This is a genomic window from Pseudomonas sp. EYE_354 (assembly GCF_023148575.1).
Lineage (GTDB): Bacteria > Pseudomonadota > Gammaproteobacteria > Pseudomonadales > Pseudomonadaceae > Aquipseudomonas.
Genome location: NZ_JAHXNQ010000025.1, coordinates 1 through 51,027 on the forward strand (window position 1 = coordinate 1; position 51,027 = coordinate 51,027).

A 51,027-nucleotide genomic window follows, 5' to 3' on the forward strand; every position below is an offset into this window, starting at 1 on the left:
GGTGGCGGCGTTTATTCCTGCGGCGGTGATCGCCATCCTGCTGGCGCTGCTGCCTGGGTTCGCCAGTGTCTCGCCGTTTTCCTGGCTGTTTGGCGCCGGTATTGCAGGGCTGCTGTACGGGCTCATCGCCAAGCGCCAGCCGTTCTACGCCGATGTCAGCGGCGAAAGCATTGCAGTCGACAACGTCAGTCATTAATCAAGGACACTCCATGCGTATCCTCGTGGTCAACGTCAACACCACCGCCTCCATCACCGACACCATTGCCGCGCAAGCGCGGGCCGTGGCCGCACCGGGCACCGAAATTGTCGGGCTCACGCCGTACTTCGGCGCCGAATCGGTGGAGGGCAATTTTGAAAGCTACCTGGCGGCCATCGCCGTGATGGACCGGGTGACGGCCTACGACCAGCCGTTCGACGCGGTGATCCAGGCCGGCTACGGCGAACACGGTCGCGAAGGCCTGCAGGAATTGTTGAACGTGCCGGTGGTGGACATCACCGAAGCCGCCGCCAGCACCGCCATGTTCCTCGGCCACGCGTATTCGGTGGTGACCACCCTGGACCGCACCGTGCCGCTGATCGAAGACCGCCTCAAACTCGCCGGCCTGTACCAGCGCTGCGCCTCGGTGCGGGCCAGCGGCATGGCCGTGCTGGAGTTGGAAGAACACCCGATGGCCGCCATGGAAGCCATCGTGCGTCAGGCCGAACTGGCGATCAGCGAAGACAAGGCCGAGGTGATCTGCCTGGGCTGCGGCGGCATGGCCGGGCTGGATGAACAGATTCGCCAGCGCACCGGCGTACCGGTGGTGGACGGCGTGACGGCGGCGGTGACCATTGCAGAGTCGTTGGTGCGGTTGGGGTTGTCGACGTCGAAGATTCGCACCTACGCCACGCCGCGGCCGAAGAAGGTCATCGGTTGGCCGAGTGCGTTCGGGCGGTAGACCCAGGCGCCTGTATCGCGGGCAAGCCCGGCTCCCACAGTTGATCCAATTCCAATGCGGGAGCCGGGCTTGCCCGCGATGGCCACGACGTCAAACAGCGCTGAAACGCTGCCCCAGAGCCTTCGAGGCAAACTGCTCGATGATGAAGTCCACAAATGCGCGAGTCTTGCCGGGCAGCAGTTTGTGCTCGGCGTAATAGATGGAAATGTTGCCGTCGTCCACATACCAGTCAGGCAACACCCGCACCACAGCGCCACTGTCCAGGAACGGCACGGCCATGGGCATGCTCACCAGCGCAATGCCCAGGCCCTGGGCGCTGGCGCAGCAGGCAGCTTCGGAGTCGCTCATGGTCATGCCGGGCTTGAGCACCAGCGGGCGATGCTCACGCTCAAGACTGGTCAACTGCCAGGAGCGCACCCGGCCGGTCTGCGGTGAGCGGATGAGGATGCCGAGGCAGCGCGCCAGGTCCTCCGGCGCCAACACTGGCGAACGCTTTGCCAGGTAATCCGGCGAGGCCACCAATACCCGGTGCGCGGGTGCCAGCTTGCGCGCCACCACCCCTTGGGGCAGTTCAAAACCACCGCCGATGGCGGCATCGAACCCTTGGCCAATCAAGTCGACCTGACGGTTATCGAAATGCCAGTCCGGGCTGATATCCGGGAAGCGCCCCATGAATTCCCCCAGCAACGGCACCACATAGCGATTGCCGAACACCGTGCCCATGCTGACCTTGAGCGTACCCACCGGCCGCCCTTCGGCGCTGGCCAGGTTGGCCACAGCGTTCTGGATGGTGATGAGGCTGCCGCTGACTTCCTCGAAGAACCGTTTGCCGGCTTCGGTCAATGTGAGACGCCGCGTACTGCGCTGGAACAGCCGCACACCCAGTCGCGCTTCCAGCTTGGCCACGCTTTTACCCACCGCTGCCGGAGTCAGGCTCAGGTGCCGCGCGGCTTCGGCAAAGCTGCCGCCTTCGGCACTGCGCACAAAGCATTCGATACTGCCAAAGCTCTCCATATCGGCCCACTCTAAACTTTTGGTTTACACAGACTATAGCAATCACCGTCTACCGGTTGAGAGGGGCGAGGTCGATACTCGGCGCCAACAACAGGGCATTTCGCCTTGAACAGCTCGGAGATCGACATGACCCCACTCAACCTCAGCGGCAAAGTCGCCTTGATTCAAGGCGGTTCTCGCGGCATCGGCGCCGCCATCGTCAAGCGCCTCGCCGCCCAAGGCGCAGCCGTGGCCTTTACCTACGTCAGCTCTGCGGCCAAGGCCCAAGCACTGCAAAACAGTGTGATCGGCGAAGGCGGCCAAGCCCTGGCGATTCACGCCGACAGCGCCGACGCCGCCGCCATTCGCCGCGCCGTCAACGCCACCGTCGAAGCCTTTGGACGCCTGGATATCCTGGTGAACAACGCCGGCGTGCTGGCCATCGCCCCGTTGCAAGACTTCACGCTGGAAGACTTCGACCAGACCCTGGCGATCAACGTACGCAGCGTCTTTATCGCCACCCAGGCCGCCGCCGAGCATATGGGGGAAGGCGGTCGCGTAATCAACATCGGCAGCACCAACGCCGAGCGCATGCCATTTGGCGGTGGCGGGCCGTATGCGATGAGCAAGGCCGCGCTGGTGGGCCTGACCAAGGGCTTGGCGCGGGATCTGGGACCACGGGGTATTACGATCAACAACGTGCAGCCAGGGCCGGTGGACACCGATATGAACCCGGCAAGCGGTGAGTTTGCCGCGAGCCTGATGGACTTGATGGCGGTGGGCCGTTATGGGCACGTGGAGGAAATCGCCAGTTTCGTGGCTTACCTTTCAGGCCCGGAAGCCGGCTACATCACCGGTGCCAGCCTGACCATCGATGGTGGCTTCAGCGCATGACCGAACGAGGGAGCCGGCAGGCCTGCTCCCACAGTTTGATCGTGATCAATCAGGCAAACGGCGGCAGGCCATACGCGGCCAGATCGAAATCCGCCAACTTGCGGATGATCTGGTCGGCATGCTGGTATTTGCTGTCGGCCATGGCTTCATCGGGCACGGCGATGGCGGTCATGTGGGCGGCCTTTGCAGCAGTGACACCGAACGGCGAGTCTTCGAACACCAGGCAATCCTGGGGTGCCACGCCCAGGCGGCGCGCGGCGGTGAGGAATATATCCGGCGCGGGTTTGGCGGCCCCCACTTCGGGGTCGTCCGCGGTGACGATGGTGTCGAACAGGCTGAACCACTCACGGTGCAGGGTGGTCTTGTGGCCGAACGAATGGCGCGACGAACTGGTGCCCACGGCAATTGGAATGTGGTGCGCCTTCAAGTGCCGCACCAGCGCCTCGGCACCGGGCATGCCCAGGGCCTTGGGGAAACGCTCGCTCATCAAGGGCTCGCGGATCTGCAGAAACTCAGCCGGTGTGATCGGCAGGTCCAGCGCCTTGACTACGTAATCCGCCAGGTCCTGGGCGCCGCGACCAATGATGTGTTGCTTGATCCCCCAGTCATAGGTGCGGCCATAGCGCTCGGCGATGATCTGCGTGACTTCGGTGTAGATGCCTTCGGTGTCGAGCAACAACCCGTCCATGTCGAAAATCACAGCCTTGATCGGAGCAGCGGTACGCGGTGCATTCATCACAACAGATCCTTGGGGGGAAGGACTAAAAGGATTCAGCACAATAACGGCCACGCCGACCTGCGGGCAACCCTTTAGACTGTGCGCCTCCCCTTTCGAAGCGCACGCCATGCTCTACCGTCTCGCAGCCGACAGCCTTGTGCTGTTCCACCTGTGTTTCATCCTGTTCGTACTGTTCGGCGGCCTGCTGGCGCTCAAATGGCGGGCGGTGATCTGGCTGCACCTGCCCGCCGCAGCATGGGGTGTGGCGGTCGAAGTCTTGCACCTGCCCTGCCCGCTCACGCGCTGGGAAAACCTGTTCCGCCACCTGGCCGGCCTGGACGGGTATGGCGGTGGGTTTATCGAGCATTACCTGCTCACGCTGATCTACCCGGCCGGGCTGACCCCGCAGATCCAGCTGGGCCTGGGCGCGCTGGTGCTGTTAATCAATATGGCCGTGTATGCGCGGCTGATCCGGCGTTACGTACAGGCTTGAGACAGCTGCACTGGTGAAGAATCAGTCTCCCTTACTCCCTTCATAGCCGCCGCCATGTCCGAAGCCTTCGAAGTCCCCAGCCCCCACGAAAAACATCTCGAACACACCACCGAACATGCCCACGCGCGAGGGGATAATTTCGCCAGCCGCATCGCCGTCATGACCGCGTTGATGGCCACCCTCGGCGCCATGCTCAGTTATCAGGCCGGCTCCACCGAAAGCGAAGCGGCGATGGACAAAAACAACGCCGCCATCTTCAAGACCGAAGCGGCCAACCAGTGGAATTATTACCAGGCCAAATCCAGCCGGCAGAACCTGGCAGAGCTGGCCACTCATATTCCTGGCGTGGACGCCGCACATTACAAGGATGAAATCGAGCGCTACCAACACCAGAAGGAAGACGTGCGCAAACAGGCCGAGACGCTTGAAGCCACGTCGCGGGAGTGGAATGAAAAGTCCGAACAGGCGTTGCACCAGCACCACCGCTGGGCCCAGGCGATGACGGCGATTCAGATCGCGATTTCGCTGGCGGCGATTACCTTGCTGACGCGCAAAGAGTGGCTCAAGCGCATGGCGTATACGGCCGGCGGCGTGGCGGTGCTGCTGGGGAGCCTGGCGTGGTTGAAGCTCTGACCTGTCTGGAGCGTGTGCAGGCGCGCAGATGAAATTGTCAGCAAAATATTTCAATCTGGCATCGCGGCGACTACAGTAGCGCGCCTTCGAGAATTGGATCTCGATATTCAGCCCATGGAGTTACGCAGTGAAGTACGCCAGTAAAGTAGTCGCAGCCGCTGTTCTCGGTTTCGCCCTCGCAGGTTGCACGGGCACCGCTATCAAATCGCCGCAATACGACAGCAGCCAGTACACCGTATTGGGCCACAGTGAAGCCAGCGCCACCGGCATCATGCTGTTCGGTGTTATCCCGATCGGCCAGAACAGCCGCTTCGTGCGGGCTCAGAATGCAGCCATCAAGGCGAAGGGCGGCGACGCGCTGATCAACACCCAGGTGCAGGAAAACTGGTTCTGGGCTTGGGTACTGAGTGGTTACACCACCAAGATTTCGGGTGACGTGATCAAGCTGAAAACCGCGCAGTAAAATCGCCGGGCGTTACTCAACGCCTGCGACGTATCATGGGCCGACCTTCAGAGGACGAGCCCATGAACCTCAGCATCATGTACGCACTGGCCGCCGCCGCCCTGTTCGGCGCCAGCACGCCACTGGCCAAAAGCCTCGGCCTGGGTCTGTCTCCCATACTGCTCGCCGGTCTGCTCTACCTGGGCAGCGGCATCGGACTCGCCAGCGTGCGCCTCGTCCGCGACCGTGGCTGGAAACCCTCCGGTCTCACCCCCACCGAATGGCCCTGGCTGCTCGGCGCCATTGCCTTCGGTGGCATCCTCGGCCCGGTGGCCCTGATGTTTGGCCTCACCCGCACCACCGGCGCAACCGCTTCGCTGATGCTCAACTTGGAATCGGTGTTGACTGCGGTGATCGCCTGGCTGGTCTTCAGGGAAAACGCCGACCGCCGTATCGTCCTTGGGATGGCCGCGATTGTACTGGGCGGCGTCGCGTTGTCCTGGCCTGAAGGCGCCAGCACCCACCATGACTGGACAGGACCGCTGGCGGTGGCGCTCGCCTGCCTGTGCTGGGGCATCGACAACAACATGACCCGCAAAGTGTCGGCGTCTGACGCGCTGTTTATCGCCGGGGCCAAGGGCCTGATCGCCGGGATGGTGAACGGCGGGCTGGCCCTGTACCTCGGCGCGCAGATCCCCGGCGTGGCGCAACTGGCGCCGATTTTGTGGGTGGGGTTTCTGGGCTATGGCATCAGCCTGGTGCTGTTCGTGCTGGCGCTGCGGGGATTGGGCAGCGCACGCACAGGCGCCTACTTTTCCACGGCGCCGTTCCTGGGTGCCGCGATTGCGCTTTTTGTGTTGGGGGAGTCGGTGACGGTAGCGTTCTGGGTGGCCTCAGCCCTGATGGCCGTGGGCGTGTGGCTGCACCTGAGCGAGCGGCATGCCCATGAGCATCTGCATGAAGCCACGGAACACGGGCATCGCCATGTGCACGATGAACATCACCAGCACGAGCATGGGTTTGAATGGGACCCGCAGGCGCCCCATAGCCATGTGCACGTGCACACGCCGATCAGGCACAGTCATGCGCATTTTCCGGACGTGCATCACCGGCATCGGCATTAAGCCGCGCTATCAGCGCCTGCTCCACCACGACACGGTTACGGCCGTCTTGTTTGGCTTGGTACAACAACTGGTCGGCCCGCTCAAGCACGGCCGAAATCGGATCTCCACCGGGGCTCCACAGCGCCACCCCCAGGGACACAGTGATGTGCCCGACCGTATCGATATCCGCAGCGGCAATAGAAGCTCGCAGTCGCTCTGCGACCTCGGCCGCGGTCTGCAGCGAACTGTTCGGCAACAAGAGCACAAACTCCTCGCCTCCAACCCGACAGGCCAAATCGTTGGAGCGGGAGTTTTGCTGCATGAGTGCCGCAATGGTCCTCAGCGTCTGATCGCCCACCCCATGACCAAACGTATCGTTCACCCGTTTGAAGTGATCGATGTCCATGGACACCACCGCGAATGCTTTGTTGGCGTCCTGCCAGCGCGCCAGGATCTCCTGCATAGCGCGCCGGTTGGCCAGCCCTGTCAGCGCATCGGTCTGTGCCTGCTGGTTCAACTTGCCGATCTTTTCCTGAAGCAGGGTCGCCCCCAGCAGCAGCGCCCGGCGAATCTGCCAGCTTTCAAAATAACGCGCCGGGACTGCGCTGATCCGTTCGTAGCTGTCCGGCGTATCCAGGCGTTTGGCGCAGTCGGCGAGCCGGGACAACGGCGCCGAGATACGTGCCCCCAGCCACCAGATCAGGACGATGCCAAACAGCGCAAGCGGCGCGATGCCCTGCGCCACCTTGACCATGGTTTGTCGCAGGATGGTTTGGATATTCTCGATCGGCTGCTGCGAGATCACACCCCAGCCACTGCTGGGCACTTTGGCGAACCCCGCAAGCATTTCCACCCCCTGCTCATCGGGCGCCTGCAACGTACCCGTTTCCTGGCTGAGCGCCGCGTCGACAATTGCCCCCTGCCCCACAATGTCGCCTATCTGCTCAGGTTGGTTGTGATAGAGCACCCGACGCGCACTGTCGATCAAATAGAGATGCGCGCCATCCTTGCGCACGTTAGTGTCGATCAACGCCTGAAGCGTATTTCTCTGCTCAAGGCGAACACTGCCACCGATAAGCCCCAGGTACTCGCCCTTCACGTCGAATACAGGATGGGAAATAAACACCACCAGATTGCCGGCCATGGACTCAAACGCGTTACTGATAATCGGCGTGCGCAGCCTCAGAGGTGCCTTGTGTTGCAGCGTCCGGCCATTCAGACCGAGGTCCTCGGGGGCTGAGGCAATAATGGTGCCGGCGGCGTCGGCAATGAGCACCGCGTTAAAACTGGCGTCCTGCCCGAACAGACGCTGGGTTTCTGCTGCCAGGGAATGCTTGTCGTCAAACGTTTTGCCAATGACCGCAGAACCGTATTTCAGCTTATCCAGATCAGAACGCAACACCTGCTCAACACTGGCGGCGATCCGAGCGGCATAGGCTTTATTAACCTCCAACGCATTCTCAATCAGCTCCTGCTTGCGAATCTTGAACATCACCCAAAAGCTGTTGGCCAGCGTGGCAACGGCAGAAAGCACGACGAAGATCAGCAGCAGAATACGCAGGTTGAGCTTGGGCTTCGGTTGGGCGGGCATATCAGGCAGTCCGGATGGGGCAGGAGAATGGCAAGCACGGGCGTTAAAGTTTGAACCGTCCTTGCAATCAGTTCTCGTCCGGGCCCGGCGCGACTTTTCAGACGCCATAAACCACAAACCCCCGGCATTTTCTAGGAAAACCGGGGGTTTGTGTTTACTTAATGGGGGGTGACGGAGAGATTCGGAAGTACCCGCCACGAAACTGTCAAAAAAAAGTGTGCGGTTTCAGAGCGCGGCAAAGCTGTTGCCGTCGTAAAAAATCGGTGCCGCCAGATGTTGGCTGATCGCGCGGATTTACTTGATTGTTAAGGCACCGGCCACCACAAGCCAATAGCCAAGGTGACCGCCTGTGTCAATGAATAGCTTGCGGAGCTTTTTCGGGCCGCACTGAAAGACGCTGAGATTAGCGTTGAAACTCTTCTTCGGCTGTGTCGGTTTTGCCGTTCATGGCCCATTCAGGTGAGCTCAATTTGCGCACCAAATAGAGGGCCCCCAGCCCCATATCAGTCCCATATGGCCATTTTTCAGACGCAAAAAAACACAAACCCCCGACTTTCTCTAGGAAAATCAGGGGTTTGCGTTTTCAGAATGTGGCGGTGAAGGAGAGATTCGAACTCTCGATTCTATCGAAGACCGACAAAGCCCAGTATTTACGTGATCTACAGCGTTGCCGCAGAGATCAAAGTGTACGCATGGAGGGTACGCATGACAAGCTACTGGCATCTGATGGTCTAATCGCTAATTGGTAACAGGTAGAAAACGGCAAAATCCGGGCTGTGGTTATAAGTAAGGATCGCCAATACCGACTCGTTATGGGATGCATTCAGACCGACGTAGATTGATGGAGGCGATTCCCCCCTCTATCACCTGATTGGGGAACACCCTGAGCCTTCAAACCTCTCACTCACTATTTACCCAACAAATCATTCAGCGCATCCGTTCTCAGTCACCAGCGCGTTGAGACGGATGCACCCATGTAGACGTCTAGCACATCACCTCGACTAACTCACATATGCAATGAAACGCTTAATTTTTCCGTCGGGATAAGCATTGCTTAAAAATCTGCGAACGCTCGGCTTGAACTCAGGAGCGACCTCATAGAAATTGGCGACTGTTTTGGCTTTGGTATGGATGAAATATCCTTCCGCTATCAATCGATCAAACTTATCCTGACCTAGCCCTGGCACTTTATTAGAGAACTTTATAAACTGCCTACGGTTATCAATGAAACGATCACCACGGAAGAACGAATGCAAGAAGCGATCGACTTCGGAATAAATCATCACTTTCTCTTCTGCTTTGGCTCCATGTGCCACAGCGAAAGCTTCGCGCAAATCTCCTATATCACATGTAATGTCTATCATTGATGGATCAAGTTGCGTATTCTTAATTGAAAAATTAGCGCAGTCTTCAAATATAGAGTACAAGAATTTGGATTCATTGAATCGGCACGCCATTAGGTTTTGGTAGCCGTGAAATCTTGATTGAGTGACAAGCAGGTTGGAAAAATCTAATACGGGAAACTCACCCTTTAGATATAATCCAGTAATCGTGCGACTAGTGACAGCCTCCTGCTCACCTAAGCCAAAAAACAAAAGTAATTTTTTAGTGGCATCGTGCACTGATAGCTTTTGAGTCGAAAAATACAAACTCAAGATATTTGCTATCGCACCTTTTGAATACTCAACATCTGCTTTAGTATTTTTGGCTGACACTTCAGCAATAGCATAGTCGCGGACACTTGGGATAATCGAGGTGAGTGCATTCTCAACATCCTGAATATTCATCTTAAAAAACATCTTAAGGTCTTTCGACTCTTCACTTTCTAGGTCCAGACGCGAGAATGCCCTGATTGCGGTCCTCTCAAGGCGAGCGCGCTCTAGGCCGCGAAGCATCAAAAGCACGTCGAAGTACGAGCCTAAAAACGAATAGCGTAGTTCTATTTGGTCATCCTTAACAGTAAGTAATGGATTCAACGCAAGCTTAGATGAGATCGATGTGGCTCTAGCCTCATATAAAATCTGAAGTCGCTCAAACATCTCAGCAATAGGCCAGCGCTTGCCAAAATCCACCACAAGGTCCGATATAAGTTCGACAACTTCTGTTACAGGGACTTCCAACTCGTGACGAGTTTGCTCGCGCCTAAGCACGGAGTATATAATATGGTCAATAACACCGTTGTTAGACGGATAAGGAGTCGAATCATCTGACACTTCAAACGCATCCGTTTTACCTTCACGCAGCTCATCTTCGACCACTGTTGTAGAAATATCGGCTAAAAATGGAATAATCCGACCTTCTTCGTCACGCATCCGAATTTTAGCGATCTGGTCCATAACCTTGTCAACCATGGCGCCTGAGGAGGAGTAGGCTGACAGTCGACGCTTGACGTATCTCTTACAACTCTCGGCGTCAAAACCCAAGAGTTCGTATCGTTCGATCGCCAAAGCTTCAAGTCTCGTTTCTTCCGCAACTACATTATTGCGTGTCGTTAACAAAACATGTGAGCTTCCGAGTTGATCATGCAAGTGCTTAAGTGACTCTAAAAAAGCATTGACATCAAACCTTTCTTGAAAAAGAGTAGTTAACTCGTCCAAACCGTCGATAATTACTGAAAGGTTTCCACATACAACAGCCAAATCGAACGTCGCTCTTTCGAATAATCGTGACTGGCCTTGATATTTAGCGTAGAGCTCGTACAAGTCATAAATATTGTCAATTCGAGACTGAGCCAAACCCCGCTCTGAAACATATTTTTTGATTGATTCTGCTTGTATGAGAATCACAGACGATCGTAAATCTTCGCGAAAATGTAAACGCTTGGCAGCAGACAAACAAAGAGATGTCTTACCCATTCCTCCAGGAGCTACGATTAAATGAGCCGCCACCTTGGAAGTTTTATGTAATGCATCAACAATAAAATCTAAAGCGGATTCGGTACGAGCCAATTCACCACTTTCACTACTCATATAACTAAGTGCTTGATTAGTGTAATTTTCTATAGGACTTGGAGGTTCAATCCTTTTCAAGGATGCGTCAATACAATAGTCCCAGATATATTCCTTGTAGGTACACTCGTGTGTACGAGTAGCTAGACCCTCCTCCGCGAACGAACGTGTAATAAGCTCTTGCTCAGGCCGTGCAACACGCGGTCGGAGGACGGTGATATCAGCCGGACTCAGACCAGCTTTTAAAAGCTGGCGTGCTGCATGCTGTGCACTCTGCTTAATGGTGCCGCTCGCGTGCAATGCGAGAAAGTAATTTAATGCCGGGGATTTTGTTTCCCATAGCTCGTATTTGACCCTGTTACTACCAGAAAAATCGGTCCCCCCAGCGCTATCCACAATGGCACGGCGATTGGGATGGTTAACTTGAATGATCTCTTCAACCCGAGCGAAGTCATAGCCACTCTCAGCGAATGAACTTAGGCTCCGACGCTTCTTTGGACGCTCAGCCGAAGTTCGCTTTTGTAGCAACCCAAGCAGCTCCTCAAGTCGCTTAGGGAATTGTGCGTCATCCTCGAAATTTAGATGGAAGTGCCCCTCTAAGTAGCGCGGAGTAGAATTTTTTTCACGGCTAAGCATGATGACTTTGCTGCGTTTATCTCGGAGTAAACCATCCCAATGCACAGCCGTGGCAAGAAACGTCTCAAGTCCAACACCGTGTGTGCGGTCATCCGCCTTGACCTTATACTTTGCCGTGGTAATGACTAGCACATAGTTCGCGTCATGGATACCAGCCTCCATGAAATAATTTTTGTCGACTAGGCTGTCGAGGTCGTACCCATCCCAAGTGACGGTGACTTCTTCAATTTCCTCTAGAGAGTCTGCAAGCTTTTTAACCCATGCAATATGCTCCGCGTTGTCCCAGCTATAAGAAATGAAGACTTTAATATTTTCCATGCTCTTCCTTGTGCGAACCAACGTCGATTCGATTCCGCAGGTTTTTTTCGTATCTCGGAATTTTGCTACATTCATCGTCGGTACGCCAGACTTATCGTTTCCACATTCCGAATTGTATTCGGACGGTACGATTATTCTTGCCTAGCACTGATAGAGAAAGAATTGCTCTTCACTGCCGCCACGACTTCTAGCTCTTAGGCTATTTGAAAGCCTCAAAACATCAGAAATTTTAAAATTTCAGTTAAATAATTAACCCTGCAAGATTTTAAAAACAATTGTCATATCTCTAAAGTTTTTGAAAGACACTCGATGCTGCTTTACGAATGTAAGAAATCTCAACCATCGATACATGATTGCCGCCACAACGAATACAATGATAGCGTACTTCACGCTAACTCTATTCTACTTCGGATTGACACATTAAGCTTTAGCGATTGGGAGTCATGATTGAAGGTTTTTCAGGGAAAACTTCTTACCTAGGACATGTCCTTTACTCTGAAATTTGGAACGCCATAATAGAGGCAACGACTTCAGCACCGTACTTCTGAACGACAGAATGGTAAAATGCGGGCTCTACATGCTTTGCGAATGCCAGCCTCCCTTTGAGTGCGTAGATATCTTCACCAGACATCCCACCGAGTGAATACCTATGTATCAACGACCTAAAATACCTTTTCCTCTCCCGGCCTAGAGACACCTTGTTGTCGTTTGTTAATACAAGACCTGTGACATGACGATTGTTACCTTTTGATGAAAAAACCGTTTTCTCGGAATTTATCCTTAAAGTTGGGTACTCAATCTCGGCGCAAATTGTAGTAATTACATCGAGAAGCCCCGACAGCACACCCCGAGCATTAGTAGTAAATGTAAGATCATCTGCATACCGTGTATATCTGACACTTATGCGACTGCACGCTTCGAAAACCTTGCAATCAAACTCATACATTAGGGTGTTCGAGATAAAAGGTGATGATGGTGCGCCGATACTTAGCCTGTGCACAGGATCTTTCTTTTTAGCCCAGAAAAAGATTTTCTTTACCGCATACGCATCTTCTCGAGCGATACTTTCTCGATGTCTCTTTATGTGTAAAATAAGGTCGCCCGGGCCTATAGACGGAAAAAAATCTGAAAAATCCATCTTTAAAAGATATTTGCTATCCAGATGCGCGGTAGCGTTCTCCTTGATACTCACGCCATCTCTGTATGCTGTAGCGCAATCATGGACAGGAAGCCCTTTTAAGTAACTATCGAGGACCATGCGCTGCATTAATTTTAGCACCTCCGTAGGCTGCGCAATGATTCTAGTCCCTCGACCGCTCCTTTTGGGGATTGAATATACCTTATATCGGTAAGGCGCAGTGTTCACAAAGCTTACTAATTCTGCTGTACTAATAAACAGCTTACTTGCCAGCTCTTCTAGAATCAGCATTACTCCGCCCCCGCTGGTAAGACAACCGGTTCGGGAACAGCTTTAGCATAGGCGGACTGAATAATATGCATTCTTTTTGCCTCACCATCATTAGTCGCATAATACTGCTGTGCTGCGAGCTTCACTTTGGTCGGTTCAAACCTACCCGCAAACTCCACCATAACCACATCGAGAGTAACATAATAATAGTCGACATGCCCTCTCGTTGAGCTGTCAACCAACTTGAACTTCCCGAGGAGAAAAAGAAGTCTTTTCAGCTTATCCCTTGAAATTTTGATTTTGATAGCTTGAAGGTAGCTTTCAATTTCCATGAACATTAAAGCCCTGAAAACTTTCACAACCTCATAGATTACGAAGGCTATGTGCCCCTCATTATCTATATTGAACGCCTCTGAACCATCTCGGTTTGATACCGCACTCAAAATATCTTCTCTCATTTCTTTCAATGAGGAGGAAAGGGTTCCTACCAGATCACCATCATCCCATGGATATGAGCAGACGCTACTTACTTTTATGTCTTGTAGATATCTTAACGGTCCAAGTCTGATGAAGGAGCTTTCCTCATAATGATCTTGTCTTACAAAAACCAATATTTTGTTTTTTAGAGCTTTGTTTTTCACAAACAGCCCCAGCTCAGCTAGCGCACCCGGACTTTCGAGAATTATAACGATCAGGGATGATATGTGAGCGATGTCACTCTCAAAGGCCAATAGATCCTTATAAACTGCATCATGAATCCAGTCTTGAAAGTCTTCAGCCAGAGTAATACTGTCCGCGAGATGACATTGGGCTTTGTGCAAATACTCAACAAGCGCTCCTCTAACAGAAATCGGCGCAGGTGATTTAACGTCTACCTGGCCGCCGCAGAGAAAAAGAATTGGATGTGTCAGGACGATACGGGAATTTTCGAGAGAAATATGCGCTAGCGACTCAAGTCTTTTATCGTCGTACTTCAAGGTCACTTTATTTGGCCCTAGTCCATGGCACTTGGTTGCGCCTCCAGGAAGTTCTCTTTACCAAAGATATAGCGGCGAAGGCTCGCGTGGGGTTTGCGAGGAGTGCGAGGTACGAGTACGACGAGTGAAGCCCACGCGAGCCTTCGTCGCAACTAATACCGTTCAATAAATTAGAGTCTGGCTATACACCGGACTAGAGCTCGAAAGCTCCTAAAACGCGTAAAGAGGACCATATTTTATTTGGGCGCGAGCTTTTGTCAAGCCTAATGTTCAGTTACTCAGGAGACCTGTTCAGATATTTTTGGCGAGGTTCTCTGCACATTTTTCAGCGAGCGGAAGGCTCTGAAGCACTAAATCGAGCGAGAAATTAAAGATCTGGAACCGGATCTACGCCGACCAATACGGGACGAAAAGGCAGTGCCGGTAATGGATACGCTGCACGAATGGATGGTTGACCAGCGCAATATCGTGCACACCGATTCGGCTATCGGCAAAGCCCTGGACTACCGCCGTAAACACTGGGCGGCGCTGTCGCGCGATTTTGATGACGGGGCTCTACCTTAGACAATAACTGGTGTGAAAACCAGATAAGACCGTGGGCCCTGGGGTCGCAAAAATTGGCTGTTCGCTGTATCGCTGCGCAGTGGCAAACGCACCACCTCGACGATGATTTTGATCGAGCAGGCGCGCAAATATGGGCACGCCCCATACGCGTATTTCGAGGAGATATTGACGCTCCTGCCGACGCCGCGGACTACTTAGCTTACGGCGTGGCTGCCGCATAGATCGCGTTCAGCTTAGTCATGCAAGATGGTTTAGTCGTACGCTTAATGAAGGTCGAGCATCGCTCGATTTGCAAATGACGCAGGCTACAGGATATATAGGGTATGAGGACTTGCCATGTCAGCATGTAATCTAACATATCGATCCAGACTGACACCCTACAGCAAGGAGCGGCTTGGCTGCATTGGGCCTTACTTTACTAACACTGTTTCCGACGCCAGAACCAATGAAGACAATATCCATTTACTCTGTAGGTAGCTGCGACACTACCACACGCCTCGGCACGGCGGAGTCGCTGCTTGAGTACAACGGCAACACCAAGTACCTACACCAACAGCTGCAAAATACGACTGTCAACCGCTGCATCATTGAGGGTCTGATTTCATGTGTAGATCAACTAAAAGAGCCGTGTTCTGTGCTGCTCGTTACGGCAACGAAGATCGGTGTACAAAAAGCACTTCGAGGCAAGGGCATCAACGCAGACCTTGTGGGCAGGCTCATTAAAGACTTACAAAAGCGAGATTGCACCTTTAATTTTGAGGTCTGGGAGGGGCGCGGCGACGAACTTCGCTCTAAAGTTATGGCTGGGCGGAGGGGGCCTGCCACGTACTTCATCCAATCTGAATCTGTTCAGCAGCGTGAGTCTTAACCATTCCATCTAGAGGATTCGCCGCGGCAAGCCGGCTCCAGCCCCTCAGGTCAAACTTTCATGTTCGCTTTTGGCAAGGTGCTGTCGTTCGCCAACAGGCGCTAGGGTTCTTGTTCTACCTGATGCGACGGGCAGCCTATGGTCGGTTTCTGTCCGTCATGATTACGAAGGGTGCCAGTCGAACCGGCTAGGTCCAGCACAGCGAGCGACCAACAGAGACTGTACGGATGTATTATAGCGAAAAATCTGTCCGCCTTTAAGTAATAAGGACAAGGCGCGTCCCCCCCCCCCCCCATCGACCTCACTTTCTGAAGGGCCGCTACCAGTGTTCAGTGCGCGGCCACCTGTCAATGAAGAAACCATCTGAGTAACGGGCCTGGCCTTCCCGAACACACTTACATCAATACCCAGAGAAAGAACGCAGCGTAGGTTCGCTGCGCACTGTCGACGCCTTTATACCGCCAGGCATTTAGGAATCGAGGACGTGGGCGCAAGGGTATACTTCATCGGCAACGGCTGGAGGCCAGTCAAGGTGTTATCGCTTAGGTTGTATTGACCATGTATACGACAACATGCATAGTGACACCACTTCAACGACAACAAGGGCTGCCCGCTATGCTTATCCACGCCTACCTCCGCGCCAGTACAGCAGACCAGGACGCCAACCGCGCCAAGCAGCAACTGAAGGACTTCGCAGTCCAACACGGCCACTCCCGCGTCCTTTACTACACCGAGAACGTAAGCGGTGCATCGCTCCAGCGCCCGGAGCTGTTCCGACTCCTGGAGGTAGCCGAGCCGGGGGACGTCCTCTTGGTCGAACAGGTTGACCGGTTATCACGCCTGACCGAAGGAGACTGGCAACAGCTCCTAACTATCATCAAGGCCAAGGGCGTTAAGGTGGTCTCTCTGGACTTGCCGACTTCGCACATGGCAATGGCCCCGACTACTACGAACAACGCCGCAGACGCCTTCACAGGGCGCGTCATAGAGGCCGTGAACGCCATGTTGCTGGACATGCTCGCCGCTGTAGCCAGGAAGGACTATGAAGACCGTATCAGGCGTCAACGCCAGGGCATCGAGAAGGCCAAAGAGGAGAAGCGCTATCAGGGTAAGCCCATCGACCAGGACAAGCACAAGCGCATACTCGCGTGTCTTGCCAAGGGCATGAGCATCCGCGAAACAGCCGAGACCACCGGCACCAGCACGTCCACGGTCATCCGGGCAAAGAAGCTCCAGGCGCAAGCATACTGACGCCAGAATTTGTAGGTCATCACTAACCCTGGCGGTACCTAGGTATCCAGGGCGGAATTCCGGTCTTAACCGCTCCCCTGTTGGGCTTCAGCAATAAAAGCGGCAATTAGGGCCCTTCCTTGTCTAACCATACCGGCTTCCTGTCCGGCGACATCTCAACAATGGATCCCTACGCACAATTCACCCTGCCCGGACAACTGAGGCGGGGCGTCTGTGTTTGCCATCCCGCTTCCAAGGAACATTTATCCATGTACCGCAATATCCCCTCCACCCTTGTCCGCTTCAATCTGCATATACGCCGTGACCACGTCCAACGTCTGGCGCAACTGGCCCAGTGTCTGGTGAAGAAAAAAGGACGCGACGTCCGCTTAGCCGAAGCCATCGAGCTCGCCCTGGTAGCGGGTCTTCACTGGAAGGACGCCGACCTCCTGGATTTGGCCGTCCCCGACAACGCCGCACCGTACTGGCTCCAGGTAGGCCCCGTTAGGCGTCCAGGTAACGTCATCGTCCCCCGCGCCATCGAGCTGTAAGGGGGCCGCATGGGAAACTTATCCACGACGACAGCCACCACCTCCACCACAGCAAAAGTCACCATTGCGCAACTCTGCCGCTCCAAAGACTTCCAAGTACGGGCGAAGCTCTGCTTCCACACGGTTCAACGATACGCAACAGCTATCAAGGCGGGGCAGGAACTACCACCACTCCAAGTTGCTTTGGTTGACGGCGTCCCGTGTCTTGTTGACGGCTATCACCGAGCCGAAGCCCTGGATTACCTGGGTTACGTGGAAGCGGAGGCAGTCATCACCGAAACAACCAGGCACGAAGCTCAATGGATGGCAGCCACTGCCAACCTAACCCACGGACTCCCCCTCAAGACGCGTGAGCTGCGGGAGGTTTTCAGGGTCTACATTCGCACTGGCCGTCACAAGATGGGCCGAGGGCGGCTGAAGTCCTACCGGGAAATTGCTCAGGATTTAGGCCGACCACATACTACCATCCGGGGCTGGATGGAGAAGGACTTCAAGAAACTGTTCAACCAATACGGGGACGCCAATCGAAGGGCCAAGGGGGACGAGGACATTATCCGTGCACTACCTCCCCCAAGAAACGCATGGGTCGCGATTGACCACCTCGACGCCGTCCGCAACGCCTTTCAGGAAACTGCCTGCGCCGAGTCACGCGAGGCCATACGGGTCTACCTCAAAGCTCTCAGTGACGATCTACTGGCTGACTGGAAAAACAGGATGGCCGACTTCTAGCGCGGTCCCCTCCAGCCCATGCCAAACGGGCTTCTCAGCATCAACTGTTCAATTTGTACACCTCCTATCGACAGGAAAGGGTCGCAGCCCCGCAGCGGCGCGGCCTCCAGCGAATTAACCTCGAATACAAAGGACATCAATCCATGACCACGTACATTGCTTACGTCGACGGCGCCTGCCCGAACAACGGTAAACCCAACGCCAAAGCGGGCTGGGGCGCCTACATCACTAACCCCCAAGGGGATACGTTGGAAGTTGCTGGGCCGGTACCTTCAGACCAACGTCAAACCAATAGTCGTGCGGAGCTTCTGGCGCCGCTAATGGCGCTCCGACGTTGTAAGCCTGGGGCAGCTATCACCATCGTCTCTGACGCCCAATACGTCGTCAAAGGCGCTATGGAATGGCTGGAGGGCTGGAAGGCCAGGGGCTGGCGAAAGTCGGACAAGACGCCGGTCGAACATCGGGACCTATGGGAGTTGCTAGACCAAGAAATGCTGAAGCGCGAGATTCGCTTCCATTGGGTCAAAGGTCACAACGGCGATCCAGGTAACGAGCGCGCCGACGGCCTGGCGTGCCGGGGGGCTACCGGTGAGTGCGTTTCGCAACTGACGAGGGCTAACGCAACAGCGTAATCACTGGCGGGGAGGTTGGGGCTTGTATCTCTACCCCCCTGTCGCTTTCAACAGAGGTCAATGGAGGTCGGTCCCAGCGCCTCCGACGTAACGCTCCATGCACGCCTGCATGACGTTGCACTTCTCGACTACGACAAGCTCCAAGCGGGCAACCACCTCAGGGCTTCCTTGCTCCCTGGCGCTGTAGTACTCCCTCAAGGCGTCTCCGTATTCAACGCAAAGGCGCGCCATCGTTTTCAGGTATGCGTCATCCCAGCCAGGGTCGTCGTCGTTTTCCATAACTATCTCCACTGCGTCCTTTTTTGCCAGTGTAGACAACAGTTCAAGCCACGCAAACCACGCCCAGGCCGACGCCAAGATGGAACAGGCTGAAGACCTGGACAACCAAGCTGTGGCCCTCCGTGATGAAGCCAAAGCGGCAACGCAAGCGGCAACCAACATCCGCGCCCTGGTCGGTGACGTCCAATGAGCCGCCGCATCGAGCAAATCCTGGAGCTGTTCCAGGAGCAACTGGAAGTGGAAGGCTATGACGCTGACGACATCGAGCGGGTACGTGCCAGCATGGCCGACGCGAAGCCTGAAGGCTCCCTGGAGACGCTGATTTATATGCAGCACTTTATGCGCCGGTTGCACATCACCCGGCCGGTGTTGGAGGAGACGGCATGAACCAGGTGCAAAACTTCGCCTTTGGCCAGATGGACGTCCGCGTCATCGAGCAGAACGGCCAGCCGTGGTTTGTTGCCGGTGACGTGTGCGACTGCCTGGGGTTGAAGGTCGACGGCCAAAACCGCTCCTATCAGAACCACTACCGACGCCTGGCCCAGGACGAACTGTCTTTAGGAAAGGTGCGACCTGCTAGTGGTCGAGGGACTAGCACCGTGAAGCTAATCAGCGAGTCCGGCCTCTACAAGCTGGTCATGCGGTCGGACAAGCCTGAAGCCCGCGCCTTCCAGGATTGGGTTACGCGGGTAGTCCTCCCGGCAATCCGCAAGGACGGCGCCTATGTCCTGGGCGAAGAAAAGGTAGCGACCGGCGAGCTGTCCGAAGACGAATTGGTCATGCGGGCAATGAACATCATGTCCAGGAAGGTCGACCGACTGACCCAGGAACGTGACCAGCTCGCCAGCATGTCGGCCGTCCAGGCTGCACACATCGAGCGAATCGCCCCGGCCGCTGAAGTGGGCCAGGCGTTGGCTAAGCGTAAGGCCCTGGGAATTGTGGACTTCTGCCGCAAGCTGCCTGGCGTCTCTATCAACGCCGTACAGACCCGCCTGTATGACATGCAGTACTTGCACAAGAAGCCAGGCCACTGGACCCCTTACGCCAAGTTCAAGGGCGTCCTGTTTGACGAAACCTTCACCGCTGACGGCTATTCGAAAGTGGTTGTCCTGGAAGCTGGCCAGCGCAAGCTGGTAGGCATGTACCACATGCGTTACTTGAGCAACCCCGCCTCCAGGGCCAGGCGCGGGAACTTGTTTAGCTCCTCCGCCATGCGGGTCAAAGGCATACTGCCGTAAGACCGCCCTACCGTCCCACCACTGTGGCCGGTGATGGCCTCATGAACGTCGTCTGGAATTCCCGCCCCTCGACACATGGTTTTGAACGCATGGCGAAAGCCGTGCATCGGAGCAGCTGGACTATCAAGACCAACGACCTTAACCAAGTAAGGCCCCCAGTGTCGGCCAAACGACTGACCGAACTTCCCGCCTGCATCCTGCGCCAACCTGGGGAACAACTGCCCCGCCGAAGGCAAAGAATCCACGTAGGCACCAAAACCCAGCTCCAACAAATCCCGATGGAGCGGAACATCCCGTCGGCTGCTGACGCTTTTAACCCGTCGGCCATCGTCATCGTCGGACTCATCATTAAGGATACTCAGGTAGTAAATCCCCCCAGTAGCCTGACGCACATCACGGACGTAAAGTTGAGCCAATTCGTTCTGACGGGCCCCCGTGTAGGCAGCCAACAGCGGCATCCAGTAAAGCGCCCGACCAAGGTCCGTAAGCTGAGGTTTCCAGTCCGCAACGAATACTGGACTGGACAAGATAGTTTTTATTTCATCCCGCGTGTAGTCCTTGCGACGGCGACTGCCACCCGCTTTATTAATGTCCCGCGATACACGCTTGGAAACGCCGGAGTCAACAATTGGGTTAACCTGAATCCACCCCATGTCCTTGGCGAACGCCAGGATGGACGACATGACTCGAAGGCGCTTCTGTGTGGTGGCAGGGCTAATCCGTGGCAGGTCCTGAGCATCCGCTAAAGCGATTTGCTGAACCGCGTCCATTCCACGAATACCTACCCCTTTACTAACTGGAGTTCGGGCGAGCTTCAGCCTGTACTCCTGGGCAAGTTCATTTGTGAAACTGGAAACGGGAATATCACCGAACAATTCGACGAAGTGCTGAACGATCCCCCTGTAGTCGTTAAGAGTGGTGGCCGTAGCAGCGCCTTTACTGGCAAGACGGTCTGTCTTGTAGGCCTCCCAAACGGCAAGGAGGGTGCGCCCCTTCACTTTGGTAGCCGACGCGCGCTCGAAAGAAAGCGGTGCAACTGGCGCTATCATGGGAGCAGCGACATAACGACCACTGGAGTTTGAGCGGGCCAGGCAAAGCGTGGAAAGGTCACAAAGGTGGGACCAGAAAGCTTCGGCCAACTGTGCGTGCAGGGCCGTCCCAACAACAGTAGGAGGAAGTTTGTTTACCTCCAACATCGAATTGATAAAAGGAAGGGTTAGCCTGCTGACGTCGGCGGCGGAATCCACACTGACTACGGACTGGAACGTACTGAAGTACCCACCAATGGGCTCACCGCTCTGGGCGCTAAGTGCATCATCAGTCTCCTCGACAAGCCAGCGCCAGTACTCCCCAGTGGCTTCCAACTGCGACAGCTCCTCCCGAAACCAACGGGCGGCTAACTGCTGAACGTCTGAAGCATCCAAGCGCACGCCACCGTCATATATCCCCTGCGCAAGCGCGAATACCTGGGCACACTCTTCACTGACAGCACGGGCTCTACGGAGAGCAACGTCGGGGTCACGGGTGCTCAAGCTTCGCTTCCAGTCCACCTTGCCCACAACCGCAATAAGGTGCTTGGGAACCTTGCGTCGAAACTGATAAACCCCACGGGAATCCAGGGTAGGTCGGGTCATAGCTAAAACCATGCGGTGTACTCGTCCGGTGTACGCGTTTCGGGCGAGCTTTGTGGGAGCCAGACAGCAAAAAGCCCCGGAGCTGTTAACTACCGGGGCCTTGCGAATTTGGCGGTGAAGGAGAGATTCGAACTCTCGATACAATTTCTTGTATACACACTTTCCAGGCGTGCTCCTTAAGCCACTCGGACACTTCACCGTATCTCGTCAAACCAGTTCAGTCTGTCGAGGCGCGCTAATGTAGTCGAAAGCCTTTCTGATGGCAAAGGTTTTTTTCAGAATTTTCATGCGCTTAGACCGTTATGCCGGAATCGGCCCGGTGCAGGTGGTGATTGTGCCAATCTCAGGCAGGGCCGAGGGGGTCCAGGTTGGGTGCTGTGCCCTGCCGCAGGCGCTTTTCGGGCAGGGAGGCGGCGAAAGGCTGACTGGGCAGTCAGTCACGGCGCTTTACCGGGGCGGGCGTGGTGGGTAACGTCTGCTGCATTCTCTATAACAAGTCCTACAAGGAACCGCGTCATGAGTGAGTTGATTGCCTACCACCTCGAAGACGGTATCGCGACCCTGACGTTGAGCAATGGCAAGGTGAATGCCATTTCTCCGGCCGTGGTGAGTGAATTTAATGCAGCGCTGGACCAGGCCGAGAAGGATCGGGCGGTGGTGGTGATCACCGGCACGCCGGGGATTCTGTCGGGTGGTTATGATTTGAAGGTGATGACGGCCGGGCCTAAAGAAGCCATCAGCCTGGTGACATCAGGCTCGACGCTGGCGCGGCGTCTGTTGTCGCACCCGTTCCCGGTGATCGTGGCGTGCCCTGGGCATGCGGTGGCCAAGGGCGCGTTCCTGCTGTTGTCGGCCGATTATCGGATTGGCGTGGAAGGCCCGTTCAGCATCGGTCTGAATGAAGTGGCCATCGGCATGACCATGCACCACGCAGGCATCGAGTTGGCGCGGGATCGTTTGCGTAAATCGGCGTTTCACCGCTCGGTGATCAATGCCGAGATGTTTGATCCGCAGGGCGCGTTGCAGGCCGGTTTCCTCGACAAAGTGGTGGCACCCGAGGAGTTGCACGCCGCGGCCCTGGAAGCGGCGCGCCAGTTGAAGAAGATCAATATGAACGCCCACAAGCACACCAAGTTGAAAGTGCGTAAAGCGCTGCTGGAAGCTCTGGATGAGGCGATCATCCAGGATCAGGGCCATATACTGAGCTAACACTGACACCTTCTGGACCAAAGCCCGACGCCATGTCGGGTTTTTTCTTACCTGTAAATCCGAAATGTCCTTAGCCGCTCTAGCCTGCCCGTATCGGCATATGTTGAAACATGCCCTTAAACATCGTCTATCTCCTACCTCTACCGGGGTAATTGCCGAAGACAGTGCACAACCGTACACTGCGCGACCTTTTGTCTCGATAGGCCGTGTCGATGCTCTTTTTGCTGCGTATGTTGTTGATGGGCCTGCACTTTATGGTCGCCGGTGTGCTGGGCATCGTTATTGGGGTGTGCCGCCCCTTCAACCCGGACAACAGTCGTCTGTGTGCCCGCCTGTATGCGCGGCCCGCGATGTGGATCTTGCGGCTGAACGTTAAGGCCGACGTCGACTCACTGCGCAACAAGCCCGGCACCTGCGTGGTGATCGCCAACCACCAGTCCAACTACGACCTGTTCGTCTGCGGCAACGTGGTGCCCCACCGCACTGTGTGTATCGCCAAGAAGAGCCTTAAATGGGTGCCGCTGTTCGGTCAGTTGTTCTGGCTGGCGGGCAATGTGTTGATCGACCGCGGCAATGCCCACAAGGCGCGCCGTGCGATGCTTACCACCACCCACACCTTGCAACACGAGGACACCTCGATCTGGGTGTTCCCGGAAGGCACGCGTAACCTCGGCAAAGGCCTGCTGCCGTTCAAGAAGGGCGCGTTTCATATGGCGATCGCTGCCGGTGTGCCCATCGTGCAGGTGTGTGTCAGCAACTACGTTACCCACATGAAGCTCAATCGCTGGAACAGCGGTGATGTGCTCATACGCTCATTGCCGCCGATTCCTACAGCAGGGTTGAGCGCCGATGATGTTCCGGCGCTGATGCAAGCCTGCCAGGCGCAGATGGATGCCTGTATCGCCGCTATGGACCTTGAACTGCAAAGTGACGCAACAATAGAACTCCCTTCCAGCTAAGCTGCCCAACACCTGTCCTCCTAATAAGAAGTGATCTGCACCATGGGTAGAGTTGTTGCGGCCGCTGTTTACAGCGCCGGTAAGAAAGTCTCGGATATCACCCTCGACGAAGGCGCGGCCTGGGCCGCCAAACCCGACCACTTTGTGTGGATCGGCCTCGAGGAACCCAGCGCCCTGGAGCTCTCCAACCTGCAGCGCCAGTTCAACCTGCACGAACTGGCCATTGAAGACGCCCTGGAAAAACACAGCCGCCCCAAGCTGGAAACCTTTGGCGACGCGCTGTTTATCGTCACCTACTCACCGGTGCGCGAGAACGGCAAGCTGGAGTTTATCGAGACGCATATTTTTGCCGGCAAGGGTTACATCATCACCGCACGCAACGGCCACTCGGCGTCCTACGGCTTTGTGCGTCAGCGCTGTGAGGCGCGGCCGCTGTTGCTGGAACATGGGGAAGATTTCGTACTGTATGCGCTGCTGGATTTCGTCACCGAAAACTACCAGCCGGTGAGCGAGGCGATCCACGCCGAGATCGATGAGCTGGAGCGCAACGTCCTGTGCAGCTCGTTGAGCGAGCGCGATATCCAGAAGATCCACGGCCTGCGCCGCGACGTGCTGCGGCTTAAACGTTACGTGGCGCCGATGGTGGAGATCAGCCAGGAATTGCAGAAGCTGAGCTTCCCGTTTATCGACAAGAACATGCGCCCGTACTTCCGTGATGTGCAGATCCACGTCACACGGCAGATGGAAGACCTGACCACCCTGCGCGATATCGCCAGCCAGACCATCGAGATCGGTGTGTTGCTTGAGGCCTCGCGTCAGAGCGTGGTGCAGCGCAAGTTTGCCGCGTGGGCGGCGATCCTGGCGTTCCCCACCGCAGTGGCGGGGATTTATGGGATGAACTTCGAGAACATGCCCGAGCTGAAATGGCACTACGGCTATTTTGCGGTGATCGGGCTTATTGCCGTGGGGTGCACCAGCCTGTGGGCGAGCTTCAAGCGCTCTGGTTGGCTTTAACGTCCGCCTCAGGCTTGTGCGCCACAAAGCGCATCATCCATTCCGCCACGGTTGCACCATGGTGCTCGCGATCCAGACTGGCGACGCCGTTGGTGTAGATTTTTTCACCCAGCGTCGTCTGCAGAATCTCCAGCAGCTCGCGGGAATAGTCCTGAATAAACTCCGGATGCCCCTGAAAGCACAGCACCTGGTCGCCAATGTGATAGGCGGCGAACGGGCAGAAATCGCTGGAAGCGATGACGGTGGCGTTGTCCGGCAAACGGGTGACCTGGTCCTGATGGCTGATCAACAGCGTCAGCTCCGGCACTTCAGGGCTCATCCACGGAGCCTGGGTATCGAGCTTGTAATCGTGGATGCCCATGCCCCAGCCTTGGCTCGCGCGTTCGGCCTTGCCGCCGAGCAGCAACGCCAAGAGTTGATGACCGAAACAGATGCCCAGCAACTTGTCGCCACGCTCATAGCGCTGGAGCAGGTAAGTCTTAAGGGTCTGGATCCAGGGGTCGGTGCCGAAGGAATCGGCCTTGCTGCCCGTGACGAGGTAGGCATCGAACACCTCATCGTCGGACGGGTATTCGCCCTGCACCACGTTGTACACGACAAACTCGGCGGCAATCGGCTGCTTGGAAAACAGGCGCTTGAACATCTGCCCGTAACCTTGGTACTGATCGATCAAGCCTGGACGCAGGATATCGGTTTCCAGGATGCAGACGCGTAGCGACATAAAAAATACCTGACACGGCGATGGGAATATTGAACACCCAGAGCCTGCCTTGAAACACCCGGTCAAGGCAAGCCCTGCACATATCCAAAACCGTCAGAATGTCGCGTTCTGTGCCGCTTTCTCCAATAACAGCATCGGCGGCGAAAACCGCGGCCCATAGTGTTCAGCCAAATAACGCGCGCGCGCGATGAAATCGTGCAAGCCATAGGCGTTGATGAACTGCAACGCGCCGCCCGTCCACGCGGCAAAACCGATGCCGAAAATCGAGCCCACGTTGGCGTCGGCGGTGGACATCAGCACGCCCTCCTCCACACAGCGCACGGTTTCGATGGCCTGGATAAACAGCAAACGGTCGCGTACGTCCTGCGCAGAAATTCGTTGAGCAGGCCGTTCAAAGCGCTGTTTGAGTTCCGGCCACAAGTACTTCTGCCCGCCGCTTGGGTATTCATAAAACCCGCCCCCGGCCGCTTTGCCCGCCCGCTTGCACTCGTTAACCAGCAGATCGATCACCGTTGTCGCCGGGTGCGCCGGCACCTGCTTGCCTTCGGCCTGCAGATCCTTTGCAGTCTGCTGTCGGATATGGCTCATCAGGCTGAGGGACACTTCGTCGGACACCGCCAACGGCCCCACCGGCATGCCCGCCTTGCGCGCTTCCATTTCGATCATCGGTGCGGCCACGCCCTCACCGAGCATGGCGATTCCTTCATTGGTAAAGGTGCCGAACACCCGCGAGGTGAAGAAGCCGCGACTGTCATTGACCACGATCGGGGTCTTCTTGATTTGCAGGACGAAATCGAAACCTCGCGCCAGGGTTTCGTCCGAGGTGTGGGCACCTTTGATGATTTCCACCAGGGGCATTTTGTCGACCGGGCTGAAGAAATGCAGGCCTATGAATTTGCCGGCATCTGGCACCGCCTCTGCCAGGCCGCTGATGGGCAACGTGGACGTATTGGACGCGATCACCGCGTCGGCACCGACCACACGCTGCGCGGCGGCCGAGACCCTGGCCTTGAGCGCACGGTCTTCGAACACCGCTTCGATGATCAGGTCGCAGCCGGCCAGATCGGCATCAATGGCCGTGGGATGGATCCTCGCCAAGATGCTTTCGCGCTGTTCGGCGGTCAATTGCCCACGGTCGACTTTCTTGTCGAGTAATGCGGCCGAGTGTGCCTTGCCCTTTTCGGCGGCGTCCTGGGTGATGTCCTTGAGCACCACGTCGATGCCCGCACAGGCGCTGACATAGGCAATGCCCGCGCCCATCATCCCTGCGCCGAGCACGCCCACCTTGCGCGTCACATAGGTTGCAAAACCCTGGGGCCGTGAGCGGCCGGCGTTGATTTCATTGAGCTGGAACCAGAACGTGCCGATCATGTTTTTCGCCACTTGTCCGGTGACCAACTCCGTGAAGTAGCGGGTTTCAATCAGGTGGGCGGTGTCGAAATCCACCTGAGCGCCTTCGACGGCGGCGCAGAGGATTTTCTCCGGTGCCGGAAAACAACCATTGGTTTTACTGCGCAGGATCGACGGCGCAATCGCCAGCATCTGCGCCACTTTCGGGCTCGACGGCGTGCCGCCGGGGATTTGGTACGCCTTGTGATCCCAGGGTTGCTTCGCCTCGGGATTGGCCAGAATCCAGGCGCGGGACCTGGCCAGCAGCGCATCGCGGTCCGTCGCCAGTTCATTGATCAACCCGGCTTGCAGCGCCTGTTGCGGCCGTACTTTTTTACCTTCGAGCAGATACGGCAAGGCTTTTTCCAGGCCAAGCAGGCGCACCATACGCACCACGCCACCGCCGCCGGGCAGCAGGCCCAGAGTGACTTCCGGCAGACCGAGTTGCACGGAGTGATCATCCAGCGCGATGCGGTAATGGCACGCCAGGCAAATCTCCCAGCCGCCGCCCAGGGCTGCGCCATTGATCGCGGCCACCAGCGGTTTGCCGAGGGTTTCCAGGCGGCGCAGTTGGGCCTTCAACACCAACACACCGTCGTAGAAGTTTTTGGCATGGGCTTTGTCGACCTGAATCAGTTCATTGAGGTCACCGCCGGCGAAAAAAGTCTTTTTGGCCGAGGTGATAATTACCCCGGCAATCTGGTCCCTTTCCGCTTCCAGGCGTACCACGGTGGCCGCCATGGCCTCGCGGTACACGCTGTTCATGGTGTTGGCGCTCTGGCCGGGCATGTCGAGGGTCAGCACCACGATCTGGTCCTGGCCTTTTTCGTAACGAATGGCTTGGGTCATGACAAGGTCCTTGGCTCAGAGGCGCTCGATAAGGGTGGCGATGCCCATGCCACCGCCGACACACAGGGTGGCCAGGCCATAGCGTTGCTGGCGCACTTCCAGTTCATCGAGCAAGGTGCCGAGGATCGCGCAGCCGGTGGCGCCCAACGGGTGGCCCATGGCGATGGAGCCGCCGTTGACGTTGACCCGCGCGGCGTCGATGCCCATGTCCTTGATGAACTTGAGCACCACCGAGGCAAACGCTTCGTTGACCTCGAACAGATCGATGTCCTCCACGCGCAAGCCGGCCTTGGCCAGGGCTTTGCGGGTGGCCGGCGCGGGGCCGGTAAGCATGATGGTAGGGTCGGTGCTGGTGACGGCCGTGGCGACGATACGCGCGCGCGGTCGCAGGCCCAGCTCGCGACCGCGGGCTTCGGAGCCGATCAACATCAACGCGGCGCCGTCGACGATGCCGGAGCTGTTGCCGGGGGTGTGCACGTGGTGGATGCGTTCCACATGGCTGTAGACCCGCAATGCGGTGGCATCGAAGCCCATCTGCCCGATCATTTCGAAACTGGGCTTGAGCTTGGCGAGGCCTTCGAGGGTGGAGTCGCCCCGGATGAATTCATCGTGGTCCAGCAGCACAATGCCGTTTTGGTCCTGCACCGGAATCAGGGATTTGTTGAAGGAACCGTCCGCGCGGGCCCTGGCGGCTTTCTGCTGGGACTGTAGGGCAAAGGTGTCGACGTCTTCGCGGCTGAAACCTTCCAGGGTGGCAATAAGGTCCGCGCCAATTCCCTGGGGCGTGAAGTGACTGTGCAGGTTGGTGCAGGGGTCCAACACCCAGGCGCCGCCATCACTGCCCATGGGCACGCGGGACATCGACTCGACACCGCCCACCACCACAAGGTCTTCAAAGCCGGAGCGCACTTTCATCGCGCCCAGGTTCACCGCTTCCAGGCCCGAGGCGCAGAAGCGGTTGACCTGTACGCCGGCGACGCTGGTGGCCCAGTTCGCCACCAACGCGGCGGTCTTGGCGATGTCGGCGCCCTGATCCCCCACCGGCGTGACACAGCCCAGCACGATGTCATCGACTTGCTCGGTATCCAGATCGCTGCGTTGCGCCAGCGCGGTGAGCAGGCCGGCCACCAGGTTTACCGGCTTGACGCTGTACAACGCGCCGTCGGCCTTGCCCTTGCCTCGGGGGGTGCGTATCGCATCAAAGATCAAAGCTTGGGTCATGACGTCCTCGAACCGTTGCGCAGTAGTGCCCTTACCTTAGGCCCGATTGACACGGTTTCAATGACGGATGCGCTCATTGCTTTTGACCCTCACGCTCGGACGAACGGTAGGGTCCTAAGCTAATCCACGGGTTAATCGTTTTAGCTGTCTAGCCAAGGCATTGGCGCCAATATGGCGTTATGCCTCATACATTTTTAAGCAGATTTTTCGATTGGTTGATATGAAATGGATCTAAGCAGCGAAGAACGACGGCTCTAAGGTTCAATCAGTAGGAAGTTGCTGCCGGGTTTTGCTGGAGCATCTGTAAGAAAAGCGACACGTCAGCTCGCCATACTGAAATAAAACCTAAGCAGTTGACGCTCAGGAATAACAACAAAAGGCAGTCAGCCATGTTCAAGCACTCAAAAGTACGTCAGGCGGGACTTATCCTCTTCGCCACCACACTGATTCTGATCTTGCCCAACTTGACCAAGGTCATTGGGTAATCATCCGTCCTGCGCAATCTGCGCATCAGGATTACCGCTTTTTGGCAGCACCTGCCGGGACCTCGTGCATAGCGACCCCGTTGCAGGAGCTGCCTTTTTACGTGCGTTTTTCCGGTATCGTGAGGCCCATCGCCACTTAACACAGGGACCTGTGTCTTGAAACCGATCCTTGCATTGCTCGCCATAGTGCTTGCCCTGCCCGCTTCCGCGGCACAGTTGAGCATCAAACTGGGCCACGCCAGCAAGACGTGGCAAACCGCCGAACTGCTCAACCACCCGGCTGCACAGACGGTGCAGATCGTCGATGACGTGTCTTACAAACGCAACATGATCTATCGCGCAGTGCCCCTGGCGGTGCTCCTACCGGGTCTTAAGCCGGACAGTCATCTGCAAGCGGTGGCCCTGGATGGCTTCGCGGCCGAGCTTGCCGCCGCGCCGCTGTTGGAAACACGCGGTGCCCGTGCCTGGTTGGCCGTGGAAGACCCGGCCACACCATGGCCTGCGCTGGCCGAGGGTAAACCGAGTGCCGGGCCGTTCTACCTGGTGTGGACCGATCCGCAGGCCGGGCACATCAGCCCGGAGCAGTGGCCGTTCCAGGTCGGCGAGATCAAACAATTGAAGACCGTGGCCGAGCGCTTCCCTGCGTTGCTGCCCGATCCGACGCTTGCGGCGAATGACCCGATCAATAGAGGCTTTGCGCTGTTTCAGAAAAACTGCATGGCCTGCCACCGCCTCAACGGCGCGGGCGATGCTCAGGTGGGGCCGGATTTGAACATTCCCTACAGCCCTACCGAATATTTCGGCGAAGACTTTCTCAAGCGCTACATCCGCGACCCGCAAAGCCTGCGCCATTGGCCCCAGGCCAAGATGCCGGCGTTCGCCGCGGCGGTATTGCCTGACAGCGAACTGGACGCGCTGGTGGGGTACTTCAAGCATATGGCGGGGCGCAAGCAGCAGCCCTGAGCCTCGCAATACGCAATCCGCCCGTTACAGAGAGCAGTCCTCGGCGCCTGCTTTACTGTTGCTGCACCGAGATCACCGGCGTCGGCGCCACGAACACTTTGGCATGCATCTGCTCATGCCCGCCGCCACGGCGCATGCCGCGCACCGGGCAGGCGTCGAGGTAATCCAGGCCAACGGCCAGTTTGAGATGCCGCTCCGGCCGTGCCAGTTGGTTGGTCACGTCAAAGCTGTACCAGGCGTCGTCCAGCCAGGCTTCGGCCCAGGCATGGCTGGCCAAATGTGCGCTGTCCTCGGTGTACAAATACCCCGACACATACCGCGCCGGAATCCCCAGGCTGCGCGCGCAGGCCAGGAACGCATGGGTGTGGTCCTGGCACACCCCGGCCCTGCCGGCGAAGGCCTGGGCGGCGCTGGTGTCGACTTCAGTGGCACCGGGGGTGTAGACCATCACCTGGTTCAGCGCGTGCATCAGGTCGATCAGCGCGGTGCGGTCGCGACGTTGATGGCATTGCTGCTCGGCAAACCTGCGCATCGCTTCGTCGGGTTCGGTCAGGCGCGTGCAGCGCAGGAATGGAAAGGCTGATTGGCTCTCGTGTTCCGCCTCACGCAATTCGTCGATGTCCACCTGGCCGCGGGCGCCAATGATGATGGCGTCGTGGGGTTCGTCCAGGGTCAGCACGTGCAGGATATTGCCGAACGGGTCCACCTGGGCGCGCACCGGGCGCGGCAGGTCCAGGTGCCAACTGAGCACGTGCTGACGCTCGCTGTCGTGGGGAGTAAGACGCAGGTACTGAATGCTGGCGCGAACCTGGTCCTCGTAGTGGTAGGTGGTTTCGTGGCTGATGGAAAGTCTCATGCCGCCTCCAGATAGGAACTGTAGATGGCGTCGCCCAACTGGCGGACCAAGGGGATAAAGTCGGTCAGCCAGGCATGCAGGCCTTCCTCAAGGATTTCATCGATGGCGGTAAAGCGCAGGCGCGCGTCCATTTCGGCAGCCAGGCGCTGGGCCGGTCGACCGTTGAGGCCCGGCAGGCTGGCGAGGATCTGATCGATTTCTTCACTGCACGCCCGTAGCGAACGCGGGACGTCGGCGCGCAATAGCAACAACTCAGCGACCTGGCGGGCTCCGGGGGCGTCGCGATAGATCTCGGTGTAGGCCTCGAACGATGACAGCGCGCGCAGCAAGGCGCTCCACTGGTAGTAGGCATGGGCCGTGTCATCGGTGACGACCTCGGCACGGTCGCCCGCCATTTCATAACGCGCGTCCAGCAAGCGCAGGGTGTTGTCGGCGCGTTCGATAAAGGTGCCCAGGCGAATGAAACGGAAGGCATCGTTGCGCATGATGGTGCCGTAGGTGGCGCCGCGAAACAGATGGGAGCGTTCCTTGCCCCACTCACAGAACCGACTCATGCCGTAGCGACTCAGGCCCTGTTGGGCTATATCGCGAATATCCAACCAAGTGGCGTTGATGTTTTCCCACATGTCGGCAGTGATTCGCCCACGCACCGCATGGGCGCTGGCCCGCGCTGCGCCGAGGCAGCTGTAGATGCTGGCCGGGTTGGCGGCATCCAGGGCAAAAAAGTGCAGCAGGCGTTCGGCATGCAGCTCACCGTGGCGTGCGTGGTAATCATCCAGCGTGCCGGTGATCAGCAGTGGCATGGCCAGTTCGTGCAGGCCATCACCCCGCCCGTCCTGGGGCATCAGTGATAGCGAATAGCTGACATCGAGCATGCGCGCAAGGTTTTCCGCGCGCTCCAGATAGCGCGACATCCAATACAAATCCGAGGCAGTTCTACTCAACATGACATCAGTCCTCCACCACCCAGGTGTCTTTGGTGCCGCCACCCTGGGACGAATTGACCACCAGCGAACCTTCGCGCAAGGCCACGCGGGTCAGGCCGCCCGGCACTACGCGGGTTTCTTTGCCGGACAAGACAAACGGGCGCAGGTCGATGTGCCGCGGCGCGATGCCGTTTTCGACAAAGGTCGGGCAGGTGGATAAACACAGGGTTGGCTGAGCGATATAGGCGTGGGGCTTGGCCTTGATACGGGCACGGAAGGCTTCGATTTCCTTTGCGGTGGACGCAGGCCCCACCAGCATGCCGTAGCCGCCGGAACCTTGGGTTTCCTTCACCACCAGCTCCGGCAGGTTGGCGAGCACGTGGGACAGTTCGTCGGGCTTGCGGCACTGGAAAGTAGGGACGTTCTTGAGGATCGGCTCTTCATCCAGGTAAAAACGGATCATCTCGGTGACGAAGGGGTACACCGACTTGTCATCCGCCACTCCGGTACCAATGGCATTGGCCAGCACCACATTGCCCGAGCGATAGGCCGCGAGCAGGCCGGGCACGCCGAGCATGGAGTCCGGGTTGAACGCCAGCGGGTCGAGGAACGCGTCGTCGAGGCGACGATAGATCACATCCACCGCTTTGGGCCCGTCGGTGGTGCGCATGAACACGCGGTCGTCGCGCACGAACAGGTCGGCACCTTCCACCAGCTCCACACCCATTTCCCGCGCGAGAAACGCATGTTCAAAGAATGCGCTGTTGAAGCGCCCAGGCGTCAGCACCACCACGCTGGGGTTATCCAGGGGGCTGGAGCTTTTGAGGGTGTCGAGCAGCAGGTTGGGGTAATGGTCGATGGGCGCGATGCGCTGGGCGGCGAACAGCTCGGGGAACAGACGCATCATCATCTTGCGGTCTTCAAGCATGTAACTCACGCCGCTGGGCGTACGCAGGTTGTCTTCCAGCACGTAGTAAGTGCCGTCGCCGTCGCGTACGAGGTCTACCCCCGAAACGTGGGAATACAGGTCGCGGTGCAGGTTCAAGCCCTGCATCGCCAGTTGGTACTGCTCGTTGGCCAGCACCTGTTCGGCGGGAATGATCCCGGCCTTGATGATGCGTTGGTCGTGATACAGGTCGGCGAGAAACATATTCAGCGCCTTGACCCGCTGGATGCAGCCACGCTCGACGATCCGCCATTCGCTGGCGGGAATACTGCGGGGGATGGTGTCGAAGGGAATCAGGCGCTCGGTACCCTGCTCGTCCCCATACAGGGTGAAGGTGATCCCGGCGCGGTGAAACAGCAAATCGGCTTCGCGCCGACGCTGGGCCAGCAGGTCTGCCGGGGTGTCGGCCAACCAGCGGGCAAATTCGCGATAGTGCGGGCGAACCAGCCCTGCACCGTCGTACATCTCATCGTAATAAGTGCGGATCATGCCGTACTCCTTGTCACTCGGGACGCATGGACCTTCGCAAGGCCCGTGCCATCGGCATAAACACTTAAATATCAGTGCGTTGAATAAACGCGGGCAGCCTGGCGCACCTTCCTGGTGCGCAGATTGCCCGGTGTGTAGCGGCCTGCTTCAGCACAATGCAGGTTTTTGCTATCAACAGCATAGTCAGAGTTGATTTCACTGCCCGGCCACGCCTGCGGATAATCGCCCCATCTGCTGAATAACCTTTGGCGCTCCGCTCTTCCCTTTGGGCCACCCTTGTCGGGTGGCCTTTTTTTTGGTGCGTAAAAATGCAACGCAAGTTCCGCAACGTTTGCGCGCCGCGCAAACAAAATCGGCCAACCCTAAGGTCAGCCGATACGTTGTGTTGCGTATAACTTTGCACTACATCGGTAACGGACGTACCGGGTGCTTGACGCCCCACCCTTCGATGATTCCACCAAGGGGCTCCACCACTGCTTCAAAGTCCTGCTCGAAGTCTCCTATGCCGTCGTAGGTTGCAAACATGACTTTGCTCAACTCCAGGTACCAGGCGCCATCGTCGCGCGCACTGACCTGCGCGTTCAGGGACTCTCCACGAAACTCACCCGCAGCCCTGCGCGCCCGTTCCTCGTCCGGAAAAATCGCGTAGAACTCAATGGGGTGAAACCTTGAAAAGTCGAAGCCGCCTTCTTTCATGCGACGTAGAACGTGGGTGCTGATGTCTTCTTGATAGGCTGTGCTCATGAAACGTCCTCCTCAAACCGATGGATAGACTTTCCGTGCTTCCCAAAAGCCCGCGCGCTACCGGCGCGGGTACCACGGCAATAACATCACCACGGGAAAACAAGCATGTAGCTGACAAGACCAGACCTTAGCGATTCATTCGCTGATCTCGCTTGCAGAGTAGCGCGAAGCTTTCACCTCCACCAGTAGCGCCTGGAGGTGATACAAGGAATATTCAGGCGGCGGGAGAAATGTCGAGGATCTGGATGCTGTTCTGGTCTTTCAGAATCTTGACCGTAGGCTCTGCCTTGCGGCCCTCAAGGTCATTGAGGTCGAGCTCGGCGGCTACAGGTACCAGTTTGTTGCGAATCATGTGCGCAGCATCTTCGAGGCTGGGCTTTTGTTCGCAGGTGAACTGCTCCACGGATGTCTCGCCGTGATCATCAACGAAGGTAATGTGCCACGTTTGCATCGGTGCCTCCTCGATAAAGCCCGCGTGTGGGCTCACCTGTATCTGGACCTTGAGGGCTCGGTAAACGTTCCATTCAAGCCCTGAGGCACCGCGTCTATCGCGCTTATTGTTCAGCGTGGGTTTTCAAGGCTTTCAAGGTGTTGAACGGGGCGTCCACCACGAACTTGTTGGCCAGCCACGACGGCACGCTGCCGCCGGGCTCGGTGTGAACCTGATAGGTGACTTCGGTTTCATTGGCACCCTTGGGGACCAGCTTCCAAAACCCCTCGACCTGGGCCACGCGCACGTAGCCTTTTTCTTCCGGCTTGTAGGTAGGCACGCCCTCAAGTTTGCGGGTCAGGCTGCCATCGGCATTCTTGGTGGTGGTGACGTGAATGTACGAATCACGATCGGTCACAGGGAACGGCGCCTTGAACTGGGTGTAGGTCCAGGCCTCGTCGCCTTTTTTATCCACCAGCTTCTGGGATTTGCATTCGTGAATCCACGCACAGGCGCCGGCGACGTCTTCCTGAAGCGCCTGGATCCTGGCAACGGGTGCCTTGATCAGAGTCACGCCGCGATACGCCTTGTACTTGGAGCCGGCAATTTCGCTCAGCGAAATCTTGATACCGTCTTCGTCCTTGGCGACTTGCCAGTCCTCAGCCTGGGCCGTGGCCGCAAACAACACCGTAACACCGCACAGCACAGCCATTCGTTTCAGCGAACCCATTGTTGTATTCCTTATTGAAGTTCCGATAGTAAGCCCATCAAGCCGCCGTCATCTGTTCCCACCAGCCGATCAAGCGGATGGCATCGGCCTGGTCGGTACCGCAGACATCGATATCCGCCTTGAAATCACTGCACACCGCCGGGCGCTCAGGCTGCCCGAACAACTGGCACAGCTGTTCGACCGACAAGTGCAGGCAGCGTTCGCCCGCGGGTTTGCCATCAGGCATCCCAGGTAATGGCGAACTTATAGAGGGGGCGATGCAGCAGGCGCCACAGCCTTCGCGGCAATTCATGAACAGCAGTTCCTCGACAACTCAATGGGGTAGGCCGGGCTAGAGTACGCCCTTAAACAGCCGTTTTAAAATGGTCTAACAGGGGTTTTTCGCACAAATAAACAGTGACTGACCAGTCTGCGACAGGTGGTCGACAGCGTGCATGACGCGAGCAGCAAACGCTTACTGCTTGAACTCGAACTCCAACGCCGCGCCTTCCACATCACGGCGCTCTTCGTTGCGCAATTGCAGCTTCATTTCATTGCTGAGCAGACGCCCGTTGATCTGAAACGCGCTGTTGTCCGTGGGCTTTTCACCGAACATCGGTGGCAGCAACGGCACGCTCTTGGGTTTGGGCACGGTGCCAAGAGGTTGCAAGTGCCTGACCATGTCAGACGGCAACGTCAGATCCAACTGTGCCGGTGGCAGTTTGGTTTGTGCGACTTCCCGGGCCGATTTGGACTTCTTCGCAGCCGCCGCACGCTTTTTCGCACTAGCAGCCTTCTTCTTCGCAGTGGCGTTTTGCGTGGCCGAAGCCGGTTTTTTCGCGGGGGTCGTTTGTTCAGCGCTCGCAGCGGGCTTGTCATCCGTCACAGGGGCTGCCGCCAGCACTGTGCTGACGTCACACAGGCTTAACAGGCCAATCACCAAAGCAACGCGAACAATCGAAGTCATATCGCCTACAGCATTAACGGCAGAGGGCCATATGCTCGCTTGTTGGGCGCGGCATGACAAGGGCAGTGATTAGCCAGCTATCGGACTTGTCCGACTGTGCGCCTCAAAAGCCCGCCGCGGTTTCCTGGCATAACTGACTGGCCAGCATCCCCAACGTCATCAGCGCCCGCTCTGCCTCGCGGTTCCACGGGGTGCCGCAGTTAAGACGGATGCAGTGGTTGAACTGCTCGGTGTTACTGAAGATCAACCCCGGCGCAATGCTGATGCCCTGTTGCAGGGCACGCACGTGCAGTTCCTGGGTATTGACCCTTCCGGGCAAACTGACCCACAGGATAAAACCGCCGGTCGGCCGGGTCATCTGGGTGCCCTCAGGGAAATACTGCTGCACCGCCAGTTGAAAGGCACTGAGGTTCTTGCGGTATTCCTGACGGATGTAACGCAGGTGCCGGTCATAGCCGCCGTTTTCCAGGTACGCCGCAACGCCCATCTGCGTGACACTGCACGCCGAGTGGGTGCTGAACATTTGCAGGCGCTGGATTTCCTGTTGGTACTTGCCGGCGATCATCCAACCGATACGCACACCCGGCGACAACGTTTTGGAGAAGCTCGAGCAATAGATCACCCGATCCAGCCGATCGTAAGCCTTGAGCGCCTTGGTGCGGCCCAGTTCGAACATCAGTTCGCCGTAGATATCATCCTCGACAATCTGGATATCGAAGTCCGATGCCAGGCGCAGCAACTGTTTCTGCCGCTCCTCGGGCATGGTGCCGCCCAGTGGGTTGCTCAGACGTGTGGTCAGCACCAGCGCCTTGATCGACCATTGGTTGGCCGCCAGTTGCAGGGCTTCCAGGCTCATGCCGGTGGAGGGATCGCTGGGAATTTCGATGACCTTGAGACCCAGCAAATCAGCCAGTTGCAGCAAACCGTAATAAGTCGGTGATTCGGCGGCGATCAGGTCGCCGGGACGGGTCAACACCCGCAACGACATCTGCAACGCATCCACGCAACCGTGGGTGATCACCACTTCCGACGGGTCCACCACCACGCCGGCATCGCGCATGCGGATCGCCACCTGCCGACGCAGCGGCTCGAAACCTGGGCTGAACATGTAGCTGAACGCCCGTGGGCTCTGGAACCGCGTGACCTTGGCCAACTGCTGGTGCAGCGCGCGCACCGGCAAATAGTCGACACTCGGCACTGCAGCCCCCAGCGGGAACACGCCTTCGCGGCGCGACTCGCCCAATACCTGCTGAATGATGCTGCTGCGGGTGACCAAACCGGGGCGCTCGACCCGCGCAATGTCCGGGGTTGGCGCCGTCAGCGCCGGTGTCTGGTGCACGTAGTAGCCGGACTGTGGCCGCGCCCGAATCAGCCCCTGGTCTTCCAGGTTGGCGTAGGCCTGCAATACCGTGGCGTGGCTCACATTGAGCTGGGAGCTCATCTTGCGTACCGAAGGCACGCGCTCGCCCGGCTGATAGACACCGCGCCGGATATCCTCAGCCAGTTGCTGGGCGATACGTTGGTAGAGCAACAGATTGGTCATGACGCAGCACTCGATTTCACGGGTATTTTATTTTTGTGTGAAACATACCGGCACAGTTTAGAAGTGTACGGGGACAGTTGTCACAATAGTCGAGCGCGCGCCGGAGTGACAGTAAAAACTGTAGGGGTGATGCCCGGTTTTCGAATGTACATCGAACACATTGAAAGAACGGGCGTGCTCGCGAAAGCGGCTTATCAGTCGATATTGCATCGCTGACATACCGCTTTCGCGGGCACGCCCGCTTATTGACTCGTGCCCGGTTCTTAGCGAGCGGCGCCCAACTGGCCTTTCTCGTCCGAGAACACTATCTCCACGCGACGGTTCTGCGCCCGCCCCCGCTCAGAGGCGTTGGCCTCCACCGGGTACTGGTCACCGTAGCCTTCAACCTGAATACGCTTTTCATCGATTCCCAGGTCCACCAGCACATCGGCCACCGACTGCGCGCGGTCACGGGACAGCTTGAGGTTTTCCTGCTGGCCGCCGGTGTTGTCGGCGTAGCCCTCGATGCGTACCACGCGCTTGGGGTTCAGTTGCAGGAACTGCACGATCTTCAACACTGTGCGGTTGGCTGAGTTTTTCAGCTCAGCTTCGCCGGTGTCGAAGAGCACGTCGCCCAGGGTCATTACCAGGCCACGCTCAGTCTGGGTGGTCGTCAGGCTGGCGATCTGTTCTTCGAGCCATTTGCCCTGTTGCTGCACGCTGATCAGCTTGCTTTCGCGCAGCGCCAATTGCAGGCGCTGGCGTTCCAGTTCGAGCTTGGCGGCGCGCTCTTCATTGAGTGCCTGCTCGGTGTGTTCGCGGGCGATGGCACTGTAGCGCTGGCTCAGGTAAGCGTAATGCACCACGTCCGGGCCGCTGCCCCAATAGCTGGACAAGCGGTCGGCACGCGCCAGGGACTCACCCGCGCGAATCACGTCCTTGGGCGCGATGCGCAGCACATTCGAGTCTTCCTTGACCTTCTGAAAGTCGCTGCCGGCCTGCTGCAAAGCCTGCTCGCCACTCGGATGGCTCGCACAACCGCCCAACGCCACACTGCCCAACAGCACGGCACAGCCCACACCACGGATCAGCGGGCTCATTGGGCTTCTCCCAATTGCAATTGCTTGCGCAAGCGCGTGATGCGGGTGTTGAGCACGTTCAGTTGTTCCTGGCTCTTGCGGGTCAGCACTTGGGCTTCCGCCAGGCGCGCGTCCAGTTCGGCCTGTTCGGCCTGCATGCGCGCGTTTTTGTAGGATTGATCGGCCATGTCGGCCTTGGCCTGGGCAAACTTGTCTTGCGCCAGTTTCAGTTCAGCCGATTCATCGGCGCTGGCGCCCACGGCGTCGGCTTGTTCAAGGGCTTGCTGGGTCAGGCGAATTTGTTCATTCGGCGCAGGATCGGCTGCACATCCCGCCAGAGCGACAACGGCGAGGGCCGCGAAAAGAGGTCGAAGAGTCACTGAAAATCCCTACTTTGTTTGGGTGCCGACAGGTTGTTGCAATTGCGCTTTCCAGCGCTCGAGTTTGCGCTGCAGCGCCGCTTGCGCCACACCAGACCCGGCCAATTCTGTCATCTTTTTGGCGAGCTGTCCGCGCAACCACGGATCATTGCAGGCCGAGTTGTGTGAAATCGCCAGATACAGGCCAGGCTGGTCGATGGGCGTATCGTGGGCGATCAGGTCATTGCTCATACCCAGCGTCTGGGCGAGGGCCATGCCGGAATAGCGCCCCGCCAGTACGTAATCCACCTCCCCCAGCAGCAGTTTCTGGAACACTGGCGTCAAGGTGGGCAGGCGTTGCAGGTTCAAGTGTTGCATAGCGAAGGTGTCGAACGCGGGGGTTAAACGTGCGCGCTCCGACACCGCCCCCTTCAAGCCTTGCAAGTCGCCGGCTGTGGCATAGGACAGCGTCGAGTCTTTACGGGTCCAGACCAGATAGTCGGTCTGCACCAACGCCGGGTGAATGTAATCGAGGTTATCCAGTTCTCCAAGGTTCAGCGGCGCATCGGCAAGTATGTCCATGCGCCCGCTGCGCACCTCGTCCAGAGCAAGGGAGCGCGTGCCGCCATAGAGCAGGTCGATTTTCACACCAAGATCCTTGGCGACCTGCTGCAACACATCGGCGGTGGCGCCGATCAGGTGCGTGGGGTCCTGCGGATCACGCCAAAGCAAGGGTGGCGCGTCCGGGCTGCCGGTGATGACCAGGCGCTCACATTTGCCGGCGGCCAGCGCCAGGCTGGGCAACAGCAAAAGGCTCAGCAATAAGGCCCAGGGGCGCAGTTCCATGGCGGTTTCTCCGATATTCACAAAAGGCCGGGCGAAAAAAAACCCGGTCACAAGACCGGGCTCTTTATAAGTGAAGCGACTGGATTAGACCAGCTTCTCCAACTCAGGTACGGCTTCGAACAAGTCCGCCACCAGGCCGTAATCGGCCACCTGGAAGATCGGTGCTTCTTCGTCCTTGTTGATCGCAACGATCACCTTGGAGTCTTTCATACCGGCCAAGTGCTGAATCGCGCCGGAGATACCGACGGCGATGTACAGCTGTGGCGCAACGATTTTGCCGGTCTGGCCGACCTGCATGTCGTTGGGTACGAAACCTGCGTCGACGGCCGCGCGGGAAGCGCCGACCGCAGCGCCCAGCTTGTCGGCCAGAGCGTACAGGTGCTTGAAGTTGTCACCGTTCTGCATGCCACGGCCGCCGGAAACGACGATCTTGGCAGCGGTCAGCTCAGGACGGTCCGACTTGGCCAGCTCTTCGCCGACAAAGCTGGAAGTGCCGGCGTCGTGGGCAGCGGAGACGGCTTCAACGGCAGCCGAACCACCTTCGGCGGCAACCGGGTCGAAACCGGTAGCACGTACGGTGATCACTTTTACCGAAGCGTTGGACTGTACGGTCGCGATGGCGTTACCGGCGTAGATCGGGCGCTTGAAGGTATCGGCGCTTTCGACCGAAACGATCTCGGAGATCTGGTCAACGTCCAGTTGCGCAGCAACGCGCGGCAGGATGTTTTTGCCGTTGGAGGTGGCAGCCGCCAGGATGTGGCTGTAGCCGGCGCCCAGCTCTGCAACCAGCGGGGCTACGTTTTCCGGCAGTTGATGCGCGTAGGCGGCATGATCAGCGTTCAGCACTTTGCTCACGCCCGCGATCTTCGCAGCGGCTTCGGCTACAGCACCCGCGCCTTGGCCGGCGACCAGTACGTGAATGTCGCCACCGATTTTAGCGGCCGCAGCCACGGTGTTCAGGGTGGCCGGGGCCAGCACCTTGTTGTCGTGTTCAGCGATTACGAGGATAGCCATGATCAGATCACCTTCGCTTCGTTTTTCAGTTTCTCGACCAGTTCAGCCACCGACTTGACCTTGATGCCCGCGCTGCGTGCAGCCGGCGCTTCGACTTTGACGGTCTTGTTGGTGGAGGCGGTGGAAACGCCCAAAGCATCCGGAGTCAGCACTTCAAGCGGCTTCTTCTTGGCTTTCATGATGTTTGGCAGGGACGCATAGCGCGGCTCGTTCAAACGCAGGTCGGTGGTGACGATGGCCGGCAGTTTCAGGGAAACCGTCTGCGCGCCGCCGTCAATTTCGCGAGTCACGGCAACGCTGTCGCCACTCACTTCGACTTTGGAGGCGAAGGTGCCCTGGCCGTAACCGGTCAGCGCAGCGAGCATCTGGCCCGTCTGGTTGTTATCGCTGTCGATGGCTTGTTTGCCAAGGATCACCAACTGAGGCTGTTCCTTGTCGACAACGGCCTTGAGCAGCTTGGCAACGGCCAGGGAGGTCAGGTCTTCAGCGGATTCGACGAGGATCGCACGGTCTGCACCCAGCGCCAGGGCGGTGCGCAGCTGCTCTTGAGCAGTGGTCGGGCCGATGGAAACCACGACGATTTCAGTCGCCACGCCTTTCTCTTTCAGGCGTACGGCTTCTTCCACGGCGATTTCACAGAATGGGTTCATCGACATCTTGACGTTAGCAAGATCGACGCCGGAATTGTCCGCCTTGACGCGAACTTTCACGTTGTAATCGACAACGCGTTTGACAGCTACAAGAACCTTCATGGATTCCTCGTTACTCTCCGGTGAAAAGAAAGTCGCCTAGGCGAACCTGGCGGTTGATGCTCATCGGCACACAAGGGCACCTCCAAAAACGTCGGCAAGTGGCCTTGCTCACGGGAAGTGATGACCGTTCGTCAGTGGTGACTGAGAGGTCATTCTTTATCGCGGCGTGTAAACTGCGCGCCGGTGCTCGGGCGCGCGTCACCTGTTTCGCTTTTGGACGTGCTCTTGAAACCTGCTGTCTGCCTACGGTAAGCGCAAAACCGACCGTATATTGACCGGAACGCCTATTCTGGTCAATACGGCAAAATGGCCAGTCATAAGCCGCGTTGCTTTGATTTACCTAGCCTGCGGCCAATTCAAACAAACGTTTGTATTGGACGCTGACAGTGGTCTATATATAATGCGCCACCTAGAGAGAAAGGTGGTCTTGCCGCTACCGCAAGACGACACCGAACCTCCATCCATTAGAAAAAAAGCCTGTTGAGCCTTGAGTAGGAGATAGCCTGTGGAACGCGAATACATGGAATTCGACGTGGTCATCGTCGGCGCTGGCCCGGCGGGCCTGTCCGCCGCCTGCCGACTGAAGCAGAAGGCCGCCGAAGCCGGTAAGGAAATCAGCGTCTGCGTGGTCGAGAAAGGCTCCGAAGTCGGCGCGCACATCCTCTCCGGTGCCGTGTTCGAACCACGCGCCCTGAACGAACTGTTCCCGGACTGGAAAGAACTCGGCGCCCCGCTCAACACCCCTGTGGTGCGCGATGACATCTATGTCCTGCGCAGCAGCGAGACCTCCACCAAAGTCCCTGACTTCTTTGTGCCCAAGACCATGCACAACGAAGGCAACTACATCATCTCCCTGGGCAACCTGTGCCGCTGGCTGGCCCAACAGGCCGAGAACCTGGGCGTTGAAGTCTACCCAGGCTTCGCTGCCCAGGAAGCGCTGTTCGATGAAAACGGCGTGGTCCGCGGGATCGTCACCGGTGACCTCGGCGTCGACCGTGAAGGCCATCCAAAAGAAGGCGTCTACACCCCCGGCATGGAACTGCGCGGCAAGTACACGCTGTTCGCCGAAGGCTGCCGTGGCCACATCGGCAAGCAACTGATCAAGCGCTTCAACCTGGACAGCGACGCCGATGCCCAGCACTACGGCATCGGTTTGAAGGAAATCTGGGAAATCGACTCCGCCAAGCATCAGCCGGGCCTGGTAGTGCACACCGCCGGTTGGCCGCTGGACATCATGAGCAACGAGAACACCGGTGGCTCCTTCCTTTATCACCTGGAAAATAACCAGGTGGTCGTCGGCCTGATCGTCGACCTGTCCTACAGCAACGCTTTCCTGTCGCCGTTCGATGAGTTCCAGCGCCTCAAGCATCACCCGGTGCTGGCCCAGTACCTGGAAGGCGGCAAGCGCATCAGCTACGGTGCCCGTGCCTTGGCCAAGGGTGGCATCAACTCGCTGCCGAAGATGGTGTTCAAGGGCGGCGCTCTGATCGGTTGCGACCTGGGCACCATGAACGTGGCCAAGATCAAAGGCAGCCACACGGCCATGAAGTCCGGCATGCTCGCCGCCGACGCCGTGGCCGAGCGCCTGCTCGCAGAGTCGCAAGGCGGTGACGAGCTGACCAACTATGTCGACAGCTTCAAAGCCAGCTGGCTGTATGAGGAATTGTTCGCCACCCGTAACTTCGGCCCGGCGATGCACAAATTCGGCCCGATCATCGGCGCCGGCTTCAACTGGTTCGACCAGAACATCCTCGGCGGCAAAATGCCGTTCACCCTGCACGACACCAAGCCGGACTACGCCTGCCTGAAGCTGGCAAAAGACAGCACGAAGATCGACTACCCCAAACCCGACGGCAAGCTGAGCTTCGACAAGCTGAGCTCGGTGTTCATCTCCGGCACCAACCATGAAGAAGAGCAGCCCTGCCACCTGAAGCTCAAAGACCCAAGCATCCCGATCGGCACCAACCTGCCGCTCTACGATGAACCGGCGCAGCGCTACTGCCCGGCCGGCGTCTATGAAGTGATCACCAAGGAAGACGGCGAGAAACGCTTCCAGATCAACGCCCAGAACTGCGTGCACTGCAAGACCTGTGACATCAAGGACCCTTCGCAGAACATCACCTGGGTCACGCCGGAAGGTGCGGGTGGGCCGACTTACCCGAATATGTAACCCCCGCCACCGATCGTTCCCACGCTGCGTGGGAACGCCTCTTGTGACGCTGCGCGTCACGGCTTTAAAAGCGGACGCGCAGCGTCCAGGGCTGCATTCCCACGCAGAGCATGGGAACGATCAGGCAGCCCGCTCTTCACCGGGGTTGCGCTCAAAGTAGCGCTTATATTCGCGACTGAACTGCGACGTGCTCTGATACCCCACGCTGTGCGCCGCCTGCGCCACGCCCATGCCTTCCACCAACAGCAGTTGCTGGGCCTTGAGCAGGCGCAGGCGCTTGAGGTACTGCACCGGCGACAACAGCGTGCAGCGCTTGAAGTGCTCGTGAAACGTCGACGCACTCATGTGCGCATAGCCGGCCAGGGTTTCGATATTCAGCGGTTCGGCGAAGTGCGCATGCAGATGGTTCAGCGAGGTGGCAATGCGCGAGAACTGCCCCTGCTGCTCCACCAAGGCGCGCAACACATCGGCCTGGGGTCCGCGCAACGCGGTGAACAACAATTCGCGCACCCGCGCCGGGCCCATGATCCGGCTTTCCAGCGGATCGTGCAGACACTGCAACAGCCGCTCGACACAGCCGCGCATCGCCTCATCGAGCACCACCGAACTCATCGACTCCAGGGTCTGCGCCGTCGGCGGTGGCCCGGCCTGCATGCCCATGGCCATGACCAGTTCACCGAGCACCACACGGTCGATTCCCACCGTCACCCCCAACAACGGTGCGCCCGGCGCCATGGCGAAGGTCTCGCATTCGAACGGCACCGGCATGGCCTGGATCAGGTAATGGCCGGCGCCATACTCCAGGGTGCGCGGGCCCAGGTAAGCCACTTTGCTGCCCTGGGCCACGAACATCAGGCTCGGCTCATAGATCTGCGGCCCGCGCGCCACGTCGCAACTGGCGCGCAGCACCTGCACCCCCGGCAGGTGGGTCGGGGAGAAACCGTCGCGGGACGTGAGCCCCTCAATCAAGGCAACCAGCGTGGCGTTGGCATCGAGATGGCGGGTCAACAACATAAAAGCAGCTCTCAGAAGATTCACGACTCGGCGCAGAGTGGCAAGCATCAAGCCACAAGCTGCAAGAAAGTACGCAGTTTATAGCTTGCCGCTTGGAGCTTGCCGCTTTTAGCTGCCCTTCGGAGCTTTAGGCATGAGACTCGGAGCAATCGCCATGGTCGCCTGGACGGTCGGTGGGGAGAATGGCTCACCTCACTTGTCACTGCTTTTTGCGAGGTTTCCCCATGTACACCGCCATCGGTTACGCCGCCCAGTCGGCCACCACTCCCCTCGCCCCCATGTCGTTTGAACGTCGCAGCCCGCGCGCCGATGACGTGGCCATCGAGATTCTTTACTGCGGCGTCTGCCACTCCGACATCCACCAGGCCCGCAACGAATGGGGCATCGCCGTGTACCCGCTGATGCCCGGCCACGAAATCGTCGGCAAAGTCACCGCCGTCGGTGCCAGTGTCACCGTACACAAGGTCGGCGATCTGGTGGGCGTAGGCTGCATGGTCGACTCATGCCGTCACTGCGACGCGTGCCAGTCGGACTTGGAGCAGTATTGCCTCGAAGGCCCGACCATGACCTACGCCACCCCGGACCGCGTGGATGGCAGCAACACCATGGGCGGCTACTCCGACAGCATCGTGGTCAGCGAACACTTTGTGGTGAAGATCCCGGCCAAGCTCGACCTGGCCAGCGCCGCGCCGATTCTGTGCGCCGGTATCACCACCTACTCGCCGCTCAAACACTACGGCGTGAAGGCCGGCGATAAGGTCGGGATTCTCGGCATGGGCGGCCTGGGCCATATGGGCATCAAGTTCGCCAAAGCCATGGGCGCGCAAGTGACCCTGTTCACCCGCTCCGCGAGCAAAGCCGAAGAAGGCCGTCGCCAGGGTGCCGATCATGTGATCGTGTCCACCGACCCCGAGCAGATGAAGGCCGCCGCCGGCAGCTTTGACTTCCTGCTGGACACCATCCCGGTGCAGCACGACCTGAACCCCTACCTCGACGTGCTGCGCTTTGACGGCGTGCACATCCTGGTGGGTTTGATCGAGCCGGTGGACCCGCCGGTCAACGCCGCCAAGCTGGTGCTGGGGCGTAAAGTGCTGGCCGGTTCGTTGATCGGCGGCATTGCAGAAACCCAGGAAGTCCTGGATTTCTGCGCCGAGCATGGCATTACCTGCGATATCGAAATGCTCGACATCCGCCAGATCAACGAGGCTTACACCCGCATGATCGCCGGCGATGTGAAGTACCGCTTCGTTATCGACATGGCGACCTTGAAAGCCTGATCAGGCCTTCGCGCCCAACTCCGCTGACAGCCGCGCTGCGACCTGTTTGATCACAGGGATCAGCTCGGCCATTTTCTCCAGCGGCATATAGGGCACGGTACTGGCGATGCTGATGCCGGCGACGATTCGCCGGCTGGCATCGCGCACCGGTGCCGCGACGCAACGGATCGACGGTTCGTTGTCTTCCAGATCGAATGCATAACCGCCCACCACGTATTCCTGCATGCGCTGCTCGAACTGCGCCCAGGATTGCTCCGGGTGCTGCGGCCATTGCAGGTTCTTCCCCCCCGCCGGCAGGCTTGTTTCGTACAAGCGCTTCCACTCCTGCACCGAGTCATCCAGCAACATCGCCTTGCCCACGCCCGTGCGCGCCAGCGGCATGCGATGGCCGACCCGCGAGCGCATTTCCGGACCATTGCGGCCGGGGTTCTTGTGCAGGTACAGCACGTCGTCGTATTCGCGGATGGCCAGGTGGATGGTGTCACCGGTCAACGCCGACAACTGGTCCAGGTAAGGCACTGCCAGGGTCACCAACGGCAATTCTTCCCGCGCCTGAAACCCCAATTCGATCAGCTTGGGCCCCAGCAGGTAACCGACTTGCGGCACCACGCGCAGGTAACGCTCCTCCACCAGGCAACTGGCCAGGCGGTGAGTGGTGCTGCGGGTGGTGCCGATGCGCCGGGCGATCTCCTTGAGATCCCGCGCACCGGCCGCCACCGCCTGTACCACGCCCAGGCCACGCAACAGGGTCTGAGTGCCGGTGGGCGCAGCGTCTTTGACGGGGATGTGGGCGTTTTCCTGCATATCGGGCCTATTGGGAAGTACGAAAACGGCGCCATTATGGCAAATGCTGAAGGTCAATACAGAAACGGCTGTGCAAACTGACACGCCGCCATCGTGGGCAGCCCACTCACTCCAACGGCCTGTCAGCGTTGCTTCATACGGTCGATGACCACCGCCAGCAGCAGGATCGAGCCGCGGATCACGTATTGGTAAAACGTGTCGATGTTCTTCAGGTTCATCGCATTCTCGATGATCGCCAGAATCAGCACCCCGGCAATCACATGGCGGATCATGCCGATCCCGCCGCTCAACGACACCCCACCCAGCACGCACGCCGAGATCACCGTCAGCTCAAAGCCCTGGCCGATCATCGGCTGGCCCGAGGTCATGCGCGAGGCGAGGATCACCCCGGCCAGTGCGCCGATCAAACCGTGCACGGCGAAGATCAGGATCTTGGTGCGATCCACGTTTACACCTGCCAGCAGCGCCGCTTCCGGGTTGCCGCCGATGGCCATGGTGTTGCGCCCGTAGGTGGTGTAGTTGAGCAGCCAGCCGAAGAACAGGAAGCACACAATGGTGATCAGGATCGGCACCGGTACGCCGAACAACTGGCCGTTGCCGAAGACAAAAAACTGCTCCTGGGACACGCCCACCGCCTTGCCGTCGGCAAAGATGTAGGCCAGACCGCGCACGATCTGCATGGTCGCCAGGGTGGTGATCAGCGCGTTGACCCGCAACTTGGCGATGACGATGCCGTTGATCAATCCGACGATCAGCCCCATCCCCAGCGCCGCGCCGATGCCCAGCATGACGCTGTCGGTGTCGCGCATCACAATCGCCGCGACCACGCCTGCGCAGGCGATGACCGAGCCCACCGACAAGTCAAAATGCCCCGACGCCAGGCAGAACAGCATGGTGCACGCGGCGATGCCCACCGTGGAAATCGCCAGGCCCAGGCCGCGCATGTTCAGCGGCGAGAGGAAGTTATCGATCAGCAAGGCACACAGGACAAAAATCCCCACCGCCGCCAGCAGCATCGCCCAGTTGTCGAGCAGCGCACGCATATCGAGGGGTTTGCGTGCAGTGGGCAACGCGTTGTTTTGAGTGGTCATGGTTTTCTCTCAGTTCGTCACGCGGCGCGGCAAGGCCAGCTGCAGCAGGTTGGATTCAGTCGCGTGTTCACGGGTTTGTTCGCCGCGCAGGGCGCCTTCGCACAGCACCAGGATGCGGTCGGAAATGCCCATGACTTCCATCAGGTCGCTGGACACCACGATCACCGCAATGCCCTGGGCCGCAAGGTTGTGGATGATCTGGTAGATCTCCGACTTGGCGCCGATGTCGATGCCTCGGGTCGGCTCGTCCAGCAGCAACACCTTCATCGGCATCGACAGCCAGCGGCCGAGAATGGCTTTTTGCTGATTGCCGCCGGACAGGTAGAGGATTTTCTGTTCGGCGTTGGGCGTCTTCACCTTCATCGCCTGGATCTGCCGGTCGGCGTTGCCTTTCTCCCATTTGTCGCGCAACAGCCAGCCAAACGCGGAATGGGCGCCACGGGCACTGATGTTGATGTTCTCGGCCACGCTCGACAGCGGAATGATGCCCTCCTTCTTGCGGTCCTCGGGGCACAGCAACACGCCGGCGGCGATGGCGTCGCGCGGCGAGCGCAAGGGCAGCGGCGCGCCGCACAGTTCCAGGCTGCCGGCGCTGGCGCGTTCCAGGCCGCTGAGCAGGCGCAACAGCTCGGTGCGCCCGGCCCCCACCAGCCCGAACAGGCCCAGGATCTCGCCCTTGCGCACCTTGAAGCTGAGCGGCTCGCGCAGGCCCGGCCCCAGCAGGCCATCGACCTTGAGCGCCACCTCGCCGTGTTCGCGCGGGCGGTAGTCGTAGATGTCCTGGATGTCGCGACCGACCATGCAGGTCACCAACTGGTCGTGGCTCAGCGTGCTCATGTCGTCAAAGGTGCGCACGTAGCGGCCGTCCTTGAACACGGTGACGGCGTCGCAGATGCGGAACACCTCCTCCATGCGGTGCGACACGTAGAGCACCACTTTGCCCTCCTCGCGCAGGCGCGCAATGATCGCCATCAAGCGGTCGATCTCCCGCGCCGAAAGGCTGCTGGTCGGCTCGTCGAAGGCAATCACATGGGCGCCACGGGACAACGCCTTGGCGATTTCCACCAGTTGGCGCTGGCCCAGGGACAGGCGCCCGAGCTTTTCGTCCGGGTCGATTTCATCGGCCAGGCCCTTGAGGCAGGCCAGGGCCTGCTTGCGCAGCAGGCCCCGGTTGACCACGCCGAAACGCGTCGGCAAATGCCCCAAAAACAGGTTTTCGGCGACGCTCATTTCCGGCACCAGGTGCAGCTCCTGGTGGATCACCGCGACGCCGCTGGCAATGCTGTCGGCCGCGCACTTGAAGGCCATGGTCTGCTCGCCGATCTGCACCGTGCCGCTGCTGGGAATATAGGCACCGCCCAGAATCTTCAGCAGCGTCGATTTGCCGGCGCCGTTCTCGCCCATCAAGGCGTGCACTTGCCCCGGGTGGGCGGTGAAGCAGATGCCGTCCAGCGCCTTGACCCCGGGAAAGGTTTTGCCGATACCGTCAAACCGCAGGGCCGCAGCGGTCATTTCCACAGCCCGATTTTGGTCAGCTCTTCCTTGAAGTTCTCGCGGGTGATCAGGGTCACTTCGTCCATCGCGGTGTACTTGGGCGGCTCGGTGCCTTTGGTCACCCACTCGTACATCATCAGGGCGGTGTTGTAGCCCTCGATGTGCGGGCTGGGCAGCATGGAACCGAAGAAGCCGCTGTTGGCCTTTTTCAGCTCGCCAATGGCGTCGGTGCCGTTGATGCCGATCCCGATCACGTTGGCCGCGGCAAAGCCGGCGCTTTCGGTGGCGCGCACGCCGCCGAGCACGGTGTTGTCGTTCATGCCGCCGATGATCAGGTTTTTCGCGCCGCTGGGCAGCTTGACCAGCGCCGAGTTGGTGGCGTCCATGCTGCCGGGCACGTCGAGGGTTTTCAGCGCGGCGGTGAGGATATGGTCCTTGGGAATCCCGGCTTCTTCGAGGGATTTGATCGAGCCGTCGGTGCGTTTTTTACCGGTGTCGAGTTCGTTGAAGGTGTTGATCACCGCGTAGGTGTCCTTCCAGTCCCAACCGCGTTTTTTCGCTTCGGCAGCCATGGCCGCGCCCTGCTTCTGGCCCACTTCAAACGCGGCCATGCCCAGGTACGGCACGTCCTCCATAAAGGCGCCCTTGGCGTCGACGAAACGGTCATCCACCGCCATCACCTTCAAGCCATTGACCTTGGCCTTGGCCACGATGGCCGGGCCCAGGGACACGTCCGGCGGGCAGATCACAAAGCCCTTGGCGCCGTTGGCCGCCAGGCTGTCGATGGCCGAGAGGGTTTTCTCTCCGTCGGGCACGGCGATCTTGATCACGGTGAACCCGTGCTCCTTGCCGGCTTTTTCGGCAAAGGCCCATTCGGTCTGGAACCAGGGTTCTTCGGCCTGTTTGACCAG

The 51,027-nt window shown here is 58.3% G+C and carries 49 protein-coding genes, 1 tRNA gene and 2 pseudogenes; 21 read left to right on the forward strand and 31 right to left on the reverse strand.

Annotation, left to right across the window (positions count from 1 at the left end; all coding sequences use genetic code 11):
- Together KZX66_RS25100 and KZX66_RS25105 are read left to right on the forward strand one after the other, a co-directional pair.
- Positions 1-196, forward strand: a pseudogene (locus KZX66_RS25100) (NCS1 family nucleobase:cation symporter-1); the annotation flags it as partial.
- A 13-nt stretch (positions 197-209) separates the two neighbouring features.
- Positions 210-938: an aspartate/glutamate racemase family protein gene (locus tag KZX66_RS25105; RefSeq protein WP_248083902.1), complete on the forward strand. Its 729-nt coding sequence runs from the start codon at positions 210-212 to the stop codon at positions 936-938.
- Between the two features lie 90 nt (positions 939-1,028).
- Here the strand turns inward: KZX66_RS25105 and KZX66_RS25110 are convergent, their stop codons facing one another.
- Positions 1,029-1,952 carry a LysR family transcriptional regulator gene (locus tag KZX66_RS25110; RefSeq protein ID WP_248083903.1) on the reverse strand — a complete coding sequence of 308 codons (924 nt, stop codon included), beginning with the start codon at positions 1,950-1,952 and terminating at the stop codon, positions 1,029-1,031.
- Positions 1,953-2,078: 126 nt separating this feature from the next.
- On the opposite strand from KZX66_RS25110, the gene KZX66_RS25115 reads away from it, so the two are divergent.
- On the forward strand, positions 2,079-2,825 hold the full coding sequence (locus KZX66_RS25115; RefSeq protein WP_248083904.1) for a 3-oxoacyl-ACP reductase family protein: 747 nt from the start codon (positions 2,079-2,081) through the stop codon (positions 2,823-2,825).
- Positions 2,826-2,874: 49 nt separating this feature from the next.
- Here KZX66_RS25115 and KZX66_RS25120 read toward each other — a convergent pair whose 3' ends face one another.
- Entirely contained in the window at positions 2,875-3,561 is a 687-nt protein-coding gene (locus KZX66_RS25120; protein WP_248083905.1) for an HAD-IA family hydrolase, read from the reverse strand.
- Between the two features lie 109 nt (positions 3,562-3,670).
- Here KZX66_RS25120 and KZX66_RS25125 point away from each other — a divergent pair, with 109 nt between their 5' ends.
- From KZX66_RS25125 to KZX66_RS25140, 4 genes are all read left to right on the forward strand, one after another.
- Positions 3,671-4,036: a DUF2784 domain-containing protein gene (locus KZX66_RS25125; RefSeq protein ID WP_248083906.1), complete on the forward strand. Its 366-nt coding sequence runs from the start codon at positions 3,671-3,673 to the stop codon at positions 4,034-4,036.
- A 54-nt stretch (positions 4,037-4,090) separates the two neighbouring features.
- Positions 4,091-4,669 (forward strand): DUF4337 domain-containing protein, encoded by a 579-nt coding sequence (locus KZX66_RS25130; protein WP_248083907.1) that lies wholly within the window; start codon positions 4,091-4,093, stop codon positions 4,667-4,669.
- A gap of 127 nt (positions 4,670-4,796) precedes the next feature.
- On the forward strand, positions 4,797-5,132 hold the full coding sequence (locus KZX66_RS25135) for a hypothetical protein (protein WP_248083908.1): 336 nt from the start codon (positions 4,797-4,799) through the stop codon (positions 5,130-5,132).
- A 62-nt stretch (positions 5,133-5,194) separates the two neighbouring features.
- Positions 5,195-6,235: a DMT family transporter gene (locus tag KZX66_RS25140; RefSeq protein ID WP_248083909.1), complete on the forward strand. Its 1,041-nt coding sequence runs from the start codon at positions 5,195-5,197 to the stop codon at positions 6,233-6,235.
- On the opposite strand, the gene KZX66_RS25145 is transcribed toward KZX66_RS25140, so the two are convergent.
- From KZX66_RS25145 to KZX66_RS25160, 4 genes are all read right to left on the reverse strand, one after another.
- A complete protein-coding gene (locus tag KZX66_RS25145) occupies positions 6,183-7,805 on the reverse strand; it encodes a sensor domain-containing diguanylate cyclase (protein WP_248083910.1) in 1,623 nt (540 codons plus the stop codon). The genes KZX66_RS25140 and KZX66_RS25145 overlap by 53 nt on opposite strands.
- 1,001 nt (positions 7,806-8,806) lie before the next feature.
- On the reverse strand, positions 8,807-11,707 hold the full coding sequence (locus KZX66_RS25150; protein ID WP_248083911.1) for an SEFIR domain-containing protein: 2,901 nt from the start codon (positions 11,705-11,707) through the stop codon (positions 8,807-8,809).
- A gap of 490 nt (positions 11,708-12,197) precedes the next feature.
- The gene (locus KZX66_RS25155; protein WP_248083912.1) at positions 12,198-13,136 is read right to left on the reverse strand and encodes a retron St85 family RNA-directed DNA polymerase; all 939 of its coding nucleotides are present in this window, start codon (positions 13,134-13,136) and stop codon (positions 12,198-12,200) included.
- Positions 13,136-14,092 carry a retron St85 family effector protein gene (locus KZX66_RS25160; protein ID WP_248083913.1) on the reverse strand — a complete coding sequence of 319 codons (957 nt, stop codon included), beginning with the start codon at positions 14,090-14,092 and terminating at the stop codon, positions 13,136-13,138. Before KZX66_RS25160 ends, KZX66_RS25155 begins: the two co-directional genes overlap by 1 nt.
- A 348-nt stretch (positions 14,093-14,440) precedes the next feature.
- Here KZX66_RS25160 and KZX66_RS25165 point away from each other — a divergent pair.
- From KZX66_RS25165 to KZX66_RS25190, 6 genes and pseudogenes are all read left to right on the forward strand, one after another.
- Positions 14,441-14,854: pseudogene (locus KZX66_RS25165) on the forward strand (transposase); the annotation flags it as partial.
- Between the two features lie 196 nt (positions 14,855-15,050).
- Positions 15,051-15,524, forward strand: coding sequence for a hypothetical protein (locus KZX66_RS25170; RefSeq protein ID WP_248083914.1), 474 nt, complete (start codon positions 15,051-15,053; stop codon positions 15,522-15,524).
- A 615-nt stretch (positions 15,525-16,139) separates the two neighbouring features.
- The gene (locus tag KZX66_RS25175; RefSeq protein WP_248083915.1) at positions 16,140-16,775 is read left to right on the forward strand and encodes a recombinase family protein; all 636 of its coding nucleotides are present in this window, start codon (positions 16,140-16,142) and stop codon (positions 16,773-16,775) included.
- A gap of 248 nt (positions 16,776-17,023) precedes the next feature.
- A complete protein-coding gene (locus KZX66_RS25180; protein WP_248083916.1) occupies positions 17,024-17,305 on the forward strand; it encodes a hypothetical protein in 282 nt (93 codons plus the stop codon).
- 9 nt (positions 17,306-17,314) lie between these two features.
- Positions 17,315-18,034: a ParB N-terminal domain-containing protein gene (locus KZX66_RS25185; RefSeq protein ID WP_248083917.1), complete on the forward strand. Its 720-nt coding sequence runs from the start codon at positions 17,315-17,317 to the stop codon at positions 18,032-18,034.
- Between the two features lie 143 nt (positions 18,035-18,177).
- Positions 18,178-18,666: a ribonuclease H gene (locus KZX66_RS25190; protein ID WP_248083918.1), complete on the forward strand. Its 489-nt coding sequence runs from the start codon at positions 18,178-18,180 to the stop codon at positions 18,664-18,666.
- Positions 18,667-18,723: 57 nt separating this feature from the next.
- On the opposite strand, the gene KZX66_RS25195 is transcribed toward KZX66_RS25190, so the two are convergent.
- The gene (locus KZX66_RS25195; protein ID WP_248083919.1) at positions 18,724-18,945 is read right to left on the reverse strand and encodes a hypothetical protein; all 222 of its coding nucleotides are present in this window, start codon (positions 18,943-18,945) and stop codon (positions 18,724-18,726) included.
- 186 nt (positions 18,946-19,131) lie between these two features.
- Here KZX66_RS25195 and KZX66_RS25200 point away from each other — a divergent pair, with 186 nt between their 5' ends.
- Complete coding sequence (locus KZX66_RS25200) at positions 19,132-19,332, forward strand: hypothetical protein (protein WP_248083920.1); 201 nt, start codon at positions 19,132-19,134, stop codon at positions 19,330-19,332.
- Positions 19,329-20,183 (forward strand): BRO family protein, encoded by an 855-nt coding sequence (locus tag KZX66_RS25205; RefSeq protein ID WP_248083921.1) that lies wholly within the window; start codon positions 19,329-19,331, stop codon positions 20,181-20,183. Before KZX66_RS25200 ends, KZX66_RS25205 begins: the two co-directional genes overlap by 4 nt.
- Here KZX66_RS25205 and KZX66_RS25210 read toward each other — a convergent pair.
- Together KZX66_RS25210 and KZX66_RS25215 are read right to left on the reverse strand one after the other, a co-directional pair.
- On the reverse strand, positions 20,099-21,817 hold the full coding sequence (locus tag KZX66_RS25210; RefSeq protein WP_248083922.1) for a site-specific integrase: 1,719 nt from the start codon (positions 21,815-21,817) through the stop codon (positions 20,099-20,101). The two genes, KZX66_RS25205 and KZX66_RS25210, sit on opposite strands and share 85 nt — an antisense overlap.
- A gap of 109 nt (positions 21,818-21,926) precedes the next feature.
- Positions 21,927-22,016, reverse strand: a tRNA-Ser gene (locus tag KZX66_RS25215).
- 317 nt (positions 22,017-22,333) lie between these two features.
- Between KZX66_RS25215 and KZX66_RS25220 the strand changes: the two genes are divergently transcribed.
- The 3 genes from KZX66_RS25220 to KZX66_RS25230 all read left to right on the forward strand — a co-directional run bounded on the left by KZX66_RS25220 (position 22,334) and on the right by KZX66_RS25230 (position 24,999).
- Positions 22,334-23,026 carry a crotonase/enoyl-CoA hydratase family protein gene (locus KZX66_RS25220; RefSeq protein ID WP_248083923.1) on the forward strand — a complete coding sequence of 231 codons (693 nt, stop codon included), beginning with the start codon at positions 22,334-22,336 and terminating at the stop codon, positions 23,024-23,026.
- A gap of 212 nt (positions 23,027-23,238) precedes the next feature.
- Positions 23,239-23,985 carry a 1-acylglycerol-3-phosphate O-acyltransferase gene (locus KZX66_RS25225; protein ID WP_248083924.1) on the forward strand — a complete coding sequence of 249 codons (747 nt, stop codon included), beginning with the start codon at positions 23,239-23,241 and terminating at the stop codon, positions 23,983-23,985.
- A 42-nt stretch (positions 23,986-24,027) separates the two neighbouring features.
- On the forward strand, positions 24,028-24,999 hold the full coding sequence (locus tag KZX66_RS25230; RefSeq protein ID WP_248083925.1) for a magnesium and cobalt transport protein CorA: 972 nt from the start codon (positions 24,028-24,030) through the stop codon (positions 24,997-24,999).
- Here KZX66_RS25230 and KZX66_RS25235 read toward each other — a convergent pair.
- The 3 genes from KZX66_RS25235 to KZX66_RS25245 all read right to left on the reverse strand — a co-directional run bounded on the left by KZX66_RS25235 (position 24,977) and on the right by KZX66_RS25245 (position 29,179).
- A complete protein-coding gene (locus KZX66_RS25235; protein ID WP_248083926.1) occupies positions 24,977-25,720 on the reverse strand; it encodes an amidotransferase in 744 nt (247 codons plus the stop codon). The genes KZX66_RS25230 and KZX66_RS25235 overlap by 23 nt on opposite strands.
- Before the next feature lie 93 nt (positions 25,721-25,813).
- Positions 25,814-27,958 carry a 3-hydroxyacyl-CoA dehydrogenase NAD-binding domain-containing protein gene (locus KZX66_RS25240; RefSeq protein ID WP_248083927.1) on the reverse strand — a complete coding sequence of 715 codons (2,145 nt, stop codon included), beginning with the start codon at positions 27,956-27,958 and terminating at the stop codon, positions 25,814-25,816.
- Positions 27,959-27,973: 15 nt separating this feature from the next.
- Positions 27,974-29,179 carry an acetyl-CoA C-acetyltransferase gene (locus KZX66_RS25245; protein ID WP_248083928.1) on the reverse strand — a complete coding sequence of 402 codons (1,206 nt, stop codon included), beginning with the start codon at positions 29,177-29,179 and terminating at the stop codon, positions 27,974-27,976.
- Positions 29,180-29,820: 641 nt separating this feature from the next.
- Here KZX66_RS25245 and KZX66_RS25250 point away from each other — a divergent pair.
- Positions 29,821-30,627, forward strand: a complete 807-nt coding sequence (locus KZX66_RS25250) for a cytochrome c (RefSeq protein WP_248083929.1) — start codon at positions 29,821-29,823, stop codon at positions 30,625-30,627.
- Positions 30,628-30,679: 52 nt separating this feature from the next.
- Here KZX66_RS25250 and KZX66_RS25255 read toward each other — a convergent pair whose 3' ends face one another.
- From KZX66_RS25255 to KZX66_RS25320, 14 genes are all read right to left on the reverse strand, one after another.
- The gene (locus tag KZX66_RS25255) at positions 30,680-31,483 is read right to left on the reverse strand and encodes a transglutaminase family protein (RefSeq protein ID WP_248083930.1); all 804 of its coding nucleotides are present in this window, start codon (positions 31,481-31,483) and stop codon (positions 30,680-30,682) included.
- Positions 31,480-32,430: an alpha-E domain-containing protein gene (locus KZX66_RS25260; protein ID WP_248083931.1), complete on the reverse strand. Its 951-nt coding sequence runs from the start codon at positions 32,428-32,430 to the stop codon at positions 31,480-31,482. Before KZX66_RS25260 ends, KZX66_RS25255 begins: the two co-directional genes overlap by 4 nt.
- Before the next feature lie 4 nt (positions 32,431-32,434).
- Positions 32,435-33,844: a circularly permuted type 2 ATP-grasp protein gene (locus tag KZX66_RS25265; RefSeq protein WP_248083932.1), complete on the reverse strand. Its 1,410-nt coding sequence runs from the start codon at positions 33,842-33,844 to the stop codon at positions 32,435-32,437.
- Between the two features lie 402 nt (positions 33,845-34,246).
- Positions 34,247-34,588, reverse strand: coding sequence for a ribonuclease E inhibitor RraB (locus tag KZX66_RS25270; protein WP_003175566.1), 342 nt, complete (start codon positions 34,586-34,588; stop codon positions 34,247-34,249).
- A gap of 214 nt (positions 34,589-34,802) precedes the next feature.
- Positions 34,803-35,039, reverse strand: a complete 237-nt coding sequence (locus KZX66_RS25275; RefSeq protein ID WP_248083933.1) for a hypothetical protein — start codon at positions 35,037-35,039, stop codon at positions 34,803-34,805.
- A 103-nt stretch (positions 35,040-35,142) separates the two neighbouring features.
- Positions 35,143-35,748, reverse strand: coding sequence for an START domain-containing protein (locus KZX66_RS25280; protein ID WP_248083934.1), 606 nt, complete (start codon positions 35,746-35,748; stop codon positions 35,143-35,145).
- A 37-nt stretch (positions 35,749-35,785) separates the two neighbouring features.
- Positions 35,786-36,040, reverse strand: a complete 255-nt coding sequence (locus KZX66_RS25285; RefSeq protein ID WP_248083935.1) for a YkgJ family cysteine cluster protein — start codon at positions 36,038-36,040, stop codon at positions 35,786-35,788.
- A 162-nt stretch (positions 36,041-36,202) separates the two neighbouring features.
- Entirely contained in the window at positions 36,203-36,694 is a 492-nt protein-coding gene (locus KZX66_RS25290) for a translation initiation factor 2 (protein ID WP_248083936.1), read from the reverse strand.
- A 103-nt stretch (positions 36,695-36,797) separates the two neighbouring features.
- Entirely contained in the window at positions 36,798-38,237 is a 1,440-nt protein-coding gene (locus KZX66_RS25295; RefSeq protein WP_017527404.1) for a PLP-dependent aminotransferase family protein, read from the reverse strand.
- A 263-nt stretch (positions 38,238-38,500) separates the two neighbouring features.
- On the reverse strand, positions 38,501-39,316 hold the full coding sequence (locus tag KZX66_RS25300; protein WP_248083937.1) for an OmpA family protein: 816 nt from the start codon (positions 39,314-39,316) through the stop codon (positions 38,501-38,503).
- Positions 39,313-39,675, reverse strand: coding sequence for a DUF4398 domain-containing protein (locus KZX66_RS25305; RefSeq protein ID WP_248083938.1), 363 nt, complete (start codon positions 39,673-39,675; stop codon positions 39,313-39,315). The genes KZX66_RS25300 and KZX66_RS25305 overlap by 4 nt, the downstream gene beginning before the upstream one ends.
- Positions 39,676-39,684: 9 nt before the next feature.
- Positions 39,685-40,500 carry a transporter substrate-binding domain-containing protein gene (locus KZX66_RS25310; RefSeq protein ID WP_248083939.1) on the reverse strand — a complete coding sequence of 272 codons (816 nt, stop codon included), beginning with the start codon at positions 40,498-40,500 and terminating at the stop codon, positions 39,685-39,687.
- Positions 40,501-40,584: 84 nt separating this feature from the next.
- Positions 40,585-41,514: an FAD-binding protein gene (locus tag KZX66_RS25315; RefSeq protein WP_248083940.1), complete on the reverse strand. Its 930-nt coding sequence runs from the start codon at positions 41,512-41,514 to the stop codon at positions 40,585-40,587.
- A 2-nt stretch (positions 41,515-41,516) separates the two neighbouring features.
- Positions 41,517-42,266, reverse strand: coding sequence for an electron transfer flavoprotein subunit beta/FixA family protein (locus KZX66_RS25320; protein WP_032887429.1), 750 nt, complete (start codon positions 42,264-42,266; stop codon positions 41,517-41,519).
- Positions 42,267-42,771: 505 nt separating this feature from the next.
- Between KZX66_RS25320 and KZX66_RS25325 the strand changes: the two genes are divergently transcribed.
- Positions 42,772-44,436: an electron transfer flavoprotein-ubiquinone oxidoreductase gene (locus KZX66_RS25325; protein ID WP_248083941.1), complete on the forward strand. Its 1,665-nt coding sequence runs from the start codon at positions 42,772-42,774 to the stop codon at positions 44,434-44,436.
- Between the two features lie 120 nt (positions 44,437-44,556).
- On the opposite strand, the gene KZX66_RS25330 is transcribed toward KZX66_RS25325, so the two are convergent.
- Positions 44,557-45,450, reverse strand: coding sequence for an AraC family transcriptional regulator (locus KZX66_RS25330; RefSeq protein ID WP_248083942.1), 894 nt, complete (start codon positions 45,448-45,450; stop codon positions 44,557-44,559).
- A 224-nt stretch (positions 45,451-45,674) separates the two neighbouring features.
- Here KZX66_RS25330 and KZX66_RS25335 point away from each other — a divergent pair, with 224 nt between their 5' ends.
- A complete protein-coding gene (locus KZX66_RS25335; RefSeq protein WP_248083943.1) occupies positions 45,675-46,727 on the forward strand; it encodes an NAD(P)-dependent alcohol dehydrogenase in 1,053 nt (350 codons plus the stop codon).
- Here KZX66_RS25335 and KZX66_RS25340 read toward each other — a convergent pair whose 3' ends face one another.
- The 4 genes from KZX66_RS25340 to KZX66_RS25355 form a co-directional block, all read right to left on the reverse strand.
- Positions 46,728-47,531 carry an IclR family transcriptional regulator gene (locus tag KZX66_RS25340; protein ID WP_248083944.1) on the reverse strand — a complete coding sequence of 268 codons (804 nt, stop codon included), beginning with the start codon at positions 47,529-47,531 and terminating at the stop codon, positions 46,728-46,730.
- A 122-nt stretch (positions 47,532-47,653) separates the two neighbouring features.
- Complete coding sequence (gene araH, locus KZX66_RS25345; RefSeq protein WP_248083945.1) at positions 47,654-48,622, reverse strand: L-arabinose ABC transporter permease AraH; 969 nt, start codon at positions 48,620-48,622, stop codon at positions 47,654-47,656.
- A gap of 9 nt (positions 48,623-48,631) precedes the next feature.
- Positions 48,632-50,134 (reverse strand): L-arabinose ABC transporter ATP-binding protein AraG, encoded by a 1,503-nt coding sequence (gene araG, locus KZX66_RS25350; protein WP_248083946.1) that lies wholly within the window; start codon positions 50,132-50,134, stop codon positions 48,632-48,634.
- Positions 50,131-51,027, reverse strand: an 897-nt coding sequence (locus KZX66_RS25355) for a substrate-binding domain-containing protein (protein WP_248083947.1), incomplete at its 5' end; no start/stop codon positions are given. The genes KZX66_RS25355 and araG, both read right to left, overlap by 4 nt.

Coding starts and splice junctions, on each gene's coding strand:
- KZX66_RS25235 (WP_248083926.1), bottom strand. CDS start 25,720: ATGTCGCTACGCGTCTGCATCCTGGAAACCGATATCCTGCGTCCAGGC.
- KZX66_RS25270 (WP_003175566.1), bottom strand. CDS start 34,588: ATGAGCACAGCCTATCAAGAAGACATCAGCACCCACGTTCTACGTCGC.
- KZX66_RS25125 (WP_248083906.1), top strand. CDS start 3,671: ATGCTCTACCGTCTCGCAGCCGACAGCCTTGTGCTGTTCCACCTGTGT.
- KZX66_RS25245 (WP_248083928.1), bottom strand. CDS start 29,179: ATGACCCAAGCTTTGATCTTTGATGCGATACGCACCCCCCGAGGCAAG.
- KZX66_RS25110 (WP_248083903.1), bottom strand. CDS start 1,952: ATGGAGAGCTTTGGCAGTATCGAATGCTTTGTGCGCAGTGCCGAAGGC.
- KZX66_RS25185 (WP_248083917.1), top strand. CDS start 17,315: ATGGGAAACTTATCCACGACGACAGCCACCACCTCCACCACAGCAAAA.
- araH (WP_248083945.1), bottom strand. CDS start 48,622: ATGACCACTCAAAACAACGCGTTGCCCACTGCACGCAAACCCCTCGAT.
- KZX66_RS25275 (WP_248083933.1), bottom strand. CDS start 35,039: ATGCAAACGTGGCACATTACCTTCGTTGATGATCACGGCGAGACATCC.
- KZX66_RS25155 (WP_248083912.1), bottom strand. CDS start 13,136: ATGCTGATTCTAGAAGAGCTGGCAAGTAAGCTGTTTATTAGTACAGCA.
- KZX66_RS25280 (WP_248083934.1), bottom strand. CDS start 35,748: ATGGGTTCGCTGAAACGAATGGCTGTGCTGTGCGGTGTTACGGTGTTG.
- KZX66_RS25105 (WP_248083902.1), top strand. CDS start 210: ATGCGTATCCTCGTGGTCAACGTCAACACCACCGCCTCCATCACCGAC.
- KZX66_RS25295 (WP_017527404.1), bottom strand. CDS start 38,237: ATGACCAATCTGTTGCTCTACCAACGTATCGCCCAGCAACTGGCTGAG.
- KZX66_RS25300 (WP_248083937.1), bottom strand. CDS start 39,316: ATGAGCCCGCTGATCCGTGGTGTGGGCTGTGCCGTGCTGTTGGGCAGT.
- KZX66_RS25265 (WP_248083932.1), bottom strand. CDS start 33,844: ATGATCCGCACTTATTACGATGAGATGTACGACGGTGCAGGGCTGGTT.
- KZX66_RS25340 (WP_248083944.1), bottom strand. CDS start 47,531: ATGCAGGAAAACGCCCACATCCCCGTCAAAGACGCTGCGCCCACCGGC.
- KZX66_RS25140 (WP_248083909.1), top strand. CDS start 5,195: ATGAACCTCAGCATCATGTACGCACTGGCCGCCGCCGCCCTGTTCGGC.
- KZX66_RS25195 (WP_248083919.1), bottom strand. CDS start 18,945: ATGGAAAACGACGACGACCCTGGCTGGGATGACGCATACCTGAAAACG.
- KZX66_RS25335 (WP_248083943.1), top strand. CDS start 45,675: ATGTACACCGCCATCGGTTACGCCGCCCAGTCGGCCACCACTCCCCTC.
- KZX66_RS25220 (WP_248083923.1), top strand. CDS start 22,334: ATGAGTGAGTTGATTGCCTACCACCTCGAAGACGGTATCGCGACCCTG.
- KZX66_RS25255 (WP_248083930.1), bottom strand. CDS start 31,483: ATGAGACTTTCCATCAGCCACGAAACCACCTACCACTACGAGGACCAG.
- araG (WP_248083946.1), bottom strand. CDS start 50,134: ATGACCGCTGCGGCCCTGCGGTTTGACGGTATCGGCAAAACCTTTCCC.
- KZX66_RS25115 (WP_248083904.1), top strand. CDS start 2,079: ATGACCCCACTCAACCTCAGCGGCAAAGTCGCCTTGATTCAAGGCGGT.
- KZX66_RS25330 (WP_248083942.1), bottom strand. CDS start 45,450: ATGTTGTTGACCCGCCATCTCGATGCCAACGCCACGCTGGTTGCCTTG.
- KZX66_RS25205 (WP_248083921.1), top strand. CDS start 19,329: ATGAACCAGGTGCAAAACTTCGCCTTTGGCCAGATGGACGTCCGCGTC.
- KZX66_RS25190 (WP_248083918.1), top strand. CDS start 18,178: ATGACCACGTACATTGCTTACGTCGACGGCGCCTGCCCGAACAACGGT.
- KZX66_RS25240 (WP_248083927.1), bottom strand. CDS start 27,958: ATGACCCAAGCCATTCGTTACGAAAAAGGCCAGGACCAGATCGTGGTG.
- KZX66_RS25260 (WP_248083931.1), bottom strand. CDS start 32,430: ATGTTGAGTAGAACTGCCTCGGATTTGTATTGGATGTCGCGCTATCTG.
- KZX66_RS25310 (WP_248083939.1), bottom strand. CDS start 40,500: ATGGAACTGCGCCCCTGGGCCTTATTGCTGAGCCTTTTGCTGTTGCCC.
- KZX66_RS25210 (WP_248083922.1), bottom strand. CDS start 21,817: ATGACCCGACCTACCCTGGATTCCCGTGGGGTTTATCAGTTTCGACGC.
- KZX66_RS25225 (WP_248083924.1), top strand. CDS start 23,239: ATGCTCTTTTTGCTGCGTATGTTGTTGATGGGCCTGCACTTTATGGTC.
- KZX66_RS25200 (WP_248083920.1), top strand. CDS start 19,132: ATGAGCCGCCGCATCGAGCAAATCCTGGAGCTGTTCCAGGAGCAACTG.
- KZX66_RS25145 (WP_248083910.1), bottom strand. CDS start 7,805: ATGCCCGCCCAACCGAAGCCCAAGCTCAACCTGCGTATTCTGCTGCTG.
- KZX66_RS25130 (WP_248083907.1), top strand. CDS start 4,091: ATGTCCGAAGCCTTCGAAGTCCCCAGCCCCCACGAAAAACATCTCGAA.
- KZX66_RS25180 (WP_248083916.1), top strand. CDS start 17,024: ATGTACCGCAATATCCCCTCCACCCTTGTCCGCTTCAATCTGCATATA.
- KZX66_RS25230 (WP_248083925.1), top strand. CDS start 24,028: ATGGGTAGAGTTGTTGCGGCCGCTGTTTACAGCGCCGGTAAGAAAGTC.
- KZX66_RS25120 (WP_248083905.1), bottom strand. CDS start 3,561: ATGAATGCACCGCGTACCGCTGCTCCGATCAAGGCTGTGATTTTCGAC.
- KZX66_RS25150 (WP_248083911.1), bottom strand. CDS start 11,707: ATGGAAAATATTAAAGTCTTCATTTCTTATAGCTGGGACAACGCGGAG.
- KZX66_RS25175 (WP_248083915.1), top strand. CDS start 16,140: ATGCTTATCCACGCCTACCTCCGCGCCAGTACAGCAGACCAGGACGCC.
- KZX66_RS25290 (WP_248083936.1), bottom strand. CDS start 36,694: ATGACTTCGATTGTTCGCGTTGCTTTGGTGATTGGCCTGTTAAGCCTG.
- KZX66_RS25285 (WP_248083935.1), bottom strand. CDS start 36,040: ATGAATTGCCGCGAAGGCTGTGGCGCCTGCTGCATCGCCCCCTCTATA.
- KZX66_RS25320 (WP_032887429.1), bottom strand. CDS start 42,266: ATGAAGGTTCTTGTAGCTGTCAAACGCGTTGTCGATTACAACGTGAAA.
- KZX66_RS25315 (WP_248083940.1), bottom strand. CDS start 41,514: ATGGCTATCCTCGTAATCGCTGAACACGACAACAAGGTGCTGGCCCCG.